The organism is Leptospira interrogans (genome assembly GCF_900156205.1).
GTDB classification, from domain to species: domain Bacteria; phylum Spirochaetota; class Leptospiria; order Leptospirales; family Leptospiraceae; genus Leptospira; species Leptospira interrogans.
The window spans coordinates 57,672-115,342 of the sequence record NZ_FTNA01000001.1 but is presented as its reverse complement, the minus strand read 5'-3'; the positions used below and the strand labels follow the sequence as shown (position 1 = coordinate 115,342).

The window sequence follows — 57,671 nt, the reverse complement described above, 5'->3', positions numbered from 1 at the left end:
TTCTTAAAAAAATAGAATCTTACGGGAATATCAACTTTGAAAACTCCTCTCAAACCGACGAATTTCAAACTAAACTATTAAGCATAGGGCTCACAAACTTTTCAGTCATTGCGGCAGAAGACAATTCTTTGGAAAAAACGCGCACCCTACTTTCCAACGGAGCTACGGCGACTATATCCGATCTGAAAACAAAACTTACAAACATGAGTAACGCAAAAGCGGCTCTAAACACATCTTACGATATTGAACTTGACACAGACCACTTCATAGTCAATCTCATCTTTTATCTCAATCCAAAAACATTTCTCATTTCCCAAATTAAAATGAAGGAAATGGTAGATCGACTTAAATCCCTTTATATACAACTTGGGTTGTTACTGATCTGGGGATTTGCCTTTCACATTCTTTTTGGAATTTTCCTTTATCGAAAGATCTTCGTTCGACTTTTTCTTTTAAAAGAAGTCAGCGAAACAATGGCTACCGGAAATTTAAATGCAAGGATTTCCTGGAACGCTTCAGCTCACGACGAATTAGATGTATTAGGAAATACATTCAATGGAATGGCAGAACAAATTTCTTCCCAATTTGATACTCTTAAACTCAAAAACGCTCAGATTCAAACAGAGTTAGAAATTGGTAAAAATGTTCAGGAATGTTTTCTTCCTGAAAAAAGAAAAACATTCAATCTGATTAACGTAGAAATTATTTACCAGCCGATGCGTGAAGTAAGTGGAGATATTTATGACATCATCGAGATTAGCGATACAAGAACCGCATTCTTTTTAGCAGACGCTACTGGACACGGAGTTTCTGCAGCTCTCATCACTTCTATCATTCATTACAATGTAGAAAATATCATGAAAGAAACCGTAAATCCGGCTCACATTTTCAATCGACTTAGCGACAATCTTTTTGAAACCTTACAAGGAACTTTTTTTGCCACTGGAATTTTTATTCTTTTTGAAAAAGAAGGAGGATACGCCTATTTTTGCAGCGCCGGACACAATCCAATCTATTATTATCGAAAAGAACAAAACAAAATCGTCGTATTAGAATCGACCGGGTTTGTTTTAGGAATCGGTATTCCAGATGAATATAGCGTTTTAAAAATTAAAACTTCTCCCGGAGATAAAATTCTAGTTTATACAGACGGGGTTTTGGATGCAGCCAATGAGAAGACCACCGAACCATTTGGAGACGATCGGCTTTTGAGTGCTTTTCAGAAATACGCTACTCTACCAACAACGGAACTTACTGAAAAACTTCGAGAAGAAATCCATTCTTATGCAAACGTTTTTCCAGACGATGTTACTTTCGGGATTTTAGAGATCACTTAAAAATGAAAAAGAGTTTTTTCATCGCAATTGTAGGATTCCTATTGATCGTTTTTTTTGGATTAATCGTACTGGATACAAAACTCTATGAATTAAAAGTCACTCTGGAAAAAAGAAAACTATTCAATTTTTCTTTCTCGAGTGAAATTCTAAGATCTAAGTTCGAAAGTATTTTGTCCAATAGAGACAATATTCGAGCGGAGATGAATCTGAATAATTTACAAAGTTCTTTAATTGAAAGTAATCAATTAGAAACATTCAGTGTTGGAGTTCTACAGAGTTTTGGTTCTGTTTTGATCAATGCAGTTCGTTTTGTCACTGGTAAACCTCCAATCGATTTCGAAATCAGCTCAACTAAAATCCGCCTTTTAGAACACGCCTTTGCTTTGGAAAGAAACCAAGCATACAAAGAAGCTTATCAAGCTTATGGAGAATCAACAGAAGCATTTGCCAAAGGAACAGACGAAAGCGGATTTATTCTTTTACACCAAGGTTTTTGTCTCGCTGTCCAGGGAGAATTCGATCACGCTCTCAAAGATTTAGAATCTGTTTTAGAAAATAATCCCGGAACCGTATTTGCAAACGATGCAGAAATTTTAATCGCAATCATACAAAGGTCCAAACAAAGCGCTAAAGAAATTGAAGAAAACTTTGATAGTCCTGAATCCAGGGCAAGAGCCTATTTCGCAAAAGGAAACTACTCTAAAGTTTTAGAAGAATTTGCAAAATCCGATATGGCTTCTGCGGAGATGAAATACATTCAAGGATATTCTTTAGAAAAGACCGGTAATCAAAACGCTGCCATCACAGAATATGCAAAACTTGCATTTTCCAATACCAACAAAGAAATTGCAATCAAGGCAAATCGTAGATTGATGATGTTGGGTCACTATTACAACGCAGGAAACGATATTGCAAAAATTTCGGATAAAAATGCTGAAAGGCTCGGAGACGCAAGCGAAGCCGCAGAAATCAAAGCATCTTCCGAAAAACTAAAACACTCTAGCGCCGAGGAAAGTTTATTCAATCCTAATAAAACTGGACGCGCTGATGAAGAAAAGAAAAGTCTCTTAAGTTCAGAACTACAAGCAGTGGTCGCCAAATCAGAAGCTTTCTTAAAAAAAGCGGAAGAAGAAACCAAGGCTGAAAGCAAAAATTACATCGCTATTCAAGTCACTGATTCTGTTCCAGTTTACGGAGATAAGATTATCATAAACGGAGACGAAACCAAACTTTTCTCGGCTCATTTCCCAATTACAATCGCAACTTATACAATCGATTCGATAGGTCTTATGAAAAATTCTATCAAAAGTTCTCATAAACTTCTATTTGTTCAAAACAAAGAAAAGACTCCGTTCTTAAAAGCTATTTTTGAAGACGACCAATCCATTACCTTAATCGAAAAGAATTCTAAAAAGAAAATCAGTCTAAGTTCTCCGATTCAAATCGAGTTGTCTAAATGAGAAAAACTCTAATTTATATTTTACTTTTTACTTTTCTAACAAGTCATCTATATGCTCATAGGGTAATTTTAAAATCGGGAGAACAGCTTTCAGGAGATTTAAAAGAAACCGAAGGAACATCGGATTATATTATCATTACAACCGAAGGTGAAGATATAAAAATTTTTAAAAAAGACATAGCCGAAATATTTTTCGAAGAGGAAGGAAATCTTCTTTGTATTCATTTTAAAGAACAACCTGAACCTAAATGCAGCCAAAAACTTATTAAACTCAATACGAATACTGTCTATTATGTGGACGAAAATAACCGGTATCTCAGAGCCTCTTTTAAAGATTTGGAATCGATCAGTATAGAAACACCTTCTACCAAAATTTTAGAACAACTTTCTAAAACAGGTTTTCAAATACGGATCATTTCTAAAGATAAAAAGGAAGTTTTATCCCTTATTCAAAGTGTAAATGAAGGTGGCATTTCGGTTCAAAACGAATCAGATCCAAATCCGGTTCTAATTCCAAAAGAAGAAATTGCTTCAGTGTTTTATAGAGCCAACGAAAAAAAAGCAGAACCTCCTCCGAAAGAAAAAGAAATTCAACCAATTACAATTTTGGATTATTTAATTCCTGGTTACTATATTAAAAATCAAGGATATACAAAAAGTGGATATACCTTGATGGGAGCTGCTGCATTTTTTGCCATAGGAAGCATTTATGAATTTATAGAAGCAAAAAATTCAGAAGGAAAAAATCCTTTATTTGTTCCTCAGGGAGACGGCTCTATTCTTTGGATAGAACAACCAAATGGAGAATTTAATAAACACAAAAACTTAAATCAACTTTTTCTAATATCTTTAATCTGCACTTATATATTCAATACCGCACTAGTCACTTTTCCGGCTACATTCTCTTTTTTCTTTCAAGAAATGCCGGCAAATCCAAATTTACATTCGGTAGAAAAGGATCAGAAAATCGAAATGAAAATTAACATTAACTTTTAGGAAAACAAAAATGGAAACAACAAACAATTCAAAAGATGAGTTATCCGTCGAGATTATATCCAATTCTCACGTGAATCATTTACTAAAACCCCATATGACAATTGTAAAAACGAGTGGGGAAGTAAATATTTTTTCTTCAAAGAAACTCAAAGATTTATTCAATTCAAAAATTGATGAAGGGGCGAGAGTACTTTTATTGGACTTATCGGCTACAACACATATAGACTCATCAGGACTTGCAGTTCTTATCAGCACACAAGCCAAACTAATGAAACAACTAAAAGGCGCTTTAATTGTATACGCAATTCCTAGCCCGATTAATAAAATTTTTGAATTAACTCGACTGGATAAACTGATTACGATGTCGATCGATTTAGACGAAGCCTTAGATAAGGCGATGACATTTTGATCATCGCCTATCTTTTTTTCTGAACTCGAAGTTGATTTTTATTTCGGGTTCAGAAGAAATATCTAAATTGAATACAATATCAAAAATTTTTCATTTATTTTCAAAAAATCTTACAAACTCTAAAGTGTCTTTGAAATAATCCCTTAAGACGTCTCTATCTATAAAATAAGCTTTAACTCATATTTTTTGCTTGTAGAGATATTAAGCAAACTTGAACTTTCAAATCGTTTATTTTTGAAGTAAAAATTAAATAACGTGAATTCGGCGTAAGAAAAAATTTTCTAAAAGTATGAGTAGTTCCTACAATTTTAAAATTTGTTTGTAAAATCGTGATTTGCAGGAGTTCCCACATCATTTATAGACAAACCTAAATTTTATGGTAGTTCCCTACTTTGAAATACAACAGATTCAAGTGTTATAAACTTCTATTTTATAAATTATGGTAGTTCCCACATTTAAAGAATCGATCTGTAAAGTTCAGATTCCAATTTTTTTAATCCTTACTTCGAACTCATGTTAAACAATAAATTTATTAAAAAATTCCATAGTAGAAAATTAATAAAACTGTTTCAACTGACTATTTCCATAAAATGGAAATCGATGGAGAATTAATTTTTCAACAAATCTAATTTTAATTGATCCTATAGACTGAATGTTTTAAAGAAGTTTTATAAAATTCAAAATGGCATTTTCAAATATCCATTTTTTTCATAAAACCGCCCTTTAAAGATTGTCATTCAATAAAAACTCATTTTTACAAAATCTTTTCCAGAAAAAATATTATGTCTTTGTTATATCGTTTTCGAATACAACTTAAAATATAAAGAATTTGGCTTTTGGAAATTGTTGGTCTTTAGATTTTTATAGAGTAGAGGTTTTTATTTTTAAAATCAGTTTTAAAAATAAATCTTCTTTTTAATTGAATCGTAAGTAATCAATATCCGTCTTTGATTAAATAATCCAAATGCAATCGAATATCAGATTCATCATTTGAACTTTCAACAAAATCATCGTGTATAATTTTTTCGTTTAAAACTTGAGTTAATTCAGTATCATTTTTAACAAGATATACTCCATTAAAAACAGAATAATTTTCAATCCATAATTCCAACTTTTTAGATTCAGAGTATATAATACATTTATGATTTATACGTATTGAATCAGAAAGCATCTTTCTAAAATTGGTAAGATTGATAAACTCTTCATTTTCGATTCCATTCAAGTTCAAAATATATAATCCAATAAACTCTTCTAAAATAGATAAAATAATATCTCGAACATTCAAAATAGAACGATTATCTACAACTCCTGACAACTTAATCAACATTACTTTGACAGACGCTCCATGCACATTGAATGTAACGAACTCATTACTAACTTGCATTAGTGTTCCTCATGTTTTAAATTTTATACTCTTACGCATAAGAATATCTAACAAATCACTGACAACGGATTTAATACAAAGTCGGTCCCCTACTTTGCTTCAAACTTAATTCGAGCATTAGGAAATTAAATATATAGAATATTTAATTTTTTGAATAATCAAATTTGAACCGAGCGTATCTAGCACCGAACTTTATTATTTTAACGCTCTTCTCGAAATAATTTAGGCTTGTTCTCGACTAACACATTTAAGACTAAACCCAATTCACAAAAAAATTAATATCTAAGGCGAAACAGCTAAAATGATTTCAAAAAACAAAGTATTTATTAAGAATTCTTTGCTACAAATTTTCAAATTTACCATATTGAAACACTTTCCAAACTTTAATACATCTTCTAAAACATTTGACATAATTATAGTTTATAAAATTCAACGAACTCATTCACAGCATTCTATAAAAGGACCACTTTTTTACGATTCGCCTTTTTATGTTTACAAAATCCACGCTTCATTTAGGATTTTATGTTTTTCTAACTTATCAATTCGGACTCATAATTAGAATTCGAATACTTTATTTTGATAATTTCATAAAATATTTATACTGGTGTAAAAAATTAATTATCTTTTTATCATCAACGAAAGAAGTGTTCCAATTTTAGAATTTATAGATATTCAAAAAAAGATAATCAAATAACGAAAAATTTTATGATTGATCCTTATAAAATTAGGAATTTAAGTTTTTATTATAAAAAAACCTATCACAAGTAAGATATTAGGTACTCTGTTATATACCTATATAGCAGTTTAAAGATTTAAGTCAGTTTACTAATTTCTAAATTAGAAACTTATTTTAAAAAATGATCTTGAAATTGAAAAGAGGACAAGTCTGTAATTTGTGTAGGCTTACCATAATAAAATCCTTGTAAAAAATTTGCCCCGTAATCGATCGCAATACTCTCCAATTCTGCATTTTCGATTCCTTCAAAAACCATTTTCTTTCCAAGGGAAAAAAGAACCTGAGAAATCGCCTTTAAAACGCTTCTCTTACTTTGATTTGTATCTACTCCGATAATTAAACTTTTATCCAGTTTTACATAATCACATTCAATTTTTTCAATTCTAGAAAAGTTAGAATTCCCAATCCCAAAGTCATCAATCGCAATCTGAAAACCAAAACGTTTTAAAATCGCCATTTGCTCAATGATGAGAACAGTCTCTTCATAACGACTCTCTGTTATTTCAAGAACAACTGAGCTAGGATGTAAATTTAACTGTGAAAAGTAAGAAATTAAATTGTCTGCAAATTCAGGATTTTTCAATTGAAACGGTGATATATTAATCGAGACTATAGGGTCAGAAGAGAAGGAATTATTTTTTCGGATCTGAGACAAATCCAAAAGAGCATTTTGAATTACCCAAGTACCAATAGAACTGATTAGACCCGACTCCTCTGCCAAAGGAATAAAAATGTCCGGACTGATCATCCCTTTAGCAGAATGATTCCAACGAGAAAGAGCTTCTAGAGAATGTAGGCTTTTGTTTTCTGAATTTACGATTGGTTGATAATACAATAAAAGTTCTTTTTTATGTACTGAGTTTCTAAGAGATAAATATGTTGCGATCAAATTGGAAGAATCATTTTGATTTTGAGTTGCATACCTACTAAAAGGAGAATCGATCACCTTTCTAAGATTTGCCTTTAAACCTTTGAGTATATTGAGAGGGCTCGTATTCGCTTCGGAAGTATGAAATCCTCCTATGGAAAGTTTTAAATGAAATTCATGATTGTCTATTTGAATTGTATTTTTCATGTAAGAGATCAAACTAGAAGGAATCCAGTTGATGTCTACATCTGGTTTATTGATTTGATATGCAAAGAAAATCTGATTCGTAGAAATTCTAAGACCTACGTTTTGACTATTAGTAATGGTCAAGAATTCAGTATGTAAATCTAAAAAAACTGCCTCATATATTTGAGTTTCATATTTATGAAGAAATGGATGATTATAAATTTCAATATTAATGAGATAAAAGTACGTTTTTTCTAATTTTAAAGTGCGGACTAAATCATGTTTTAAAGATCGAAATCGTTGAATTCTATTTTTCTCTGTGCTGGATAAATTGCGTGTAGTAGATTCTATATGAGCGAGTACATAACTTCCTTTTGTATTGATTTCAAAACTAACTTTGTAAATTCGATCATTTTCGGACCGAACCATAAGTTGAATACTCCTATCATTTTTGAATCTTCGAAACGTAGAAACATTAGAATTGCCATAATCGATAAATCTTTCGACCGCTTTTTTAAGTTTTGGATCCAAATTCAATAAAGAATTATAATTCGGTTCTGAATAAAGTTGCTTTCCCTCAAGACTATACAGTGAATAACTATATATATCCGATGAAAGAGCTTTATTTTCAACGTAAAGATCGTTGTACTCAGAAATCATAGACTCATTATATAGTAAAATTTACTCCTTTCTTTTCATCTTATAATCTAAAGTTCAAAAGAAAGTATCCAATCTCAATAATCCACAATAAGATTCTATCAAAATCCTTAGGTTTATAGTTGAAGACAAAGATTGCAAAATGACAAATCTTTTGAATTGATTTCTTTAAAAATATATTCTTAAAAGACTAAATTTTATTTCGATTCAAAAACAAAAACACGCCTACGCTTTAAGCGACTTGTTTAAACTGGATGACTTCGTTTATTCTACTACCTATAGAAACTTCACATTTCATAAAATTAATTGAGAGAATTTTCAGTTTTGAAATTATAGATTTCTTTAATGATTCTATTATCGATGTTATATAACAGTATCGTTAATTTTATACCAAGGGCCAATTTTTATCAAAATCACAACTAGCTTAAACAGCTAGAAATCTGTAAAAGATCTAAAAACAAATCGTAATAAAACGATAAAATTAAACTTTTATTTCTCAAACTGTTAAGCCAATCGGCCGACAAAAGATTTTTAATCTGCAAAACATATAAAGCGAAGAGATCATTTCTATTTTAAAGTAGCTTCGGATATTTTTTGTTGGAATGAGAATTCACTCAAAATTTATTACTTTCAAATCTAGGAAGTACGATAAATTGACTTGCAAATAAATAAAATTCAAAATAAGTATCCTTGAATTCGACATGATTTTATTTATTTGACTACGAATCGCCTTAAATAAACAGAAATGATTCTTTTTAGTTTTATGAATCAATAGAACGTTAGATACAATTGAAGCTTTACCCAATTTGGCTTATCACTTTCGAAAGCTCTAAAGCAATTTTCAAAATGCTTAAACCGAAGTTGATAGATTTTGAAGACTAATTAAAAAATGAAATGTTTTTATTTAAAATTGAATACCTTTATATTATAAATAGAAAAATTTAAAGTTAATTCAATGATAAGTGTTCAATTTTTTTACATAAAAAAGAAACTTTTCATCTACCGGAATGATCTTGATCTATAAAGTTAATAATCAAAATAAAAGTATCCACGAATATTAAAAATTTCTTTTACAATTTAAATGTCATTTTCACATTCGTATATAAAATGATTCCTTTAAATTGAAATCGACTTCAATTTAAAAATGAATCTTAAGTGAGTTTACTTTTAAACTTTTAATTTAGAGATGCATTTTGATTTTCTCGAAGAAATAAATGTAAGAAAACAAAAAGCGAACAATGGATTATGATGAATATTTTAGATTCGATATTAAATCAAGAGATCTTATTGAGCTTAATAAGATTCGGCGCGGGCTTCGCTTTAGTTTTAGGAATTGGAAATTGGATTCGGGCAAGAAAACAAATCGATTATCTAGTATCGTCAGTTTTAATCTTCACCGCAATCTTTCAATTTATAGATGAATCCGTCTTAAATACGATTCCCCAAACCTGGCTTCGTAAACTCCTCTTTTTAATCGATATTGTCGCTTTAGCAGCGAGTGGAACCCTTATCTTCTTAATTTCCACTATGAGTTTTAAAAGATATTCGAAACTTCCTTTAATTTATTATTGGAATCTGATTGGCCCGTTGATCCTTAGCCTTCCAATTGCTACTTTTTACGAACAACAAGGAAGCAAAGAACTCGAATTTTTCCTATTTGCAGCAGATTTATATGTATTCGTATATTTCGTAATCGCAGTTGCAAACATTTTCATCGACAAAAAGTACGAATCTTCTGCGATGAGTTTTAAAACAATTCTTAGTTTGGTTATTTTAATTTCCCTTTGTATTCCTCTGGAAATTCTCGGAATCGTTTTTGAAAACAAATCTCTCATTTTACTTTCCAGTGTACACACCACATTTACTGTCATTTTCTATTATTTTCTAACCTTAATCCGCCCTAATTTGTTAGATATAATCTCTTCAGAATCTGGAAAAAGCTTTGTCAAACGTTCACTTTTACACGATGTAGATATAAGCGCTCTCGAAAAAAAACTGATTCATATCATCAAAGAAGAAAGAATTTATTTAGACGAAGATATTCGCCTTCCGGATGTTTCGGAAGAACTTGGAATTTCTGTACATCAACTTTCTTTCTTTTTGAATAACCATCTAGGTATGAATTTCAACAATTATATCAATCGATTTAGGGTAGAAGAAGCTAAATCAATGCTTATCAACGATCCTTCTCGATCTGTAGTTTCTGTTGGAATTGCAGTTGGCTTTAATTCAAATTCTTCTTTTTATAAAGCCTTTCTAAAAGAGACCGGAATGTCTCCAAAACAATTTAGAGAAACCCAAACAAAGGTAATCCACTTCCAGTCTTCCTCTGCGGATATTCAATTTAGAAATTAAATTTTGTCTATGATTAAATTCAATCTAAGGCGGAGTTTTCTAAGGCCATTTTGTCCTCCGCTTTTCTCAAAAAATTCCAAATTAATAGGACATCCTAAAATAGCATATCTGATATTTATAATTTTCCTATTTCTAAATTATATTTACCGATGACCAGATTCAAAATCGAGCGCTATAATGAAATCAGTGGAAATAAATCGCCTTAATGAAACGCCAATGCCGCAAAAATTCCATAAAACCCCGATTTGGGGTTTTCAAAAACTTTCTCGAGGGAATTCATTCTAATGTTCAGTGCCAATAACTTATACGACGTTATATCCTCTCTATTTTCAGAAATGAATCTATTCTATGCCCATGCAGCGGGAGTTGGAACTGGAATCGTGATGGCGATCACAAAGCTCTACACTGGGAGAAAAGATGAATTTAGTAAAGCTTACGGAACGATTCTTTTAAGTGTTAGTATCTTTTTGATGGCAAACAATAGAGTCATTTTTCCACAACAAACAGATCCAAGGCTACTGAAAGATTCCTTGTTTTTAGGAATTTACTTTGGTTTAGTTTTATATGCTTCTGCGGCGGTCTTAGTTTGTATGATGTTTATTCTAGATCGTCTTCAAAATCCTTGGTATTACTGTAAACGATTGACTGCAATCATTCCACTTGCATTGACCGCTGCATTTTTTTTACCTGGTACAATTTATATCTGTTTTTGTGATTCAGTTGCTATTTTAATTACACTTTACACATCTGGCTGGTCCATTTACAAAATACGTTCTTCTCAAAAGTCGAACGTTTTTTTCAACTTCCCCTTTATAACACTCGCAATTACTTCTTCTTTGATTTTGGATTTAACCGGAACTGTAATTCAATCTACAAAGATGCTTATGTTTTCTGAACTTATTCCAGGGTTTATGATTGCTTATACTACTTTAATTGAACGTTTTTTCCCCATACTTTTCAGCAAAGCTTATGGAGAATCCAATAAAGTGTTGATGGATCAAGAACTTACTGATTTTTCAGATGATGATTTACTTGAGTCAGAAGAAGAAATTCAATCTGAATCCACTAGAAATATTTTGGAAGGCGTAGAGTTAGAAAAAATCGAAGAGAGAATTAATTCTTTTTTACAAGTAAGAGGTTATGCGGATGAAGAACTCAGATTGCCTGATTTTGCTTCTTATTTAGGTCTTTCTACCCATCAAGCCTCATACTATCTCAATAAACATATGTCGATGAAATTTGCCGACTTTTTAAATATGAATCGAATTGAAGACGTTAAACGAAATCTTCGCAATAAGTCTCACATGAATTTACTTCAAATTGCGTTAGAATGTGGTTTTAATTCGGCTTCTTCATTTCACAGAGCTTGCGTAAAATTTACCGGTAAATCTCCAAGAGAATTTAGAAAACTAATTAATTCCGATAATTAAAACCCTATTTTGATAATGAAAATAATTTTCTAATCGTTATTCAATGCTATTTAACGTGAGTTCGGCATAACAAATGCGAAAGCGATTATTATGCTGCGATCCACAGAGAGCAGCACCTAAGTTTTTTATTCGCCCCAATTTTCTTACGTCGAATTCACTTTATTTAAAGAATACTAGGATTTCCCACTAAAACAGAAATAGTGTTTTGCGCTTTAGTAAAAATTTACGGCATTCCATTGGATATAGAGACTATTAATCGTTAAGATGTTTTTCAGAATATTTTAGTAAATTCTAAATTTGTAATAGTTCCCCACAGATTACGTTTTTTCCGATTTTTAAATCTTTTTTTAATACAGAGCTTTGTAGTTTCCAGTACTTTCAAAAATCCGATCGTGCTCACAATGCAGAAAATGAATCTTGCTTCTTTTGTATCTCTTTTCATTTTTTTACTATTAGAACATATGAAAATAGTACCTGAGCGATTTTACAAAGACGCAGAAATTCTCAAAAAACTATCTCACTTGAAATTATTGGCTTTTTTGTAAGAGTTCCCACATTTCAAGTTTGAAACAGGCCCAGAATAGTATTATTTCATACGTCCCAGTAAAGTAAGTCAAGACGACTTAACGTGAGTTTGGCATGAAAAGCCATCTTTATGAAAGTCAATCTTTATATAAAAAACAGAATGTAGGAACTATTACAAATCTGAACTTTATAGATCGATTCCTTAAATGTGGAAACTACCACAATTTATAAAATAGAAGTTATAACAATTGAACCTGTCGTATTTCAAGTGTGAGAACTATTACAAAACTTAGGTTTGTCTGTAAAATGATGTAGGAACTACTACTTTTTAAAAATTTTTTCTCAGTCGAACCCACATTAAACTGGGATTTAAATTTTAATGATGGCCGTAAAACAGCGATTTTGTACAAAATCTGATTGGAGTTTGTATTTTATAGTAGTTCCTACAATTTTCAAAGTTTAACTGATAAATCCACGATTTGTGAGAGTTCCCACATTTTCAAAATCTAATCGTAAAACATAGACATGTGTAGTTCCCAAATTTTATTTTTTACGGCAATTCAAGGTTTTGTAAGAGTTCCTACATCCATTTTTTCACGTTAAATTAGTATTTCAAAATATACGATTGAATTGTATTTAAGTTTTTTACTTAAATAAGATTGAATGTTGTTATGGCTTTACAGAGCGATATTGATTGTATAGAGAATCGTCTGAATCAAAAACGGATTCTGCAACTGCAAGAATTTCTCCCGACTGTAAGGATACAACCCTCAATTGAAGTAAAAACGATTGATCATCAAATTGTACCGTCCCCAAAAGTATCAAATCCGCCCCGGATAATCTTCCGATTTCTAAATTTTGATTAGAAAGTATCAATCCCGATTTTTGAAAACTTTGTTCGTCAATCAACCGCCCTAATTGAGATTTTTCTACTAGTACAATTTTTCCGGGATCGTACATTTTAGATAGAAGTCGTGAGGAAATCGTCGTTCCTAAAATTGTAATTGCACCACTCTCATTAAACAAAGGGAGAACGGCTAACTTAAATGTATTTTTCTTTTCAGGGGAAAAAGTTTTACCATTAACTTCGATTTGTTTTTTCAATAAATCTGAAACTTCTTGTAATACCACGTCTAAAGATTTTAGAGTTTGTTTTTTTTCAAAACGATGCCCACTTGCACACTCAATTAAGAACGATAATAAAAAGAATATAATAAAAATAGAATATTTCATTTAAAATATCTTACCAAGGTGACTCAGTACTCCGTCGAATTACATTTCAACTACGTAGAAAACGGAATGCACAAAAACAATTTTACCAGATACTAAGGATTTGTTTTGTCTGAAAAATAGAATTGTTGAAAATTCCATAGTTCAGATTGACAAAACCTTTTCAATCGACGGTTCCCAAGAAATAGAAATAAATAGAGAATTAATTTTTCAACAATTCTAATATGTTTCTAATGATTAGCGTAATTAAACTTTCTTCACTCGTAATTTTATAACCTAGTTTCTATCTGGGAAGAAAATAACCGTAGAATTCGGGAATTTATAAATCATATCAGTCCCCTAAGAACCCTAAATAGATCCGCAGTTACTATAAAAGTACCAATACTACTTCCTATCTGAGGAAGCATAAATACTAGAAAAATCCGGATTACGTTATTTTTCCAATAACCTTTCCAGTGTTCTGAATCCTGTGCAATCCTTTCAAAATCTTCTACCAAAGGTTTACGTAACCAAGATTCGCATAACGCAGCGATCCAACCCGGTTTGATAATTGGATTAAAATTACCTATTGGAGCCGCAAGAAAGGCAAGGATTACAGATAAAGGATGTGCCAATGAAATAATTGCGCCTAATGCGGCAAGACAACCTTTGACCAAAATCCAACGCAGAACAAATTCCTGTCCCTGTTGTCTTCCTCCAAAATAAAAAACGGTCAAAATCAAACCCAAAAAAATTCCCGGAATCAATAGACCTTTCCAACGGTCTAAGACCGTTTTTTTTGGAAGTTCATCTAATTTGGAAATGTCCCTTTCTTCTTGGACATGATTTAGAATTCCTTGCAAGTGACCTGCTCCCACGACTGCAAAAACTTTTTTTCCTTCTTTTGCAGAATTTCTGATTTTTTGAGCAAGATAAGAATCCCTTTCGTCTATGATTACGTTTTTAATAGACTCATAACGTTTTGGAAGTTGAGAAAAAAGATCCTTGAGAACGTCTTCGGATTTCATCTCTTCAATTTTTTCTTCCGATATGTCTTCTTTTACAAAAAGAGAAGTCAAAAGCGCGGATAAAAGAAACAATCGATTGAAAATTCCTATATTCCACCAGGCTCTTTTTAAAGTTGTAGAAACTTCCCGATCAATCGGAACAATTTTAGCGCCTATCTTTTCGCCCTCATAAATCGCCATTCTCATTTCATCTCCTGGGCGAATGGAACCCTTCCCCAGTTTCTTTTGAAATGCCGAAAGGATAAGACTGGAAAGGAGAAGATACATCTTTCTTTCTTTAAAAACTTTGAATATATCCAGTTTCTTCCAGTGTTCGCTGTCTTTTAGAGAACGTATTCTAGAATTACAAAGTTCGACACAAACCGTATCCGGTTTTTCTTTTCGAATGATTCTTTGAACTTCATCTATACTTTTCTGGCTGATATGCGCTGTGCCAAGAATCGTTACATTCGTTTTGCCTAATTTGAAGGTTTCAAACGGTTCTTGCGATTTTGAAACTTTTTTACGTTCTGGTTTCGTTTTATCTTTAAGTATTACTTTTGCCATCCCAAAACAGAGTTTAAAATTGGGATCCGAGAGTAAAATGAAATTCTATCATTTTTGAATTCAAATTCGTCTTTCTAATATTTACTATCTATAAAAAAGTATTGAAGAATTAAATACCTTCGTATAGTGTTTTGTTGCTCTTTTAACACGAAAACGAATACCGGGATTCAAATGCTTACAAAAGGATCTAAAGTAGTTAATGTAGGAATCGCAGACATGCAGGGAGCACAGTCCCCTGAAATTTTGAGAACCACCTTAGGTTCCTGCATCGGCGTAGTATTTTATGCTCCTGATAAAAAAATAGGGGCAATGGCGCACTTTATGCTTTCTAAAGATCCAAGCGGAAAAGATTCTCAAAAGAATCCTTTCAAATACGCCGAAACCGCAATTCCACTTTTAATCAAAAAGATGAACGAAATGGGATGTAATCCAGGAGAATACTCGGTAAGACTCTTCGGAGGAGCCTCCATGTTTAAAGGAGTTCAATCCAGTTTCTTACAAAACATAGGAGAACAAAATATTCTTACCGCTAGAGCTATTTTAGAACAAAGTAAAATTCCTTTGATCTTAGAAGACGTCGGAGGAAACGACGGTAGAACGATCAGCCTATATTTAGACGACGGAAGGGTTCTTCTAAAAAAAGGCGGGTTTGAAAAGTATCTTTATAAGGTCAGGTAAAAAAGATGAAAGAAAAAATAGACCAACTCTTTTTAAACGACGCTCAACTTCCTAGAATTTCGTCTGTAGTTACGAAAGTAATGCAGATGGTTCAAAAACAAGACGTTGCAATTCCAGACCTAGCCAAAGAAATTTCAAACGATCCTGGTTTGACCGCAGATGTAATTAAACTTTCCAATTCTGCTTATTATCGAGCCGCAAAACCAATCAAAACCGTACAAGAATCTTTAATGACCTTAGGAATCAAAACGGTAAAAGATATAATATTATTAACCGCAACCAGAGGAATTCTTAAAAAAGATCTCAAAGGTTATCAAGTGGATGCGGAAGATAACTGGATCCATTCGCTTACGGTAGCCGAACTTTCCAAAAGAATCTGTGAGCAAAAAAAACTAAAAGTAGGCTCGGATCTGGCGTTTACCGGAGGGCTTTTACACAATATAGGAAAGGTGATCCTTGCAGATTTCTTTCCTGCAGTAATTCTATCTCTCAGAGAAGAGTTAAAAACTCATTCCGTATCCTTTGGAGAATTGGAAAAAAAACATTTCGGATATTCTCACGAAGAAGTAGGACAGAAACTATTAGAAAAATGGAATTTTCCAAAAGAATTGATCCACGTTACACGAAATTATAGCCAACCTGAAAATGAAAAAGAATTTCCAGAATTAGTCTCGGTGATTCATGTTTCTCATTCCATTGCAGTAGCGGCTGGCGTGGGAATCGACATCGCAGGTTTAAGTATTCCAATTTCTAATAAAGCTTTGCAGATTTTAGAGATTTCGGATTCTGACTTGCAAGTGTATTATACGGCACTTCCGGAAATACAAAAACATATCCGTGAGTTAATTCAGGCTTGAAAAAAAACTTCGCTCTGATCGGCCCCAGAGGAGTCGGAAAATCTAAAATTTCTCGTAAACTTTCTAAAATTACAGGAATGCCCGTAGTATCCACTGATATGATCGCAGTCTATGAGATTGGTGGAATGTCAATTCCTGAATTCATTCAAAAGAATGAAGGAGATTGGAGACCATTTAGGAATTTAGAATTTGAAATTCTTACCAAACTCAAAACCTCTCAAGGAATCATCTTAGATTGTGGAGGTGGAATTTTGTTTGATTTGGATACCAAAGGAAAAGAAATCCTAAGTGACCGTAAGACTACCCTTTTAAAATCCATTGCAGTGGTTTTTGGTCTTTCCAGACCCACGGAAATTTTAGTGGAAAAGATTCAAAACGATCCTACCCGTCCTCCATTGAGTACAATTCAGTCTTATCGTACTATATTAGAAAGTCGATTACCTTACTATCAAAGTATTTCGGATTATTATTTAGAAATAGACGATCTGAAGGTGGAAGAGATTTGTTCTAGAATTCTACAGAAAATTGAATATTGAATTGACACACTTTGGATATATTTGGTTCCCTTTTTTCAAAGCTTTTAGAAAAAGAATATCAAAATCGTACAAAGGCAACTAACGGCCTTAATACAATAATGAACAGGGAATTAAGATGTCAGAATTGGAAGTGCCAAAAAAGAACAAACATTCTATCGAAAGACTGATCAAGATAATCCGTCAGCGAAATTATAAAAAAGCTACGGCTTATACTTATATGAAATATAACTTGGATTTTCTTCACTTTGCGGATAAACCCGCGGAAAAAATCACAGTAAAAGACCTGAACCGTTATATGGATCATTTAAAGAAAAGGAAAGTATCCTCTTCTACGATTCAGATCAACGTAAGTTCCTTGAAAATGTTTTTCGAAGACGTCATGAAGATGAATTTATTTCAGGATTTTCAAAGACCCGTTCGAGAATACAACAACCCGAATGCGATCACTTATAAGGAAATGCAGAATATATTAAAGACTGCCTCTTCTAATGCAAAACACGAATTGATGTGTGGTCTGGTTTATTTCGGAGGCCTTCGTGTAGGGGAATTAATCTCCCTTCGGTGGGCATACATAGACACAAAAAGAAAATCGATTCAAATTAAATCTCCAATTCTTTCTCAATCTAGAACCGTGGAAATTCCAGTCGAGTTAGGAGCCTTGGTCAAAAAGTATGAAAGAGAAATTGTCAACTCTTCTTCCAACACATATCTGTTTCCAGGAAAAAGTTTAGGATCTCATACTACTTCCAGAAATGTAGAAAGAATTATTTCTGAAATCGGTAAAAATTCAGGTATTTCAAGTCCAGTAACAGTTTTTACTCTTAGACACAGTAGAGCTTTACATCTTATCGCAGATGGTTCTTCTTTAAATCAAGTGAAGGACTTTCTAGGTCATAAAACTCTGGCAAGTACCGAATCTTATTTACCAGTAAAGAAAAACCTAAGGGCCGCCGTCAGAGAAAAATCAAGACAAGACGCTCTTAAAAATATTCGTAAGAAATTTAAAACACGTTGAAAAAATAGATATAGATTTAAGTGAGTTTTCTTCTTAATTTTCCGCTTTCTAACCATTATCTTTCGTATAAGAGGATTGTTTTTTTAAACCTTTTTTTCGCAATATCGGACCTAAAATAAACGCTGTTGCTGGAAAAAAATTTCCGATCTTTGCAAGAATCCCCCGGCTACTTGGAATCAAAACTTCAAGAGGTTTTTTACTTAAAACCTTACCCAGAATGATTTTAGAAACCTCTTCCGCAGTTAAAAATGTATTTCCCGAAAAAGTCATAGAAGCTTGTTCATAATCTTTTTGTAAATCTAACATTGGAGTTTTAATTGCATCCGGACAAACAACGGTTATGTGAACGTTCTTTTCTTTTAATTCTTGAGCGATCGCAAGACTAAAGCCCCTCACTGCAAATTTTGAAGTAGAGTATAAGGAAATTCCGGAAATAGGAGCCACTCCCGCCAAGGAAGCAATATTTACTATATGTCCCGATCTGGCCGCTACCATTCTGGTGGCAGCTTCTCTAGTTCCATACATAACACCCTTTGCGTTGATGTCTATATGACGATCAATATGATTTACAGGGATCTCATAAATATAACCCGGTAAAAGATAACCAGCAACGTTCAAAAGTACATCGATCTTCCCCCATTTTTTAATCGCAAGATCCATTACTTTTTTCCAATCGCTGGGAGAAGTTACGTCTAGTTTGGAAACAATCACTCTATCTTTTTCATTTTTCCAAGGAGCCGCAAACTTTTTAAGTTCCTTCTCGTTGATGTCAGTAATCAAAATCGAATGTCCAGCTGCAAATGCTTCCTCTGCTATTTTTTTTCCAAGCCCGCCTGCACATCCAGTGATAAATAAAATCATATTCTTTTTTCCTAATTTAGGTTATGGGGGAACCAAAAGATAATCTTCCAAAACTAAATGTGGGAGCGGTTCCCGGAAACAACCAATAACTTGTCATCTCCGAAGATGGCATAACGTTATAAAAATCAGGATTTCTAGAAGATACACCAGCCATTTCCTTTTCTTGAACCATAGAAATATACTGTTCCAATCCAATTTCGAGAGTATTTCCGTTTAATATGACTTCCATACCAGTTGCTTTTGCAAATCTTTTTACACCTGGGATCCTAGACTTTAACGGAGAATAACTGTCCGCGCTAACTCCGTTTTCACTCGAAACAAAAATTCCCTCAGGAGTATGAGCGACAAGAGAATGATTACCCGCAGTGTGCCCTGGTGTGTTGATCAAAGCTATTCCTTGACCAAGCTCTACGTCTCCGTCTAACACCAAAATACGGTCACTTGCAACTCCTCCAGTTCCATTGGGACAATACCAATCAGACTGAGGAGGAAGAAGCCCTTGAACAGAATCCCATTCTTTTTTCATGATTAAAAGTTTTGCATTTGGAAAATATCCCCTTTCTCCATTTGCCCCTAACCATTTACGAATGTCTTGAGTATGTAGATGATCATAGGAAATATAATCAACTTTTTCAGGAGAAATCCCGGCGTCTTGTAAACATTCTTCTACAGTGTTTAAAATCGGAGCGATGATCTTTTTACCTATGGATTGAAACGGTCCAAAACTTCCAGCGAGCCTTTTAAAAAAAGGAGTCTCTGCATTTGCATCTATATCGGAAGGAGAAAATAAAAGAGTTTTAATTCCGTCTGAAGTTTTGTACTGAACGATAAACAATCGATTCAGAATGTGCATATACGGAGTTGGAAGACTATAAGCGTTCAAAAGTGCATAACGTGTTGGATAAGGAACCCTGACTAAATCATAGGATCTGTAGAATACCACTTGGGGGCCGGAAAGCATCTTTTCTCTAAATTTGCGGGCCCTTTTACGAACGTCTTCCAGACGATCCACCGGATGTGGCAAATCTCTTGAACCTAAAAAATCCGAAATGGATTTGATTGAAGTATCTTTTTTTATCTTAGAAGTGGTCTTAGCTTTAGATGCTTTTGCCATTTATTTTTTACTCCTTATAGATCTTGTTATTAAACTTATTTAAAAATTAAAACGGTTTATAGCTTACGATATAAGCCACAAGAAGCCCTAACAGAGGAAAACCAAACCAAAACGTTTTTCCCAAAGTAGGTTTTTTATAAACCAAAGTCAAAAGTCCACCGTAAGCCAACCAGATTATAAATTTTGCAACTATCCAACCGGGCCAAGGCCATATGATTCCAAGCCTTGCGAGCATTCCAAATCCACCTAACAAAATTAAAAAAAGACCAATTCCATGTGTAATCGCTATCATTTTACGATTGGCGAATTCTTTCGTACCACCGTTTAACACGTGTAGGGTCACTCCCCCGAGCGCCATAAACAGCAAAAAGATTCCAAAAATGTGAATCATTTTATAGATTGTGTAAGAAATCATAGACTAGTTTTTCCTCATTCTAAATTGATACCGTCCCAGAAAATTCAAAACCCATGATTGTATTTTCCGAAAAAACATAGGACTTGGACATCTCCTAAGTAATGTCGCATCACCAATCTTTACGAAAGAACTGACTTTGGCAACGATTGTTTATGAAAAATATAAACTTTCTTCAAACACATAAAAAATTCAAAGAATTCTAAATTGAAATATCTTGAGATCCCTATAATTTTCGGCGATTTGTCTGATTATCTTTTTACAGAACTATCGATTCTAAAAAACTGCAACGTTATAAAGTGCTCATATTTAAATTAATAAAGTCTATTTTCTATAACTTAAGAAATAAAAAAGGTTTCTCAAATTATCTTATTTCTAATCATTTTTTTCGAAAAGACGCATAACTTTACCTAACTACTAGTCAGATGAATGAAAACGGTAGTGCGAACTTATTTTAAAAGTTAGAATGCAAAAGTCAATTACTAGGCTGGCTTAATTTTTTGAGCACTTCCACGTCTTTGGTAAAATTATCAGTTCGTTTTTAGTACCATTTTTATACTTCGAATTACTGATCTCTATAAAATTGAATACAGTTAATTTTATCACAAAACGCTAGCCCATGCAAAATATTAGGTACTTTATGAATAGTAAATCATTTAAACTCGGTTAGGTTTATAATGAACTAAAACGAATATTTGTCAATACGGCATACAAATTCTCGAAAAAATGATCTACTTATATTATATTTTAATTATAAATTTACTTTTTTAAAACATTGAAATATACATTAAAAAAATATAATATTATTAATTATTTTAGAAACAGGCATTGGAGACATTTTCGCACAAAATGTAGATACTACAAATTTTATTTTAAAAGATAAAAACTTTGAAATGTTTTTTTCGGATAACAGAAAATAACTTGAATTCTGCAACAGTAAAAAACGCTTTGCTAACTCAAAACTCTTTGGTTTTCAATTATTGTTTCAATGGTATTAACTCATTTTCTGTTTCAAAAATGGACCTCATAGAGTTACCAATTATCCAAAGGAGCTTCTATAGAAAGCACAGGTATAAATTCCACCTTATTAAATCTTTACCCATACGATTCAGATGTTAGATCGCAAATTTCGATTGCTGTGCCTCTTCACCATTAAATGAATCTTTTATTTTTCTAAAAGATGTTGTACGCCAACCCAATTACCAATCGGAGGGGAGGTGATATATTCCTGACATCGTTTACGATAAAGAATTGGAACGATGTCTTCCGGAAAAATCTTAAGTGCTTGTTCGAAGTTAATTAGAGCTTCTTGAAAGTCGGCTACTTTATACAAAATGATTCCTCTCGTAATTAAAGATAAAGTCGCGTCTTTCAGTTTTCGTATAAGAGGTTCATCTGCTTCATAAATCTCATAAATGATAATCGGGTCAGTTTTTCCTTTTACTACGACAGAATCAATTTCACGAATCGCAAGATTATCTGCGATGGTCATTGCAGAAAGTGTACTCTTAGTAATTAGTATGTCTGCGCGATAGAGATTCGTTAAACTTTCTAAACGAGAGGCCACGTTCACCGTATCTCCGATAACGGTCGTATCCAATCTAGATCGACTCCCCACGGTTCCAAGCATTAGATTTCCAGTATTGATTCCAATGCCTATTTTTAATCCTCTAAAGTGAGAATCCTTCGCTTGTGCATTGATTGTTTGAACTTTTTTTTTCATTTCGATTGCGGCGAGGATTGCCTTATCCGCAGACGTTTGATGAGAACGTGTAATTTCCCCATCTCCAGAAAACAAAGCAAGAATCCCGTCCCCCATAAACTTATCTACAAAACCTTCGTGCCTTTGAACGACAGGTTCCATACTCGCCAAATAGTCGTTGATAAAACGAAAGTTTTCTTCCGGAGTCATCTGTTCCGAAATTGTAGTAAAAGAACGAATGTCTGTAAATAAAACGCTCATCTCTTTCAGAACTGAATCTCCTAGATTCACTTCCACTGCGGAATTTTTTCCAAGAACGTTTAAAAATTGAACTGGAACAAAACGAAAAAATGCGTTTTTTTGTCGTGCTAATTCTAACTTCTGCTGACTGAGTTCTATGTTTAAGTCTTCGGATTGACGATACAAAGATATGAATCTGTTAGCTAAAATGGTAGTCAACGCGACTACAAAAAGAAAATAAGCAAACTGAGTAAAACGAATTCCAGATTGAAAAAATATAGAATCGATCACGTCGTAGACTGCGATAAAAACTACGGTGAACATGCTAGTCGCAAGAAGAATGGCGTCTTTTTTACGAAGATAAACCGCCTTACTCATAAAATAAAGTAGATAAACAAGAGTAGGAAGTATTGAAATCTGCCAAAGTCTCAGACTTGTCATAGTATAACGAAACGGCTCTAGTAATGTAGTCAAAGCAATCACTACGTTTAATATTAAAATTGCAAATAGTACTTTTGAAAACTTTGCCCTTCCATAAAAATAATCCTGCATAAACAAAAGAAACAAAGGAGCCAGAAGAGAAACCGAAGAATATTCAATTCTTGTAATCCAAGTAGTATCGTAGATCACTTCAAACGCAATATTAGATCTTGAAAGAGAATATAACGCCATAAAAACGCTAAAGATTCCGAAATAGAGATTATATAAATCTTCTCTTCTTTTTACATAGATCAAAAGATGATAAAAACCAAAAAAGACATATATCGTATTCAGACAAAGATTGATTAAAGTGGAAATTTCGCCCGAAAGTTTCTGTTCGGTGGTAAGAGAATAGTCTCCATCTATATAAAAACCTAAATCCACGTTTTTAGATAAAAACGAAGCGGGAGCGTCTCCAATCAAACGAAACGTTAGAAGGTTTTCCCCGGATCTTAAAAGACTAGAATCTACGGGAAGACGAAAACTACGAATCGTTCTTCTTAAAATCATTTCTTTGTGAGAAATATCTAAATGAATTTCTTGAGCTAAAGAATGATCGTTTAAAAATATTTCCCAATTTTCTCCGATGGATTCTAAATACAAAAAAATCGGTTTATAAACTTTTGTTTTTTGAAAATCTTCTTGGATGTGAAATCTGGTTTGCAGAGTATATTCTTTCAAACCGGTTTCAACTGAGGTTTCGAAAATTTCGTTTAAAACAACTGGAAAGTGAGAAATTTTTTTAGATTTCGAAAAAGTAGAATCGATTCCGTTTAGATATTCTCTTTGAAAACCCTCAACTGCAATCCAGTTTCCTTTTCTCAAATCAATCGGTTTCCAAGAATCTTGACTTTCAGCAAGGATCCAAAAAGGTATGGTTACACAAAAAAAGAATAGAATCGTTTTCAAAGTAAATGTTTTCCGTTTGAGAAAATGTGATTTTTAATAGAAAAGTATATAAATTAGAAGTCGAGGTTGTCTAATTTTCAACATTTTTATTCAAAACTTTGATATGATCTTTCCACTATTTCGGAAAATCAATTGTATTCTACATTCTCACTTTGGAGGAAATTGAAATGTCAGATCCATTATTAGGAACCAACCTTCCCGAGATCAGTTTAGAAAGTACAGAAGGCAAAAGAGTAAAACTTCCGGAAGATATTCAAGGCTCTTGGACCCTTCTTTATTTTTATCCCAAAGATGACACTCCAGGCTGCACCAAACAAGCCTGCAACTATCGAGACAATATGGGAGAATTTAAAAAGATAGGGGCAAAAGTTTATGGAATCAGTCTAGATGCTCTAGATTCTCATGGACAATTTATCCAAAAGTATTCATTAAACTTCCCTCTTTTATCGGATCCAGATCATAAACTCAGTGAAGCGTTGGGAGTTTATGGCGATCAAGAATGGAAAGGAAAAGTTTTCAAAGGACTTTCTAGAGATTCCTTTTTAGTTTCTCCAGATGGGAAAATCCAAAAAGTTTGGAGAAAAGTTGACCCAACAACTACGGTACAAGATACTCTCCAAGAGATTTCCAAATCCATTGTATAAACTCCATTTTGTAATTCAAGAATATCAACTTACGGGACACTATCTTCAAGTCGAATTGGAGGTAGAGTCCTCTCAAAACGAAACCGTTTTTTGTCTACCCGTTTGGTCTCCCGGATCTTATATGGTTCGAGATTATTCCAGACATATTCATAAATTAGAAGCCTCTACTTTTGGGAAAAATGGAAAGAATTTAGAAATTTCACAAATCGGCTTGGACTCTTGGAAAATTCAAAATGAAGGAAAATCCTTTCATTTGCGTTATGTGGTTTACGGCTACGATTATTCGGTTCGTTCTAATTATTTTACAACAGAGTTTTGTATATTACATCCACCTGCTTTATTTTTATATCCAAAAGACCAAGTAGTTTCGGAAATTACATTAGAAATTTCAAATGATCTTCCATTTGACTTTTGTCATTCTGGTTTAAACGGCAAAGGTAAAAAACGTTTTTCTAAAAATTTAGACGAATTTTTAGACACGCCTATTTTATTGTCCAATCGAGAAGAGATCTCTTTTCAATCAGGAGGATGTGATCATGAGATTGTATTCGAGGGAGAATTACCTAAGTCCATTCAAAAAACTTTAATTTCAGATCTCCAGAAAATCACAGCGGAACAAATTCGTTGTATGGGAGTTTCACCAAACACTCGTTATTTGTTTATTTTAATTCTTTCAGAAGGGGCCTACGGAGGTTTAGAACATCTAAATTCTTCCGTAAATATGTATGATCCTTTGAAAGCCGTTTCGAAAGATGGATACTTAAAACTTCTAGAACTTTTATCCCACGAATACTTTCACCTATGGAACGTTAAACGAATTCGCCCAATTGCTTTGGGGCCTTTTGATTATCAAAAACCTAGTTTGACAAAAGAGTTATGGATCGCGGAAGGCATTACTTCCTTTTATGACGCGTATTTTTTAGTTAAAACCAAACATCTCAATCCGGAATCCTATCTTGTAAAAGTTATGGAAGACTTACAAAGTTTAGAAAAATCGGAAGGAGAGTCTTGGATGAGCCTTGAAGATTCTTCTTTTACCGCTTGGACTAAATTTTACAACCGTCCGAATGATCCTAACGCCAATAACACAGGAATTTCTTATTATGTCAAAGGTGGGATCTTAGCCCTCGCTATGAATCTTCATCTTTTATCAGAAACCTTCGGAAAACATTCTCTTTTAGACGTGATGAACGAAGTCTATCAATCCTTTCACATAGGCAAAAATAGAGGTTTTACAAAAATTGAATTTTTTGAAGCCGCAAAAAAACGCACTGGAATTGATCTAAAATTAGAATTTGGAGATTATCTGGATAAACCGGTTTCAATTCCGATCGAAAAATATCTTCACAAAATTGGTGTTAAACGATTAGATTCCAATCCTGGAATAGAACTTGGTTTTGGAACTAGAGATGAAAGAGGTTATCTTTTTATCAATAAAATCGATTGGAAGTTTTTAGACACTTCCGTAGATCTGAGTTTAGGAGACGAATGGATCGCTTTGAATGGGATTAGGATTCATTCCGGAAACAGAAAGGATCTTCTAAAACAGTGCAAAGCGGGAGAAAAGATAGAACTTTTAATTTCGAGAAGGGGTAAAATTCTCAAACGTAAAATGAAACTTTCCAAACGATTCCAAACGAGCCAATTGAAATTGGAAGATCATCTTTCTGAAGAACAAACTAAATTACGAAATCTTTTTTTCGGATTGGATAAATCTAGTAGTTCTAAATCCTAAGTCGATTTCAAAACTGATTACATTGTTTTAAATTCTATAGTTGTTTCAAAATGTAGGAACTACTACTTTTTTATTCTATTCCATAAACTTATGTTCATATAAAACGATTTCTATAATTCTATTTAGAGCCTGCCCAAAAACCTAAACACCTACTTTAGAGAGGTGTTTGCTGAGTTACTTCGAACGACCTGCAGAACGACCCATAGGAAGTGAGATTGAGTTTCACAAAAATGTGTGAACTACTATAAAAATTTAACGACATTAGAACTACTTGAAAGTTTGCAAACCGTTAAATGGGACTTAATTTGTAGGAACTACTGCATTTGATTAAAAATTTCTAAAGAATCATTCGTTTATAACTTTCGAAATTTCAGAACAAATTCTAAGTATGAGTTCCTACATTTTCAGTGTAAATCTATAAAATCAATATTTGTGGTAGTTCCTACATTTTAGAATTCGATCCACAAGTTTAGATTTTAATTTTTTTTAGAAACATGAATTCGGTATAAAGCGAAAGGGATCGATGCGAGAGAACTCAGCAGAACGCCCTTTACCATAACCAACCCCACAACGCGACCCATAGAAAGCATTGTGTTGAGTTTTCCCTATTTTTGGGTGGGACGGAAAATTTTTCTCTATCAGAAAAACATACTTTTTGCAAGAAGAAGACTCATTCTTGTTGGAACACTTGAAAAATGTGCCTTTTTGAGCCCAGAACAGCGATCCATAGAAAGCCCGTTCTGTTGAGTTCATTTTGATTCTAAAATCCTATTCAACTTGTGGGGGTTGGTTATGGCCCTCTACAAATCGCGTTCTAAATTGAAACAAAAACAATTGTTGTATTATGTTTTCTATATACAATTTATTAACCATAGCTGAGAGCCCGGTCCGGTTTTTTACGTCGAACTCACGTTAAGTAGTAACAACAATCTTTGATTTAAATTGCAGTAATACCTCCATCAACAGTCCAATTGGCACCGTTGATATAAGAAGATTCCTTGTTCAACAAAAAAGAAACTACCCTTGCGATTTCGTAAGTAGATGCAATCTTACGCATAGGTGTCATTTGAATGATTTTATTTCTATGGTCTGGAACTTGATCTTCTTGAATCCCCATAGAAGTTTCTATATAACCAGGACTTACGGCGTTCGAGGTAATTCCAAAAGGACCCCATTCATCAGAAAGAGATTTCACAAAACCAATCAAAGAATGTTTCGAAGCGGAATATGCTACAGAGTTTGCAGAACCTACAATAGATAAAGATGAAGCAATAAATACTAATCTACCTAGTTGCAATTTTTTGAATTTAGGAAGAATCAATTTCACAATCTGAAACGCAGATCTTATATTTACCGAAAAAATTCTATCCCACTCTTCTAAACTGACATCGGTAATTTTATGATAAGGTCCGCCGTATCCCGCACAATGAACAAAACCATACGGACTTTGACTTTGAGAAGAAATCAAATTCTCCCATCTAGAAAGTGTATATGTAAGATCTTGTTCGTTTGTCAGATCCACATTTAAAAAAAATTCTCCTGAAAAAATTTCTTTTGGAGATTGAATATCTAAATTCGTTACGGAATAACCTTCCGATAAAAGTGACTTTACGATGGCTCTTCCTAAACCTCCACTTCCTCCAGTCAGAATAATATTTTCTTTTTTAGTTGTTTCCTGATTTTTCAAAGTCAACCTCGAACTTACATTCGTATTTCTAGATGACAGAAAAGACACAAGGATTCTTTTGTTTCTCATGGAAAAACTTTTGGAAAGAGTCAATTACATCCTCGAAGCTCTTCCTTATATCACTCAGTATTCGGGCAAAACGGTTGTGATCAAATACGGCGGGGCGGCAATGGCAAAAGCCGATCTCAAAGAATCTTTTGCAAAAGATATTGTTCTTCTAAAATACGTAGGCATTCATCCAGTGATCGTCCACGGAGGTGGTCCTGAAATCAACAGACTCTTGGACAATTTGAAAATCCCAACCGAATTTGTTCACGGTCATAGAGTTACAGATAATCAAACTATGGAAATTGTGGAAATGGTTTTGACCGGTAAGGTAAACAAACAAATCGTTTCTTTGATCAATTCTCAAGGCGGAAAAGCGGTAGGAATTTCCGGTAAAGATGGCAACCTCGCAAAGGCAACTAAGGCCCCAATCGAAATCGAATTGGAAGGAAAAGAAAAACAACTTTTTGACGTCGGACTCGTAGGAAAAATTGAATCCGTAAATCCTGAAATCCTTCATAATCTTCAAAAGGCAGGTTTCATTCCGGTCATTTCTCCAGTTGCTGAAAACTCAGAAGGAGAAAGTCTAAACATCAACGCAGATACGTTTGCAGGTGAAATCGCTGGTGCTCTAAAAGCAGAGAAATTGATTTTACTTACAGATACTCAAGGAATTCTAATCGATAATCAATTAGTAACCGGACTCAATCGAAATAAAGTAAAAGATTATATTCGTAAGGGAGAAATCTCAGGAGGTATGATTCCCAAAGTAGAATGTTGTCTAACAGCAATTGATCAAGGAGTACGTAGAACTCATATCATAGACGGAAGGGTCTCTCATTCTATTTTGATTGAAATTTTTACGGATCAAGGAATCGGCTCTTTGATCGAATCGTAATTTGTTTTTCTTATTTTCAAAAAAAATTCATATTCATTGAGTAAGGCCCTTTGTAGATTTTATTTTCTTCCTAAGTTTTCAACCGCACCATAGCGTTGAAACTCCTTGACAGATAAAACTTTCTTGTGTCCAATGATCGAATTCTTTTAAAGAATCATCTATCAACACACCACAAATATGAGTGAAAGGCAGCTATCCTTATCTTTAATTTCCGATATAACGGCGAGAATCAATTCGACCGATGATCTGGATGAGCTACTCGGCATTATCATAGAAACCACAAAAGACGTTCTTAATACGGAAGGTTGTTCTCTTCTTTTATATGATCAAAACGAAGACTGTCTAGTATTCAACGTTGCGAAAGGAACCAAAGGAGATTCTTTAACGGAACTAAAAGTTCCAAGAGGTAAAGGAATTGCAGGAATGGTTCTAGAAACCCTGGAACCCGTAATCGTAAACGACGCTGCAAACGATCCTAGAATCTATAGAAACATTGACGAGACGGTAGGTTTTGTAACCAACAATCTTATCTGTGTCCCGATGAGTACCCAAGGAGAAATCCAAGGAGTTTTGGAAGCCGTCAATTCTCTCGAAAGAAATGAATTCACGAAAAGAGATATTAAGATTCTTCAATATCTTTCTGATCTTGCCGCAATCGCGATCAGAAATAGAAGACTAATTCGAGATTTAAAAAGTAGAGCCAACGAGCTAGATTGTTTATTCCAACTCAGTCAGGCGATTTCAAATATTTCTGAAATGGATCAATTTTTGAATCTAATCGTAAATTCAATTTCTGAAGTAATGAATGCGGAACGGGTTTCTTTAGTTTTTTTCAATTCGAAAACTGGAAAATACGAACTCAAAAAAAGTATCGGCTTTAGTTTAGAAGATCAAGAACACTTTATCAATGAAAAGGAGGGAGTAATCCAAAGAATCATCGAAACTGGAAATCCGATTTTAGTTCAAAATATCTCCACGGTAGAAGATTGGTTTCGCCCCGAAAGATACAAAACAAAATCCTTTATTTCAGTTCCGATTCGTTTGGATGGAAAAATCATTGGAATTTTAAATGCGGCCGATAAAAAATCTGGAAACAGTTTTGACAATGCAGATCAAAACGTTTTAAGCACAATCTCTAATCAAATTGCAGAAGCCTATAATTCCCTACTTTCGAAAGAACAAAAGGAAAAACTAAATTTGATTTATAGAGATATGCAGATCGCTTCTCAAATTCAATTGAATTCTTTACCGAATATTCCTAAAAAAATCCAAGGATTAGAATTAGAAACTAGTTATACAGCTTCTAGAGAAATCGGTGGGGATTTTTACGATCTGATTTACCATAATCCGGACGAAGTAAGTGTTCTTATTGCAGACGTTTCTGGAAAAGGAATTGCTGCTGCACTTTTTATGGAATTTTCCAAGACGATCATAGCGGGAGAAGTTGCCAGAAATTCTTCGACTAGCATCAGTTTGATGAGCGCCAATCGAATCATTCAGGAAAAATCCGGATACTTTATGTTTGTCACCGTAATGCTTGTAAGAATCAATATGGCAAAACGAAAAATTCGTTATTCAAGCGCAGGACACAACGAGCAAATTCTTTATAAAACCAAAGAAAAAAAGGTAATTAGTCTTTCCGGTAAAGGAATGCCTCTCGGGATCAAAGAATCCGAAATCGACGAACATGAAATTGATTATTCCTCCGGAGACCTATTGGTTCTTTATACGGATGGAGTCAGCGAAGCGATGAACGAATCCAATGAGATGTATGGCCTCGAAAATTTGATCAAACTCATCGAACAAAACGGAGAAATGGCTCTCGGCTCTTTAAAAGAACTCATCATAGATACTACAGACGCGTTTCGAGGAGATGCAGCACCTCACGACGATTATACACTTTTCATGATTCGACTTCCATAAGCTAGACGTGATATAACATATTCTATTTTTATAAACTGATTGAAAACAATTGTGATCCGTTTTTTTAACTTAAATTCGGTATAACTAATTTCTATAAAATTGAGTACCGTTAATTTTTATCCCAAAGTATCGTTTCAGATAAGTTCGGTATAATTCAATGCGCAAGCGATTGGAAGCTTAAGGGAACTCATTCAAAAACTATTTCGCCAACATGTGAGCCGGCTGCCCCGTAGAAGCCAAAAGTGATCTCCAAAGAGTGCTTCGATCTGGCTGTAGAACTTTTCTTTCCTGAATTGCAACTGAAATCGGAAGATGTGTAAACACGTTATTCCACATTCCCACCACCATATCCGTTTTTCCCGCCATACCGGCGTGTACAGCATTTTGAGCCAGAAAACCACAAAATACAGAATCTTCTGCGTTAGCCGGAATTGATCGAATAATATAACTAGGATCGATATATTTGATGTTTACCGGAATATTTTCCTTTTTAAAAAACTCAGTCATCGTATCTTTTAGAAAAAGTCCAATGTCTTTGAGTTTTAAATTTCCGGAAGAATCTCTTTCTTCCGTAGAATCAAAAAATTTTTGACCCGCTCCTTCTGCTACAATGATAACAGCGTGTCCTTTTTTTTGGATTCTTTTTTTGAGATCGTCTAAAAAGGCCTCGTTTCCAAATAGATCAAAGTCCACTTCTGGAATTAGACAATAATTTACATTTCTAGAAGCCAAAGCCGCGTTGACCGCAATAAATCCGGAATGACGCCCCATCAACTTTACAAGCCCAATTCCATTCGGCGCTCCCTTTGCTTCCACATGAGCGCACTCTACCGCTTCCATTGCTTTAGAAAACGCAGTAGAAAAACCGAATGTTTTTTGTACGTAGTTGATATCGTTATCAATCGTTTTTGGAATTCCTACTACGGAAATTTTTTCTTTCCTTTTTGCAATTTCATCCACGATTGTTCTAGCCCCTCTGAGAGTTCCATCTCCTCCAATACAAAAAAGTATTTTCACTCCATAAAAACTAAGACTATCCACCATTTCTTCGGGAGATTGATTTCCTCTCGAAGAAGATAACATAGATCCGCCTTCATCTACGATATGCGCTACTTTTTCTGGAGTGAGTTCAATTGGCTGATGAGAGTATCTCTTTACAAGACCTTGATACCCATAAGGAAAACCTAAAATTCTGGAAACTCCGTAACGATAGTAAAGTTCCATTACGATTCCACGAATCACGTCGTTGATTCCAGGGCAAAGCCCCCCACATGTAACAATCCCTGCAGTTACTTCTTGAGGATTAAAATAAATCTTTTCTCTAGGACCAGCCTGTTCGAAAAAATCAGGACCTTCTTGGACATAAGAATTCCAATCCTCTTTAGATTGAAATACCGTTCTGAATATCAATCTAGAAGTATCACTTGTATAATATTCATAGTCCGCCGGACTAGGGATCGAACATTCTCCAAAATTTTGAATTTTTGTTTCCATGATCGTTTCCTTATAGATTATCTTCGAGAATTCTGGTAAAAATCTTTTTATTTTACAATTTTATACTGACAGTACTGTTTTATTTTCATAGTCTTACAGATAGAACGTTTTATGAACAAAAAAAGATTCTTCATACTGTCTTTATTTTTGATTCTATTTGGAGTTTCTATTTTTTCTGTAGAAAATCCTTCGTTCAGTTCGTTTGAACCTTATCATCTTTCCCGCAATTTTGATCTCAATCGCCAAAAATATCTCCAAGTAATTGCAATTCCCTATAAAGACCCGATGGAACTCAAACTAGGACCAGAAAACAATTCTATTTCCGGTAAAAACCTAATAGAAACTAATTTTATACAAATTCCTGGGCTTTCTTTTTCCGGAATGTTTCAACCTTTTTTATTTTCCGTAGTTCCAAGTGAAAAGATTCAATTTTTACCAGTTTCCGAAACTATTTTTGCAAACGATGTTCCGTCTCGAAACGGCAAACTGGTTTCTGGAGCCTTCTCCGAAAAAAGAACGATGGATCGTATTACAGATTCTAGAAATCAAATTCCTGGTTTCGGTTTAACAAGTTGGAATCCAAACTCTTTTCAAAATGGAAATAGTTCTGGAGTTATGTTTCTTTATATGAAACGCCACGCCGGATTAGAAATGGATTTTAATGCAAGAATGATCGGCAATCAAGCAGGCCTTGCATTTTTAGAATCAGCAAGATCCACCATCGCATTCAACTACTCGGTGTTTCCAGAAATCGGAGAAAGTTCTAAAATGAATTTCTTTCTTCAATTTTCCAGTATCAAACGATTCCAGGATAAGGGCTTAAGTTATGGAGAACCTGGAAATAATTTTCGCGGTATGAAATCCTACGAATACTATCTAAATCCAGGTATTTCTTTTTCATCCAGAAATTTAAGTTTAGAAGGTATGATTCGAGTTCCAGTTCCAATTGCAGCCCAACTTGGAGGAGAACAACATCAATGGATGCAAGACGTTCAAGGAATTCTTGGAATCAAATATAGTTTTTCGGAAACTTCTTCTAAGTAAAAAACATTTTGAGATTTCTTTCGTTATTGGCATATCGTTCAATCCGATGTACATAGATAAAACTTGACCATGTTGTAATATAATTCGGGTTCATTTGTAATAGAAATTTTTTTTTCTTAGAGCAGGAGTTCCTATATTTTTACGAACCAGTCCAAGAGAATTTTGAACTTTCAAAAATTACGCCGTAAAATCTTAATCTGTGGGAACTACCACATTTCAAGGTTTCACCGTAAAATTTAAATTTGTGAGAGTTCCCACATTTTATTTTTTACGAAAAAATCTAGGTTTTATAAAACAAATCTTTTACATCGACCTACGGAGAATATAAATGATTTCTAATTTATTGATACAATACCTTGTTTTTTCAAAGAAAATACAAGATCCATCTTACTGATCAGATGTTTTGCCCGTCCAAAACGAATCATCATACGTTTTGGTTCTGTGCTTTGATTTATATGATAAATTTCTAAACAAGTTTCTATTACAGGACAGGAACGATCTGTACAACCAATTTCGGTAATTTTTAAGGTTTCGTTTCCTTGGAGTTCCAGAGACGCCCTAAGCCAGGACATTAACATTGGATGAAACGAAAATTCCTCGGTAGCTTTGCGAATCTCCGAATATACGGGACCGTGATCGTGCACCGAAGAAGAATTAGAAAACGTTGGACTCATACTTTTTTAATTAGACTAAAAATTACATCCAAATTTTCAAAAGATATTCGCAACTTAATTTTACTTTATCAAAAAAGATAACCGCCGCGAACAGATCCTTATATTTTTTAACGCACCGCAGAAACCGCAAGAGGATCATAGGATAGATTTGGGGCCAACCAACGTTCTACTACTTCTACACTCATTTCTTTTCGCTTTGCATAATCCTCGACTTGATCCCTGTTGATCTTTGCCACTGCAAAATATTTTGACTTAGGATGCGCAAAATAAAGCCCACTGACCGAACTTGCAGGCCACATCGCAAAGTGTTCCGTTAGAGTGATCCCGGTATTTTTTTCCACTTGTAACAAATCGAATAGAGCTCTTTTTTCAGTATGATCGGGAGAAGCCGGATACCCCGCCGCAGGACGAATTCCCCTGTATTTTTCACGGATCAAATCTTCCGGAGAAAGATTTTCATTCTTATCATATCCCCAATATTCTTTTCGAACCTTATAGTGCATGTATTCCGCAAACGCTTCTGCAAAACGATCGCCTAACGCTTTCGCCATGATAGAATTATAATCATCTTGATTATTTTCAAACTCTTTTGCAAATTCCTCCACTCCATGTCCAGCAGTGACAGCAAACCCACCTATATAATCGACTCTTCCGGATTCTTTCGGGGCTACGTAATCCGCCAAACAATAATTAGGTTCTGTTTCATCTTGTTTTTGAATCTGCTGACGAAGCGTATGAAATACAGTCAACAACTTGGAACAATTCTCATCTTCATAAACGAATATATCATCTCTTACTGAATTTGCGGGAAAAATTCCAATAACACCCTTCGTCCTAAAAAGTTTCCCGGTTATGATCGTCTTCATCAACTTTTGTGCGTCTGCAAAAAGTTCCCTAGCTTGTTTTCCAGTCGTTTCACTTTCTAAGATCGCAGGATACCTTCCTTTGAGTTCCCAAGCAGTAAAAAAAGGAGTCCAATCAATAAACGGAACTAACGTTTCTAAAGATATTTCCTCATCAAAAACCTTGATTCCAATAAAAGAGGGTTTATCTATGACGGTCGTAGACCAATCAATTGGATCACGATTTTCTCTAGCCTGTTCCAAAGAGATCAATTTACGCTCCGCTCTTGTATTGAAATAATTTTCCCGAGCAATTTTTTGATCTTCTTTTACCTTTTGAGAATACGCCTCGTGTAAATCCGGATGTAACAACTGGTTCACTACATTTACAACCCGAGAAGCATCTACTACGTGTACGACTGGATGATCATAAACGGGCGCAATCTTAACCGCGGTATGAGCGGAACTTGTAGTCGCTCCTCCGATTAACAAAGGAATTTCCAAACCAATTCGTTTCATTTCAGACGCTACGTGAACCATTTCATCCAAAGAAGGAGTAATTAAACCGGAAAGACCGATTATACTTACGTTATGTTTTTTTGCCTCTTCTAAAATTTTATCGGGAGGCACCATTACACCTAGATCAATCACCTCATAGTTGTTACACGCAAGTACTACACCTACGATATTTTTTCCGATGTCGTGAACGTCTCCTTTTACAGTAGCAATTAAAAACTTAGGACGAGCAGTCGAATTTTCAATCTGGTTTTTTTCTTCTTCCATAAACGGCAATAGATAAGCCACGGATTTTTTCATAACCCTTGCACTTTTTACCACCTGAGGAAGAAACATCTTTCCGGCTCCAAACAATTCTCCGACAATCTTCATCCCGTCCATAAGAGGACCTTCGATGACGGTTAACGGACGTCCATATTTAAGCCTAGCTTCTTCCGTATCTTGATCAATATATTCTACAATTCCTTTGACTAGAGCATGAGAAAGCCTTTCCTCAACAGAAGTACCTTCTCTCCAAGCTTCTTCTTTTTTTTCAGTTTTGTCTCCGGTAGATTTCACACTTTCCGCAAATTCTACAAGACGTTCAGTTGCGTCCGGTCTTCTATTTAATATTACATCTTCAACATATTCTAATAGATCTTTGGGAATCTCTTCGTATACCGCAAGCATTCCCGCATTCACGATCGCCATATCCATTCCCGCTTGGATTGCGTAATACAAAAAGACAGAGTGCATCGCCTCTCTAACAGGATTGTTTCCGCGAAAAGAAAAAGAAACGTTAGATAAACCGCCCGATACCTTTGCACCCGGGCAGAGTTTTTTGATTTCTCGGACCGCTTCTATAAAATCCACTGCGTAATTATTATGTTCTTCGATCCCAGTTGCGACAGTGAGAATATTCGGATCAAATATAATATCAGTCGGACTAAAGTTCGCCTTTGTCACCAGAAGGTCATATGCCCTTTTGCAAATTCGAACCTTATCTTCTTTGGTTGCGGCCTGTCCTTGTTCGTCAAATGCCATTACGATCGCAGAAGCTCCGTATCTCTGGATTTTTTTAGCATATTCTAAAAACTTATCTTCTCCTTCTTTTAAAGAGATGGAATTTAAGATTGGCTTTCCTTGGATACATTTCAAACCCTCTTCTAAAACGCTCCACTTAGAAGAATCGATCATAAACGGAACCTTAGCAATATCCGGTTCACCTGCGATCAGATTTAAGAAATGTCTCATAGACGCTTCCCCGTCTAACAAGGCTTCGTCGAAATTAATGTCGATTATGTTAGCCCCAGCTTCTACTTGTTGTAAGGCGACGGAAACGGCTTCTTCGAAGTTTCCTTCGATGATTAGTTTTTTGAATTTAGGAGATCCAGTAACGTTAGTTCTTTCGCCTACTAATAAAAATCCTTTATCGGGAGTGATGTTTAAAGGTTCTAACCCTGAAAGTCTAGTCACCTCTTCTATTTTAGGAAGGATTCTAGGTTTTTTCCCTCGAACCGCCTTGGCAGCCGCTTCTATATGTTCCGGAGTAGTTCCACAACAACCCCCGGCAATATTCAACCAACCTGAACTTGCAAATTCTTGAATATATTTTCCAAATTCTTCTGGAGTTTGATCGTATCCTCCAAATGCGTTTGGCAGTCCTGCATTCGGATAACAACTGATATAACAGGGTGAAACTCTCGCCAGTTCCTCAATATAAGGACGCATTTCATCAGCCCCAAGAGCACAATTAATTCCCACGGAAAGAGGATTACAATGTGCAATGGAATTATAAAACGCTTCCACGGTTTGACCGGAAAGAGTTCTTCCAGAGGCATCCGTAATCGTTACGGAAAGACAAACCGGAATTCTAACTTGCAAATCTTCGAATACTTGTTCGATCGCAAAGATCGCCGCTTTTAAGTTCAAAGTATCAATGTTTGTCTCCGGAAGAAGTAGATCCACACCTGATTCTACAAGTGCACGTGCTTGTTCATAAAACGTAGCAACTAAATCGTCAAATGTCACCGCACGAAACGCGGGATTATTTACATCCGGAGAAAGAGTCGCCGTTTTAGTAGTCGGACCGATCGCTCCCGCAATCAAACAAGGATGATCAGGATTGGTTTTTTGAAACTTCGTGATCGCATTACGCGCGCAAACGACTGCGGCTTTGTTTAAATCCGCGACTAGAAATTCGGTCTTATAATCGCCCTGAGAAATTTGGTTGGAGCTGAACGTGTTCGTTTCTACGATATTAGCTCCTGCTTCTAAAAATTTTAAATGGATCGATTCGATTACGTCTGGTCTAGTTAAACAAAGAAGTTCGTTATTTCCTTTTAGAGGATGAAGGTGATTTTTAAGAATCTCTCCTCTAAAATCCTCTTCTTGCAGGGAAAATCTTTGAATCATAGTGCCCATTGCACCATCTATGACTAAAATTTGTTTTTCTAAAAGAGAAAGCAGTTCCTTAGAGGAAGGATTTGTATAATTTTGAACTTTATAAACCATGGATAAACTTCTTTGATAATTTAAAAAAATAATATAACTTTATATTCTAATATTCGGGATTTATACATCCCTCTTTTTTAAGAGGAATTTTTACGTCTAAAATCGTAGGATAACATTTCGCTTTTTGAGCGTTTACCTCGATCCAATCCCGCCAGACAAAAGGGACTTCATAATCCGGATAAATCGCCTCTACCGGACATTCCGGTCTACATTTATTACAATCAATGCAGACGGAAGGTTCGATATATAAACAATCGGTTCCTTCTCGAAAAGCCTCTACGGGACAAACCGCGGCGCAATACGTATATTTACAATTTCTGCAAGGTTCTGTAACAACATAAGCCATTGTTTTCCGAGGCTTTCCGAGACGGACAAAGAGTCATAAAACCCAGAGCCCGTCATTCGGAAAAGTTTAAGATCAATATCTATAATGATCTGGTTTAAAAGGTCCGTTGATAGGAACCCCCAAATAGTCCGCTTGTTTTTGATTCAGTTTTGTTAAACGAACTCCCAACTGTTCGAGGTGAAGAGCCGCCACCTTCTCGTCCAAATGTTTCGGAAGAGTGTAAACGCCTAACTCGTATTTGTTGTTGTAAAGTTCGATCTGAGCCAATACCTGATTGGTAAACGAACAAGACATTACAAAAGAAGGATGGCCGGTAGCACAACCTAAATTTACAAGACGACCTTCTGCAAGGACAATGATAGATTTACCGTCTGGGAAAGTGTATTTGTCTACTTGAGGTTTGATCTCTTTTTTAGTTACACCTTTTTCGTTGTTCAATCTGGACATTTGAATCTCTGTGTCGAAGTGTCCAATGTTGCAGAGAATCGCTCCGTCTTTCATCGCTTTCATATGTTCTAAAGTAATAATGTCATCATTACCCGTTGCCGTTACTACGATGTCTACTTGTTCGATAATGTCTTCTACACGAAGAACCTGATATCCTTCCATAGAAGCTTGAAGAGCACAGATTGGATCGATTTCAGTTACAATCACTCTCGCACCAAAGTTACGAAGAGAAGCTGCAGAACCTTTACCTACGTCTCCAAAACCACAGACCAAAGCTACTTTACCAGCGAGCATAACGTCTGTCGCTCTTTTGATTCCGTCTGCGAGAGATTCACGACATCCGTATAAATTGTCAAATTTGGATTTAGTAACGGAATCGTTTACGTTAAAAGCAGGAACTTTTAATTCTCCTTTTTTGAGAAGTTTGTAAAGACTCTTAACGCCCGTAGTGGTCTCTTCGGAGATACCTCGGATTTCGCTTAACAATTTAGGATACTTTTCATGGATATAAGCAGTGAGATCCCCTCCGTCATCGAGAATCATGTTTGGTCCCTTGTCTCCAAAAAAGATGGTTTGTTCAATACACCACCAATACTCTTCTTCGGTTTCACCTTTCCAAGCGAAGACCGGAATCCCAGCCTTAGCAATTGCGGCAGCTGCGTGATCTTGAGTCGAAAAGATATTGCAAGAAGACCATCTCACTTCAGCTCCCAATTCCGTCAGGGTTTCGATTAGAACCGCAGTTTGAATAGTCATGTGAAGAGATCCGGCGATCCTTGCACCAGCCAAAGGTTTTTTTCCTTTGTATTCCTGTCTCAGAGCCATAAGACCCGGCATTTCTTTTTCAGCCAGAATGATCTCTTGTCTTCCCCATTCTGCTTGCGAGAGATCTTTTACTTTATAGCTTAAATCTTTTTCCTGTGTTGTTACGGACATTTTAGTCCTCCTTTTTCGTTGCTTGAATGATCAAAATTTTGAAAACGTTATCCGTATCGAATTCTTCGTGCGCCGTAATGGTGAAACCCGAAAGTTCCAGCCAATCCTGAAGAAGAGAATAGTCGAAGCCCAGCCAGAGATCGGAGAAATTATCGCGCATGAATTCCTGATTGTGTTTTTTTAAGTCCACAAGACAGAACACTCCGCCGGGCTTTAGAATTTTATAAATTTCGCGAATTACCGCCGGTGGATTGGAAAGGTGATGCAGTACCATCGAAGCTACCACCGCGTCCGCGGACCAGGTAGCGGAAGAAGCCACGTTCTCCAGTTGAGAATGGATCAGAGAAACGTGAGAATTTCCGGCAAACGCGACCTGCGCTTCTTCCACCATCTTAGGAGAAGAATCCACTCCGATGACCTGATCAGATTTGGTAAGAAGATAAGGAATCAAACCTCCCGGCCCGCAGCCGAGATCGTAAATCACCGAAGATGAATCCGGCAGATAGGAAAGAATTTTTTTACGATAGATGGCAGGATCTAATACATCCTTTTGGATCGATTCCCAATCCTGAGCTACATTATTAAAATAGAATGTGTTTCTCTGATCTCTTCTGGAAAGAATTTCCGAAATCTGAAGTTGATCCGGAGTTCGAAACGGAAGATCGTCCTTATACGAAAGAAGAAGTTCGGTGATTTCCGAAACGAAATCGGGTTCTTTTTTTTCTTCCGGAATCCGGTAATATACCCAAGAACCTTCTCTTTCCGGAATTAAAAAACCTGCGTCGGTCAAAATTTTGAGATGTCGGGATACTCTAGATTGTCCCATTCTCAGAACTTCTGTAATTTCCTGTACATTCAAAGGAGACAGAGATAAAATGTGTAGAATTCGAATTCTAGTTTCATCCGAAAGCGCTTTGAGTGCGGAAAGAATCTGTTTGGGACCATTTCCGGAATGAATTTTGGCTTCTAAGAGCTGTTCCACCAAGGACAGGATATCAAGATATCTTGATATCCGCAAGATTTTTTTACAGATTCGAGCACTTTTACCCAGAAAATGAACGTGCTTTCGAACGCTTTTACTTCTAAATTTATGTGAGTTCCTACAATTTTAAGGATTTTTCTGTAAAATCAAGATTTGGAGTAGTTCCTACAGATTTTCATTGATTACATTTGGCTTAGTGTTTCTTATAAAATTGAGTATTTTAAATTTTTAACTTAAAAACCCACTCCAACAAAATACATATATTTAGATACTCTGTTCACTAGTTTTGAGTAAAATAGAACACGTCCTATTTTATAAATTAACCTGAGTTCGACATAAGAAAATCTGGGCAAATCCCAGCTTGCCGTGGCAAAGCGGACCGGGCCTCAACTCTGATTAATCAATTGCATACAGAACACATAATATAACAATCTTCTTTAGTTTTAATCTAGAACGCGATCTGTCGAGTGAGACCATAGAAGTGAGACACTGAGTCCAGGGATTGAGACGCTGAGCTTGAAAGAGCTCCCCTCGTATCGATCTTTTACGCGTTAAATTACGTAATTCACCATTAAACTCCTAAATTATTTTTTAAAGTGATTTCATAAATTTTACTTGAAATTTAATATGACCAGTCGTATTTAGTTTTTTACTTAGAACTCCATAAGGAATATCGCAAATCTTGATCACACAAACTTGCTTGAGTGCAAATATTAAGTTATTCTCTTATAAAATTATCAGCAAAAAGAAAGATTTTCAAAACTCTAGAATTGTAAACTTTATTCCAGTATAAAAAATTTCGAAACCCTCAAATAATGCTCTAACTCAAAAACATGAAAATTTCTGCAACTCAAGCCGCAACTATAAGAAAATCTATACTTCAAATAGGAATCCATCTCATTCGACAAAACGGTCCCACCGTTGGAATACAAGAAATCGCAGACAAGGCAAAAATCCCCAAAGGATCTTTTTATAATTATTTTTCTTCTAAAGATCAATTTTTAATCGAGGCTTTAGAAGAATATACACAAAACGCAATCCTTTGGAACGATCAAACTCTGAAAAAAGGAAAACAAAAATTATTCTATCTATACGAACAAAAAGTAATCTTAGAAAAGAAATTTTTGCAAGATGGTATTTCCTGTCTAATCAATGTACTTTCTCAATACTCTTCTCCAAAACAACAAAAACTGAGGAACAAACTAAAACTCTCTTTGAATTCTATCTCAAAAGGAATTTTAAATTCTCTTTTATTAAATCCACAAAATTATTCTAAAGAAATTTCAATTCATATTCAAGTTTTAGAATCTTCTTGGAGAGGTGCAATGCTTATCGCAAAAGCTACAGGTGATCCATCTTATCTTGAAAACTTCTTATCTGTTCATAGAAAATCTATCAAAGAGTTTCTGTAATATGATTTTTATATTGGAATTGTTGAAAAATTTCATGGTAGAGATTAACAAAACTGCTTCCACCGACCGTTTTCATGAAACAGACGGAGTATTCATTTTACAACAACTTCATTCCATAATAGTCATAAAACAGTGATTTTGCGATATAATTTTACTTGGCCGTTTCAAAGTTATCTCAAAAATGATTTAAAAAATTTTAAAGCACAAGTTTACTAAAAAAATAAAACTCAATTACATAAAATATATTAAATATTAGGAAATCAGAATGAAAACAGAAGAATTAACTGAAATTAGAAAAGGACATTCGACACAAATTGCAATTCGATGGGATGAATTGGACCCAAACAGCCATGTGAATAATAAAAATTTTCAAGGTTATCTAGACGAGGCTCGTATGAGAGCCATGCGAGATTGGGGTTTTTCTATGGAAAAACTAAAAACTCAAAGTTTTGGGCCGGTGATTCTTTCAATTCAGCTAGATTTTAAAAGAGAAATCAATTATCCAGAAACGATCTTGATCGAATCCGATCTATTTTTAAAAACTGCTACTCGTGCGGTATTTCAACAAAAAATCATTTGTCAGAGCAATCAAATGGTTTCGTGTAACGCGAGTACAGATTGGGTAATTCTAAACCTAAATTCAAAACGACCCGCTAAATTTTTAGAAGCAATTGGTTTAGAAAAACCGGTTTAAAAGCTTTTAGATTGCTTGAAAAAAAGAAATTATAGAACTTATATTGTTCCATACGGCATAAGGATGTATATTTGAATTTTTTAATATTCCATCTCTATATTTCCCGGTTTTTACGAGAACTCCCCGAATACCACAGGCTTGTGCACCTCCTACGTCGGAATCCAAATCGTCTCCTATCATAATCGTGTGAGAAGCTTCCGCAGAAATCATTTTTAAAGCTGCATTAAAAAATGCCCCCGAAGGTTTACCTATAATTTCGGCTTTAATTCCCGTCGCGTATTCAATTCCAGATACAAAAGCCCCTATGTCTAACATCAGTCCTTCTTTTGTCTGCCAAAACTTACCTTTATGAAGAGCAATCAATCTTGCTCCATTTTTTACTTTTTGAAAAATCTCATTTAAAATTTGATAATTCCATTCTTTCCCTATATCTCCGACTAACACCGCTTCGGGGGTATTCGATTCTAAGTTGATTTCTTTTAAATCATCTTGAATTTCTTTTTTGATAACGAAAAAAGTTTTTGGATTTCCTGTTTCTCGAATGTATTCTCCAGCAGCTCGAGGTGAATTCAAAATTTTTTCTTCTTCTGCTGGAATCCCTAAATCATTTAAGAATTCTGAAAGTTCTTTTCTCGATTTTGTAGTTGTATTCGTCAAAAACAGATAAGGTATATGATTCTTTTTTAAATAAGAAATCGCTTCAGACGCACCTGGAAGAGCAGTATTGCCGGTATACAATACTCCGTCTAAATCCAATAATACGTTTTGGATTTCTGCATTTGTTTCTTTTTGGGGAAAGATATTTTCTCCCATCATGATATACTATTCTAACGTATTTTTTGATTTTTGGAATTCTCTATTTTAAATTTTTTTACTATATTGTATTCTATTTTTCTAAATCGTATACTCAAATGAAACTCCGCTTTTTAATATTAAAATTAAACCTCACTTTTTTATTTTAAATTTCTAAACAAGTTATATCAAATTTGGTGAACTTCTAAAAAGTATACAACCTTATATTGTTTTTTAGTTCTTTAAAATTTAGATGAAAAAATTCATTCTTTTTTACCTTTAAAGCTAAAAATTAGAAATTTCAATATTAACAAATCAAAATTACAACTTTCAACATTACAGATAACGGCCTTCAAATCTATTTTGTTTTCTCAAAACTTGAGAAAGACAAGGAGCACAACTGTAAAAGAAACGCCCTATTTTTTTTCAGTATAAATACTTACGTCTACTAAAATTGCATTTTGACAAGCCAAGAACAGACGACTGTTAGGCGACAAATCAGTCAACTTCCCTTTCAAAAAACAATCCATCTTCTGTCAACAACTGTTATACGATTTCATCGATATTCTAAAATACAAATTTGAATTTATATAAGAAATGTGTTTTCGTTAGTAAGTGTCGAATTACTTCAGTGTATTTTTAAAAACAAGAAATACATTCGAGAAATTCTTTTCAAATTCGGAAAAATGTTTTCAAGTTAACCATATTATGATAAGTATTGTTCTTAAGTTTGAAGAGTTTATATTCTTCGGCTAATTTAATGAGCGTAAAAAAATATGGAAATCTACGAAAAAGAAAAACGGAAACTACTTTCAGCATCGACACCGGAGCAGTACATCGAGTTATCCATCAAATCGAAACTGACCGGTCCTAAAAAATCTAGTATCACATCCGAATGGCTTACGTCTACGGGGTATACGATCGACGATATTAAGTACGCAAGAAACCGACATCCCTTCTGGAGAAAGAAGAGAAATCAAGGTTCTTACGAACGTAATAGCAAACGTTTAGAACAACACAATTACTACAGATCCGATCAAAAGATCGTCTGGGATAAAACCAAGTTAGCGAAGTTTTTTGATCTCAACTCTAAAGGTTTAACCGATCATGAATTGGCAAAAAACTTTAGAACTTCTATCCCGGCAGTGAATCATATACGCAGGAAGTTCCGCTTTGCTTCCGAACTTCTAAGACTCGACAAACAAAAACCGGCAAAGGGTGGCATCTTAAAACTTTGCACCCATAGTGAATCGGTCTTAAAGAGATTGATCCGGGAAAAAGAAGGGAAATAAAATTCTCTTCTTTCGGAAACTCTTTTAGTCCCCGGTCTTAAGATCGGGGCTATCTTCTTTTGTTCATCCAAACTTATTCGGAAATTATTTTCCACTTTGTTTTTTAAACAACAGGAATTCTACTCCGGGAATCGCTTGCCGTAGAAGGGTGAGATAAAACACTAACCGAATATTCTTGTCTTGGATCTCTGAATGCAAATAACAACTTCCAAAATTCGCTTTAATTTTAAAATTTTGATTTTCCTTTATATTACTCGAAATCGAAACTATAAAGTATCACAATTTACTTTCCGCGTTATGCGAAATCATTTGTTCAATTACATAATTCTTTGTATTTTAGTTCCTTCTATTATTTTTCCTTCTCCCGTAGAAGATTTTCTTAACCCCGAAAAAAAAAGAAAAACTACAACTTCTTCTCAAGATACGATTCCTAAAAAAAATCCTCAGGAAAAAAAACACTTAGACTTACCAACAATTTCCAAAATATCGGATCAAAATTCTAAAATTACAAATCAGTCAGAACAAATCTCTAAAGATATTTCTAAATCCAAAAAGAAAAAATACGAAGACGCAATCCCTACAGTCAAAGATGACACTCCAGCTACTCCGAGTTATACGATTCAATCTGCTTCCGAATCCGTTTCCGGTGGCGGGGTTCCAGTTCTTTGTTATCATCATCTCGCGCCTCAAGGCGGCCCTATGGGCGGTTATAATCTGCATCCAAATCTTTTAGAAGAACAGTTTAAATTTTTGAAAGCCGCTGGTTATCAAACGGTTCGTTTAGATCAATTTTATTCTTATATCAACGGCAAGAAACCTTCCGACTTTCCAGATAAACCCATCCTTTTGACTTTTGACGACGGTTCTAAAACACACTGGGAAATTTTAGTTCCATTACTAAAAAAATACGGTTTCACCGCTTCTGTATTTATTTATCCATCGATCATTTCTTCCGGTAAAAAATACTACATGACCTGGGATCAATTGAATAACGCTTTGGACAGTGGTGTTTTAGATCTAGGCTCTCATACGTTATACCATCCTAAACTTCCAACGATGAGTCGCACTTTAATTCGAAAACAACTTTTAGAATCCAAACAAATTTTAGAAACTAAAACCGGTAGAAAAGTAATCGATCTCGCTTATCCTTTCGGCCTTTTTGATCCTAGAGTAATCGAAGAAGCAAAAGCAATCGGTTATAGAATGGCGTTTACGGTAAATCCTGGAAAAAATCTTCCTGGAACACCCGTTTATAATATCCATAGATCTTTAGTTCCTTGGGGACAATCTCAGTCCGCATTTAATTCCATTTTGACGATGGCCCCTCCTCCTAAAATTTCTATTTCTATCCAAGACGGCTCCTGGGTAAAAGCAGGTCAGGAATTTAAAATTCATCTTGAAGGAGTTCAACCGGAATCGGTAAGTATTCAAATCAAAAGTAAAAACGTGATTTCAGAAGCCCAATTTCCGGATTTCACCGTTAAAATTCCTGACTTTTCCAGAAAGTCCACGTTTCTTCCTATGATGATACAAGCTAAAACAAAAGAAGGAAAACAAATTCAATACCAGTATCTTTTTATTAATCAAAAAGAATTTAAAAAACATCCTGACGATACTTTTTAAATTCGGACTTGAGTTTTATATTATGATCTCTGAATATTTATGGATATGAGTTTCAGAGATCATTTTTCTTCTCATTCTTCTTTTTATTCTGAATTTAGACCCGGTTATCCTAAGGATTTATTTTATTATCTCAAAAATCTGTCCCCTCACGGTAAAACAGTCTGGGATTGTGGTACTGGAACCGGCCAAGCCGCGGTTCCTCTAGGAGAACTTTTCGAAAAAGTAATAGCGAGTGATCCTAGCGAAAATCAAATCGTAAACGCAGAACCTCACCAAAACGTCGAGTATAGAGTTTGTAAAGCCGAAAACTCTACATTAGGAAACCATGAAGTAGATTTGATTACGGTCGCGCAGGCGTTTCATTGGTTTGATTTTAACCCATTTTATAAAGAAGTGATTCGAGTCGGAAAGAAAAAAGGAATTCTTGCCATCTGGGGCTACGGGCTACATTCAATTTCTTCTGAAATCGATGGACTTGTTGATAAACTCTACGGAGAAATTGTGGGTCCGTATTGGCCTTCGGAAAGAAAATACGTAGAGGAAAAATATAAAACCATTCCTTTTCCCTTTGAAGAAATTGTTCCTCCTCATTTTAGCATGAAAGAAGAATGGAACGTGGATCAATTATTGGGCTACCTCAGAACCTGGTCCAGCGTTCAAAAATACATTCAAAAAAATGAATCCGATCCGGTGCTTTTAGTCGAAGAATACATTCGAAATTCTTGGGGTCCGACTCAGACAAAAATAGTAGAATGGCCTCTTTTTTTTAAAATCGGGAGACTCCCAGATTGATTCCTTCATTTTATTTTTTTCTAAGATCATCTTAGCCACCGTTTAGCGGAGCATACTCGATCTTACCTAGTGCTACCGATTTCGCAACCAATCAAACACATTGGATCCATTCCAATGAAATGATGACTCGATTGCCTTTGGTGAAAATACACCGGGAACAATATTAACGTTCGTCGGTTTTTTTAGCCGGTGCAAATCGTTTTGGTTCTATTCCTTACGGTTTATTGGGATTTTTGTTAACCGCGTATTATACGTTTCTATTTTCTTTCATCTTGATCTTAGGAGGTGCACGTATAATCGAAAAATCAAAAGAATCAGATTTGCTAAGAAATAGTTTCGATTACGTAAGCGTCTGTGTATGGGGGTGATTTTTATCTCACAATTTTTTTGCGAAATCGATTTTAATTGAATCTTCAACCAATTGGGAGTTCTGGATTCAACATTCATTCACTCAAACAAAATGTTTTTCCTTTTTTTGGACGGCATTTGGTGTTCTTTTTTAAAACTTAAAAAATATTCTATTTTTTGAATCTTTTTTTAGAAATCGATCTGATTTTTCATTTATGAGTTCTAGTATAAACTCCGTCCCAATTTTTTTCCGGAGGATTTCGTTTATATTCTTCACAACGTTCAGTCAAAAGGATTGCCGCCTTGTCCTTAACACCTCTCGTAATCTGCGAACTTTCAAATAATTCCTGGGCCAAAGACCATTCTCGGTTGAGATATGCTTCAAAACCCTTAGAAAACTCTAATACAGAGGCCTCTAGTCTTTCAGATACGTTATCCGCTCTTCCAATGAGTTCATAAAGTTGAACCGATTCGTTTTTTCCTTTGACTCGAACCACATCTAAAAGCCTAGTAAAAAATTCTTCCTTGATTTCACGTTGAACGGATTCACTCACTAAAATACTAACCCCATAATCTTTACCCGCGGCTTCAAGTCTTGCCGCAAGATTCACCATATCTCCCATCATCGTATAAGCCGAAATTGAATCGGTTCCCATAAAACCCACTTTTGCAAGACCCGTGTTAAGTCCGATTCTGATCTGCATTTCTTGGGCTTCTACAATATAAACCTTTTTTGCTTTCCATTCCTGTCTGAGTCTTTCAAGGGTTTCAATCATCTCAACTGCAGCACGCGCCGCCTTAATACAGTGCTCATCCACTTCCACGGGAGCATTGAATATCCCCACGATGGCGTCTCCAATATATTTATCCAAAACTCCTTCGTGTTTTTTTAAGATCAGTGTCATAGCCGAAAGATATTCGTTTAACAAAGAAGCCAATTCGATCGAAGTTAACTTTTCGCTAATATTCGAAAAATTTGCTACATCCGAAAAAAAAGCGGTAATTCTTTTTTCACTTCCGCGTTTGAGAGCCGCCAGGTCTACCATCGCTTCTTTGACTACCACTGGATCAATCATTGTCCCTAATATATTTTTGATTTTTTCTCTTTCCTTTAAACCAGTGACCATAGAATTTAGAGCTATCGTAAGAGTTCCAAGTTCGTCCTTACCACCTTGTTCAAATTGAACTTCCAAATTTCCTTGACCTACTGCTTTTGCGTGAAATATGATCCGCTTGATTTTTTGAACCACAAAACCAGATATTAAAATCGCAAATATAAGAGAGGCTACACAAATTAGTAAAGCAGTGGCAACCGCCGAATTTTTATTTTTCTGAATTGTCTCTAATCCTTCTGTGCGATCCACTATGGTTCTTGAAATTCCGGAAAGATTTGCGGATAATATCGCCGAACTTACATCGTCTCCAGATTCTACAAAAAGAGGTTTAGAATCTAAGCTCCAAAGAATTTCTTCTGCTTCTGCTCTTGAATGTGAAACAATCCCATAAGAAATTAATTTTTTAAGTTGAGGAGTCGGAGTTTCACTTCTACCGGAATAAATCCATTCACGGATAGACTTCCATCTTTCCTTGGATAAATTCTGTTCCTTTGGATACTTTAGATAATCAGAATAATTTCCGAAATTTTGACTAAACCGTAATACAATCAGATCTTCGAGTCCTGCGTTTCTAAGTTCACCTAATGCGTCTATAAGCACATCATTTTCGTTTTGAATCGGAAAGAAAACCTTCGTTTTGACAGAACGAGCTCGCTTAGATACATTCAATTTTTGTGATGTTTCTTTAAGACTTTTTTTATCTTCGGAATATTCGTTTCTAAACGTTTCAAATACAGTTTGTCTTTCCTCAATTAGTTTAGAATAACGAGCGTAGAGATCGTTGAAAGTTTTATCTCTAAAAGGAGGAATTGGAGGTTTTTTTTCTTTTAATTCCTGTACTCTTTTTTTCAAAGGGATCACAAGCTCTCGAACCTTGAGAGCAATATTCGCGTCCTGTTGCAGATAACGTTTTGCAAAATCCGGTAATTCTTTTTTAAGTCGATCCGCTCGTTGTGTAGAATTTTGATTTTTAAAAATTGGAGAATACAATACTTGTAGCTCCATCTTACCAATTGTGTACGAATTTTTGTTTGTATCTTGTGAAAAATCCAAGGAAATAATTTTTGAAATTGAATCCTTCAGACTTATGTCTATATCGTTTAAAAATATATTAGAATTAATTGAAGCTTCTGGTTTAAAAATTTTCGTATCAAAAGAAGGAATCAGATTTTCTCTGCTTTGATTGAAAACCACAGGAAAAGTCTGAATTCTATATTGGGACATGTTGAGTCCAAGTTCTTCTATCTTTTTATGTTGTTTAGGAAGTGAAAGTTCTAAAATAGATTGATCCAGTTGGTTTCTAGTTTTTTCGATTCCTTTTTTTAAGTGATTCATTTCCTGTTCTAAATTCTGTTTTTCTTTTTCGGAAGTTTTTTCTGAAACACGCAATTCCTCCAATTTTTGTTTTTGCTCATTTAAATCCGCTTCTAAAACAACAACTTGATGAGCGATATTTTTGAGTTTAGAATACGTTTCATCCGAAATAGCAAGACCATTTGGGTCTTTTAATAAAATTTTAGTATTTTTTTCGAGTTCGTCTATATCCGCTTTAGAAAGATAAACAGAATAGTATGTTTCTTTAATGGATGACTTACGTTCTTTTCCTAAAACTCCAAAAAGTTTCGTTTTAAATCCGAAAAGATTAAGTTCTTTTGTTTCTTGAGTGACTATTTTTGTTCTATATTTACGTAGAGCTTGACTTTGACGTTTGACCTTTTCTCGAAACGATTCCACACGAATCAAACTGTTGGAAAGATTTTCCAATTCGAGTACTAAACCGGAAATATAATGTCTGGAAATAGAAGCTTCCTTTTCATAACTCTGTGTAAGAATTTCGGTTTGTTGATGAACGTCGATCGCGGTAAGAATCATAACCGTAAACGCAATCAAAGTTCCCGTAAAAATGGCAAGTTTGGCTCGAATTCCTAAATAAAAAAGATTCCTAAAATGGCCAATCCACTTGAGTTGATTTCTGATTTTCCTTAGAAAAGATGATGTTTGCGATTCTTTCGATTCAATCTGATCTGTAGCCACTGGGACATCCTTGTTGAGAGACCTAACGTGTAAGTCTCAAAACGGATATTTCAGTATAAAGAATTTTAAAAAACGGTAAATTCGATTTTTTATTTAGGAATGAATTTAGATTCAAAAATTTTCTCGACTGAATTCAAGGTTTTCATAAAGTTCTCTCCGCTATGAAAACCGCCACCATTCCAAAAATTCAATCCAAAACCCTATACAACGTTATGAAAGCTTCTGCGGAAACTTTTGCAGATTCGACCGCACAATACTATAAACCGGACGGTAAAAATTATCAGGCAAATAGTTTCAAAAACCTTTATGAAACAGTACAACAAATTGGCTGCGGATTGATCTCTTTAGGTATAGAACCAGGGACTCCGATCGGTTTGATCGCAGACTCGGGAGCTCGCTGGCTTTGGTGTAGTATGGGAATCACAAATATAGGTTGTGCGGATGTACCGAGAGGAACAGATTCTACCTCGGATGATCTTCGTTATATTCTCAATCACGCTGAATGTTCTATCACTTTTTTAGAAAACGAAACCGCTTTAAAAAAAGTTCTAAGTCAAAAATCCGAATTTCCTCATCTCAAAAAAATTATTTTATTTGATCAAAAAGGAACACTTGAAGATACAAAATCTTTTGAAATCATATTGTTAAACGACTTAATTGAAAAAGGCAAAACTTGGATACAAAACAAAGGAAAGGATGAGTTCCATAAAAGAGGGTCGGCAATCCGGGAAGAAGATTTGGCTACGATCGTCTATACATCAGGCACCACGGGAAAACCCAAAGGTGTAATGTTGACTCACAAAAACATAGTATTTAACGTAGACAGCGCCTTACAAGGAGAAGATCTAAACGTATATCCAACCGACAGAAGTATGGCGTATCTTCCTCCTTGGCATATTGCGGAAAGACTTGTGGAAACCGTTTGTATCCGTGCAGGAGGAGCAGAAGCCTTCACTTCTATTTCTAGTTTAAGTCAAGATCTTGCGGATATTAAACCTACATTGTTACTTTCGGTTCCTAGAGTTTGGGAAAGTCTTTACAACAAGATTCATGATAAAGTAAGAAATTCTTCTCCAGTTCAACAAGCTTTATTTGGAGCATTTAAGGAGATTGCAATTACGTATTATAAACATCTTTCTAGGTTGCAAAATTTGGAATATTCTTTAACGGAACAATCTACATTTGCTTCTTTATGGCAAAAATTAATTTCATTTTGGATTGTGATCCTTCTTTGGATTCCGAATCAGATTTCACAACTCGCTTTCAATAAAATCAAACAAGGATTAGGCGGAGAATTAAAATTTGCACTTTCCGGGGCTGGGGCCTTACCTCAGTACATAGACACATTTTTTAACGCGATTGGAATTCCAATTTTAGAAGGTTACGGAATGACAGAGTTATCTGGTATTTCTACAAGGAGAATTTTAGGAGAAATTACAGTGGGAACTCTAGGTCGTTGTATTCCAGGAGTTCAAATCAAATTAATGGACGAAAAAGGAAATGAAATCACTAAACCAGGAATTAAAGGAATTGCTTGGCATAAGGGAGATCACGTGATGAAGGGTTACTACAAAGAACCCGAAAAAACGAAAGAGATTTTGAGTTCAGATGGATGGTTGAACTCGGGAGATCTTTTAACTTGGACAACTTCAGGAGAATTAAAATATTCCGGGAGAGCCAAAGACACAATTGTACTTTTAGGCGGAGAAAATTTAGAGCCCGAGCCAATCGAATTTGCTCTGGTTCGGAGTAGATTTATTCAACAAGCGATGGTAATTGGTCACGATCAAAAAACACTCGGAGCTTTGATCGTTCCGGATAGAGAAATTTTAGAAAAATATCTAAAAGAATCCAAGTCTAAAATGTTAAACGAAATAGAAAATTTAAATGGAGACTTGGATATAGTTGCACTTTTTAAAAACGAAATCAAAACGTTTGTGTCGAGCGAAAACGGTTTTAAGAACTTTGAAAAAGTTTCCAATTTTAGAATTCTAAATAAGAAGTTTGAACCTGGAGATGAATTAACACAAACAATGAAAATCAAACGAAACGTAGTAACGGATAAATATAAAAAAGAAATAGAAGAAATGTACCAATAAATGTAACCCTTTAAAAATGAATCCGAAAATTTCAAAGAATCTCAGGAGAAATTTTTTTGTTTAAGATCGATTCTTTAAAAAAACGATTACTTAAATATTTAAGAGGCATCGTAGCATTTATATTTCTGCAGACCCTATTTTATAAATTTACAGGAGCTCCAGAATCCGTTGCGATTTTTTCCAAACTCGGAATGGAGCCATGGGGAAGAATCGGAACGGGAATTTTAGAATTGATCGTTTCAATTCTTTTGTTTATACCCGGTTGGAGTTGGTTGGGTTCTTTACTTGGGTTGGGTCTTATGCTCGGCGCAATTCTCTCCCATGTATTTGTAATCGGAATTGAACAAGAAAACGACGGGGGATTTCTTTTTTTTCTAGCGCTGGGAAATGCGGTTATATGTACACTACTTTTATGGCAAGAAAAAGAAACTCTAACGGCGATTTTGCGAAAACACTTTCAAAAATAAGCTTTTCCAGAATTTCAAACTCATTAAACTTTCAATAAAGACGGAGGATTTTTATGGGAGAAGAACAGGCAAAAATTCACGCTTTGAATAAAATCATTTCTATCATCGATGAAAAGGCTTCCATTTATAAAAATGAAAGAAAGTCTATGCCTTCTGCGCGTGCAATCGCTGAAAAAAAACTGATTTTAGATCTAATAGATGACGGAATGAAACTCGCCAAAACGATCCAACCAAAACCTACAGATCTAATCCAAGATTTAGAAAAGCTTAATAAGCAATTTATGAATTTATAATATTATATAAAACTTACTTTTAAGAAATAGAGTTGTAGAAAATTCTATAGCGGAGATTAACAAAACCGTTTCAATACAACGAAAACAGATGGAGAATTAATTTTCAACAACTCTAATATAAATTGTTCTTTCTAAAAACGGAGTTCTATTTAACGTGAGTTTGAAGTAAATAATCTTGGCGAATCCGGCTTACCGCAGGCAAGCCGGACCGGGCTCTCAGCTCTGGTCAAGTTATTGTGAAATTCCAGAATCAGATTAAATTTTTATAAAATACCAATAACTTAACCCCGCATCGATCCCTTTCGCATTACGCCGAAAATACGGAGGAGCACAAGATTGCTGCCTTTGACGAAAGATACGGATTCATTCTACTAAATAAATTCTTTAGCTCCGCAGCATAGCGATTTCGAAAAGAATTGTCGCTAAGGGCCAATTGTAATTCGTTGGCCGCGGTGAGTTCACAAAGATCGTTGAGAATCGATCTTGTAAGAGTTGTAATTTCGCCCGTAAATCGATTCTTATGAAAGATGGATTTTGTGTTTCCAAATTGTCCGTAAAGATGTGTTCTGTCGCAAGAGCCGTAAAGATAGACTAACGTTTCGGCTTTTTCTCCGATGATCCCGACTATTTCCTTTCTTGCGTTCGTTCCAACTACTGGATTTTGATAAGCGAAGGTCCCATAAACAGCATGAAAAAGCCCTGCATAACATAGAAATTCGGGAGAACCCCATTCTTCCAAGATTTGAAAGGTTCCCAATAGGTGGGAAAGCAAATCTCCGTTTAAGTGCTCGAAGTTAGAAACGGAGAGCTCTTCGAGCTGTTTCAGTATATTTTCTTTTGGTCCCATGATTGATGATAGAATTTTCTATATCCTATTGATTGTTTCCGAGATCCGATCAAATCATCGAAGACACGCAAGCATGCGCAGATCTAATTCCGTCCATTGCCGCAGAAACGATTCCACCCGCGTAACCCGCACCTTCTCCACATGGATAAAGTCCTTGAATTCGAACGTGTTGTAAGGAATTAGGATCTCTCGGAATACAAACGGGCGAAGAAGTTCTAGTCTCCGGAGCGTGAACAACCGCTTCGTTTGTCAAATAACCTTTCATAGAACGATCAAATTCCTGAAAACCTTTTTGCAAAGATTGATAAACAAAACGAGGAAGAACTTCGCCTAACACAACCGATGTGATCCCAGGAGTATAGGAAGTCTTAGGTAGATCGATAGATAACTTACCTTGAACAAAATCCATAAGCTTCTGTGCTGGAGCTTTTTGTGTACGACCACCCGCAACCCAAGCTTTTCTTTCGATCTCTTTTTGAAACTCCATTGCAGCCAGAGGACCAAACTTAGCAAAAGGTTTAAAATCTTCCGATTTTAACTCTACAACGATTCCGGAATTTGCGGAAGGTCTTGCCCTTTTAGAAGAAGACCATCCATTTGTGACTATTTCCTCCGGTTTTGTCGCGCAGGCGGCAATTACACCCCCAGGACACATACAAAAAGAGTACACTCCTCTCCCATCTACCTGTTTAACAATATTGTAAGGAGAGGGAGGAAGATAGGTGCTTTTCACTTCACACTTATATTGAATAGAGTCAATTAAAGATTGCTGATGTTCTACTCTAACACCTACAGCAATTGGTTTAAGTTCAAGTTCAATTCCTTTTTGATGGAGTAATTCGAATATGTCCCTTGCAGAATGTCCCGTAGCTAGAATTATATTTTTTGCATATACTTTATCCCCGTCTTTTGTAACCACTCCTTGAATTTGATTTCCGTTTAACAATAAATCGGTGACCCTCTTTTCAAAATGGATTTCCCCGCCCGTTTCTATAATTTTCTCTCGAATGTTTTTTACAATTTTGGGGAGTTTATTGGTTCCTATATGGGGATGAGCTTCTACGAGAATATCTTTGTTAGCTCCAAAACCTACGAGCCATTCTAAAATTTGACGAACATTCCCTCTTTTTTTAGATCTGGTATAAAGTTTACCATCCGAGTATGTTCCTGCCCCACCTTCTCCAAAACAATAGTTTGAGTCTTCGTTTACGTTATGATGAATATTAACTTCTTTGAGATCGAAAGGGCGTTTCATTACATCCTTACCTCTTTCTAAAAGAATCGGTTTAAAACCGGAAAGAATCAGTTGAAGACAAGCAAAAAGACCCGCCGGCCCCGCACCAACTACAATTACTTCTTTCGCGTTAGACACATCGGAAAAATCAGGAAGAGCAATTTGTTTTTCTACATAATTTTCTCCGATAAAAACTAAAACTTTCAAATTGAAATAAATCGTTTTCTGTCTTGCATCAATGGAACGGCTCAAAATTTCGATATGCCAAATTTCTTGTATTCCTATTTTTAAAGTTTTAGAAACGAACGTCTTGAGCAATTCATATTCGCCAGCGACTTCTGGAACCACACGAAGCTGAAGTTCTTGTATCATAATTATACTTCTTTTTAAAAAAAGGACGTAAGAACAATCTCAATTTATAGACTCAAAAATGAAAGTTAGCCTTTATTAAACATTTTTGTATGATAACTTTAAATAGTCTGTATAATTCTTAAATGTGGAAACCCATATAGACCACGATAACATTCTAAAAACTCAGATAGTTTTTTAATCAAGACCAAAACAAAATAAACAACTAATATATAGGTTAGAAGAAAGACTTGATTACATGAAATAAGAGTTTACCCCAAAATCTAAAAATGTGGGAACTACTACAAAAATTTAACGAGATTAGAACTGCTCGTGAAATGCCAAATATGACCTAATTTGTGGGAACTACTGCATTTTATTAAAAATTTTAAAGAATTATCACATAAAATTCTTTGGGCTTTGGGGCAAATTCTAAGTGATCTGCCTACGGGAACTTAGAAGTATTTTGTTAAGAACTTTGCCACTGATTTTTTAGGTTTTGAAACTACTCTTAACTTTCAAAAGAGACTGAAATACTCTTATTTTTTCTGTGTTTCAATTATCAATGTTAACAATTCTTGAAATTTTTCATTTTGAAAATCATGATACAGAGCTGATTCCCCTGGAATTATATAAATCACTCCATGATCCAAAATTTGTAATCTTCTGCCATGATCAAAATCAATAAGAATTCCTTTGCTTGGACGAGTCACATAATAAGAATTCCATCCTTTTTTTAATTTTGGAATTTCTTTCGTAATCCATTTCCAAATGAGAGAATCCTCTGTGTGTATCCTTTCGTAAGGCCGATCCTCCAATTGATAACTTTTAGGATTGATTAAAGTTACACGGATTTTTTTAGGGATAGAAAATTCTATTTCAGAATCACAAAACTGTAAAAAAGGAAAAATCAAAATGAAATAAAAAAATCGCATCGTCGGCCTACCGATAACAAGTTTAGTTTTTAGAAATCCAAAAAACAAAGTATTTACCCAAAACTCTACAACAACAAAACATCTAATCTTTTGCACTCAACAGTTCTTTCTAAGTAAAAATTTACGGTAATCGTTGGGATCAGTAAGATCAAATTTCTGCGTGAAATCACCGTTTTATGAACATCCTTTTACAGAAATCGTTCTTTCGATATAAACTCTAGGAGTTTTAAGATCATTCCTATTTCAACCTCGAATTTTAGATGTTCTATATTATCCAGATTTATAAAAAATTAATCAATAAATACATTATAAAATTCTAATTCCTGGAAACTGTTTAAATTCTTTTAAAATCTGGTGAGAAATTTTAGTTTTCATATCTCTTCTTCCCCTAACGTGAGTTAAATATCGTAAGGAAAAAAGGATACCACCCTCTTCTAAAGAAAGATAAACGATCGGAGACGTTTTACCGAGACGCACCAGATAATTCTTAGAAAGTTCCTGAAGAGTATAATCAATCGTTCCTTGGTCTATAATCGCATTGTTACGGATGATTCCGTTTAAAAGTTCTTCTGCTTTTTCAAAATCAGAATCATATGGAATTTTAATCCTCATCTCGTCCCATACGTAATTCATCTTGTCTTTTACGACAATCACCTGGCGTAGTATCACAAAATGATTCGGAAAGTGAACCAGACGGTTCGTAGATTGATC

Annotated in this window: 44 protein-coding genes (2 of these 44 cut by a window edge); 23 read left to right on the top strand and 21 right to left on the bottom strand. The window is 34.9% G+C overall.

Going from position 1 to position 57,671, the window contains the following annotated elements:
* The 4 genes in view from BW942_RS00510 to BW942_RS00495 are tightly spaced (at most 10 nt apart) and all read left to right on the top strand, a layout consistent with a single transcriptional unit that may run on beyond the window.
* Positions 1-1,337, top strand: the 3' portion of a protein-coding gene (locus BW942_RS00510; RefSeq protein WP_000749351.1) for a SpoIIE family protein phosphatase. Its footprint begins 151 nt before the window's first position; the window shows 1,337 of its 1,488 coding nt (coding positions 152-1,488); its start codon lies beyond the left edge, outside the window; it ends in the stop codon at positions 1,335-1,337.
* Between the two features lie 2 nt (positions 1,338-1,339).
* Positions 1,340-2,797 carry a hypothetical protein gene (locus BW942_RS00505; RefSeq protein ID WP_000747976.1) on the top strand — a complete coding sequence of 486 codons (1,458 nt, stop codon included), beginning with the start codon at positions 1,340-1,342 and terminating at the stop codon, positions 2,795-2,797.
* The gene (locus BW942_RS00500) at positions 2,794-3,792 is read left to right on the top strand and encodes an LB_137 family protein (RefSeq protein WP_001232731.1); all 999 of its coding nucleotides are present in this window, start codon (positions 2,794-2,796) and stop codon (positions 3,790-3,792) included. Before BW942_RS00505 ends, BW942_RS00500 begins: the two co-directional genes overlap by 4 nt.
* Before the next feature lie 10 nt (positions 3,793-3,802).
* Positions 3,803-4,201, top strand: a complete 399-nt coding sequence (locus tag BW942_RS00495; RefSeq protein ID WP_000450441.1) for an STAS domain-containing protein — start codon at positions 3,803-3,805, stop codon at positions 4,199-4,201.
* A gap of 934 nt (positions 4,202-5,135) precedes the next feature.
* On the opposite strand, the gene BW942_RS00490 is transcribed toward BW942_RS00495, so the two are convergent.
* Positions 5,136-5,528, bottom strand: coding sequence for a hypothetical protein (locus BW942_RS00490; RefSeq protein WP_000905815.1), 393 nt, complete (start codon positions 5,526-5,528; stop codon positions 5,136-5,138).
* A 902-nt stretch (positions 5,529-6,430) separates the two neighbouring features.
* On the bottom strand, positions 6,431-8,035 hold the full coding sequence (locus BW942_RS00485; protein WP_000622677.1) for an EAL domain-containing protein: 1,605 nt from the start codon (positions 8,033-8,035) through the stop codon (positions 6,431-6,433).
* Positions 8,036-9,280: 1,245 nt separating this feature from the next.
* Between BW942_RS00485 and BW942_RS00480 the strand changes: the two genes are divergently transcribed.
* Positions 9,281-10,387 (top strand): AraC family transcriptional regulator, encoded by a 1,107-nt coding sequence (locus BW942_RS00480; protein WP_001971889.1) that lies wholly within the window; start codon positions 9,281-9,283, stop codon positions 10,385-10,387.
* A gap of 284 nt (positions 10,388-10,671) precedes the next feature.
* Positions 10,672-11,817, top strand: a complete 1,146-nt coding sequence (locus tag BW942_RS00475) for a helix-turn-helix domain-containing protein (RefSeq protein ID WP_000490464.1) — start codon at positions 10,672-10,674, stop codon at positions 11,815-11,817.
* 1,194 nt (positions 11,818-13,011) lie between these two features.
* Here the strand turns inward: BW942_RS00475 and BW942_RS00470 are convergent.
* Both BW942_RS00470 and BW942_RS00465 read right to left on the bottom strand, forming a co-directional pair.
* Complete coding sequence (locus tag BW942_RS00470; RefSeq protein WP_000877628.1) at positions 13,012-13,575, bottom strand: FlgO family outer membrane protein; 564 nt, start codon at positions 13,573-13,575, stop codon at positions 13,012-13,014.
* Positions 13,576-13,898: 323 nt separating this feature from the next.
* A complete protein-coding gene (locus BW942_RS00465; protein WP_001151299.1) occupies positions 13,899-15,125 on the bottom strand; it encodes a TraB/GumN family protein in 1,227 nt (408 codons plus the stop codon).
* 171 nt (positions 15,126-15,296) lie between these two features.
* Here BW942_RS00465 and BW942_RS00460 point away from each other — a divergent pair, with 171 nt between their 5' ends.
* The 4 genes from BW942_RS00460 (at position 15,297) to BW942_RS00445 (ending at position 18,211) form a co-directional block, all read left to right on the top strand.
* Complete coding sequence (locus BW942_RS00460) at positions 15,297-15,803, top strand: chemotaxis protein CheD (RefSeq protein WP_000956231.1); 507 nt, start codon at positions 15,297-15,299, stop codon at positions 15,801-15,803.
* 5 nt (positions 15,804-15,808) lie between these two features.
* A complete protein-coding gene (locus BW942_RS00455) occupies positions 15,809-16,660 on the top strand; it encodes an HDOD domain-containing protein (protein ID WP_000659900.1) in 852 nt (283 codons plus the stop codon).
* Positions 16,657-17,196, top strand: coding sequence for a shikimate kinase (locus tag BW942_RS00450; RefSeq protein WP_000739193.1), 540 nt, complete (start codon positions 16,657-16,659; stop codon positions 17,194-17,196). Before BW942_RS00455 ends, BW942_RS00450 begins: the two co-directional genes overlap by 4 nt.
* Positions 17,197-17,311: 115 nt before the next feature.
* Positions 17,312-18,211, top strand: a complete 900-nt coding sequence (locus tag BW942_RS00445) for a tyrosine-type recombinase/integrase (protein ID WP_001292110.1) — start codon at positions 17,312-17,314, stop codon at positions 18,209-18,211.
* 48 nt (positions 18,212-18,259) lie between these two features.
* Here the strand turns inward: BW942_RS00445 and BW942_RS00440 are convergent, their stop codons facing one another.
* From BW942_RS00440 to BW942_RS00425, 4 genes are all read right to left on the bottom strand, one after another.
* Positions 18,260-19,072 (bottom strand): SDR family NAD(P)-dependent oxidoreductase, encoded by an 813-nt coding sequence (locus tag BW942_RS00440; protein ID WP_000600052.1) that lies wholly within the window; start codon positions 19,070-19,072, stop codon positions 18,260-18,262.
* 16 nt (positions 19,073-19,088) lie between these two features.
* Entirely contained in the window at positions 19,089-20,186 is a 1,098-nt protein-coding gene (locus tag BW942_RS00435; protein WP_001029784.1) for an MBL fold metallo-hydrolase, read from the bottom strand.
* 46 nt (positions 20,187-20,232) lie between these two features.
* Positions 20,233-20,601 (bottom strand): SirB2 family protein, encoded by a 369-nt coding sequence (locus BW942_RS00430; protein WP_000626856.1) that lies wholly within the window; start codon positions 20,599-20,601, stop codon positions 20,233-20,235.
* 1,162 nt (positions 20,602-21,763) lie between these two features.
* Complete coding sequence (locus BW942_RS00425; protein WP_000849130.1) at positions 21,764-23,929, bottom strand: adenylate/guanylate cyclase domain-containing protein; 2,166 nt, start codon at positions 23,927-23,929, stop codon at positions 21,764-21,766.
* A 167-nt stretch (positions 23,930-24,096) separates the two neighbouring features.
* Between BW942_RS00425 and bcp the strand changes: the two genes are divergently transcribed.
* Together bcp and BW942_RS00415 are read left to right on the top strand one after the other, a co-directional pair.
* The gene (gene bcp / locus BW942_RS00420) at positions 24,097-24,573 is read left to right on the top strand and encodes a thioredoxin-dependent thiol peroxidase (RefSeq protein ID WP_001283178.1); all 477 of its coding nucleotides are present in this window, start codon (positions 24,097-24,099) and stop codon (positions 24,571-24,573) included.
* Positions 24,566-26,308, top strand: coding sequence for a M61 family metallopeptidase (locus BW942_RS00415; protein WP_000277382.1), 1,743 nt, complete (start codon positions 24,566-24,568; stop codon positions 26,306-26,308). The genes bcp and BW942_RS00415 overlap by 8 nt, the downstream gene beginning before the upstream one ends.
* A gap of 937 nt (positions 26,309-27,245) precedes the next feature.
* On the opposite strand, the gene BW942_RS00410 is transcribed toward BW942_RS00415, so the two are convergent.
* Complete coding sequence (locus BW942_RS00410; protein ID WP_001968389.1) at positions 27,246-27,995, bottom strand: SDR family NAD(P)-dependent oxidoreductase; 750 nt, start codon at positions 27,993-27,995, stop codon at positions 27,246-27,248.
* A gap of 97 nt (positions 27,996-28,092) precedes the next feature.
* On the opposite strand from BW942_RS00410, the gene argB reads away from it, so the two are divergent.
* Entirely contained in the window at positions 28,093-28,938 is an 846-nt protein-coding gene (gene argB / locus BW942_RS00405) for an acetylglutamate kinase (RefSeq protein WP_308859310.1), read from the top strand.
* A 177-nt stretch (positions 28,939-29,115) separates the two neighbouring features.
* A complete protein-coding gene (locus BW942_RS00400) occupies positions 29,116-30,861 on the top strand; it encodes a GAF domain-containing SpoIIE family protein phosphatase (RefSeq protein WP_000004123.1) in 1,746 nt (581 codons plus the stop codon).
* A gap of 198 nt (positions 30,862-31,059) precedes the next feature.
* On the opposite strand, the gene BW942_RS00395 is transcribed toward BW942_RS00400, so the two are convergent.
* Positions 31,060-32,355, bottom strand: coding sequence for an ATP-dependent 6-phosphofructokinase (locus BW942_RS00395; RefSeq protein WP_000448293.1), 1,296 nt, complete (start codon positions 32,353-32,355; stop codon positions 31,060-31,062).
* A gap of 111 nt (positions 32,356-32,466) precedes the next feature.
* Here BW942_RS00395 and BW942_RS00390 point away from each other — a divergent pair, with 111 nt between their 5' ends.
* Entirely contained in the window at positions 32,467-33,399 is a 933-nt protein-coding gene (locus BW942_RS00390) for an LIC_20087 family outer membrane protein (RefSeq protein ID WP_001036162.1), read from the top strand.
* A gap of 335 nt (positions 33,400-33,734) precedes the next feature.
* On the opposite strand, the gene BW942_RS00385 is transcribed toward BW942_RS00390, so the two are convergent.
* The 5 genes from BW942_RS00385 to BW942_RS00365 all read right to left on the bottom strand — a co-directional run bounded on the left by BW942_RS00385 (position 33,735) and on the right by BW942_RS00365 (position 40,638).
* Positions 33,735-34,073 carry a hypothetical protein gene (locus tag BW942_RS00385; protein ID WP_000075289.1) on the bottom strand — a complete coding sequence of 113 codons (339 nt, stop codon included), beginning with the start codon at positions 34,071-34,073 and terminating at the stop codon, positions 33,735-33,737.
* Between the two features lie 107 nt (positions 34,074-34,180).
* On the bottom strand, positions 34,181-37,924 hold the full coding sequence (gene metH / locus BW942_RS00380; protein ID WP_000262613.1) for a methionine synthase: 3,744 nt from the start codon (positions 37,922-37,924) through the stop codon (positions 34,181-34,183).
* 46 nt (positions 37,925-37,970) lie between these two features.
* On the bottom strand, positions 37,971-38,270 hold the full coding sequence (locus BW942_RS00375; RefSeq protein WP_000332230.1) for a ferredoxin family protein: 300 nt from the start codon (positions 38,268-38,270) through the stop codon (positions 37,971-37,973).
* A 72-nt stretch (positions 38,271-38,342) separates the two neighbouring features.
* Complete coding sequence (gene ahcY, locus BW942_RS00370; RefSeq protein WP_000117570.1) at positions 38,343-39,653, bottom strand: adenosylhomocysteinase; 1,311 nt, start codon at positions 39,651-39,653, stop codon at positions 38,343-38,345.
* Between the two features lies 1 nt (position 39,654).
* Positions 39,655-40,638 carry an ArsR/SmtB family transcription factor gene (locus tag BW942_RS00365; protein WP_000230180.1) on the bottom strand — a complete coding sequence of 328 codons (984 nt, stop codon included), beginning with the start codon at positions 40,636-40,638 and terminating at the stop codon, positions 39,655-39,657.
* A gap of 830 nt (positions 40,639-41,468) precedes the next feature.
* Here BW942_RS00365 and BW942_RS00360 point away from each other — a divergent pair.
* Positions 41,469-42,047, top strand: a complete 579-nt coding sequence (locus tag BW942_RS00360; RefSeq protein WP_000702836.1) for a TetR/AcrR family transcriptional regulator — start codon at positions 41,469-41,471, stop codon at positions 42,045-42,047.
* Positions 42,048-42,312: 265 nt separating this feature from the next.
* The gene (locus tag BW942_RS00355; protein ID WP_000845498.1) at positions 42,313-42,741 is read left to right on the top strand and encodes an acyl-CoA thioesterase; all 429 of its coding nucleotides are present in this window, start codon (positions 42,313-42,315) and stop codon (positions 42,739-42,741) included.
* 6 nt (positions 42,742-42,747) lie between these two features.
* Here BW942_RS00355 and BW942_RS00350 read toward each other — a convergent pair whose 3' ends face one another.
* Positions 42,748-43,557, bottom strand: coding sequence for a TIGR01458 family HAD-type hydrolase (locus BW942_RS00350; protein ID WP_000971812.1), 810 nt, complete (start codon positions 43,555-43,557; stop codon positions 42,748-42,750).
* A 752-nt stretch (positions 43,558-44,309) separates the two neighbouring features.
* On the opposite strand from BW942_RS00350, the gene BW942_RS00345 reads away from it, so the two are divergent.
* The 3 genes from BW942_RS00345 (at position 44,310) to BW942_RS00335 (ending at position 47,240) form a co-directional block, all read left to right on the top strand.
* Positions 44,310-44,825, top strand: coding sequence for an LB099 family protein (locus BW942_RS00345; protein WP_000409183.1), 516 nt, complete (start codon positions 44,310-44,312; stop codon positions 44,823-44,825).
* 297 nt (positions 44,826-45,122) lie between these two features.
* Positions 45,123-46,448 carry a polysaccharide deacetylase family protein gene (locus BW942_RS00340; protein ID WP_001244016.1) on the top strand — a complete coding sequence of 442 codons (1,326 nt, stop codon included), beginning with the start codon at positions 45,123-45,125 and terminating at the stop codon, positions 46,446-46,448.
* Positions 46,449-46,487: 39 nt separating this feature from the next.
* Positions 46,488-47,240 carry a class I SAM-dependent methyltransferase gene (locus BW942_RS00335; protein WP_000367570.1) on the top strand — a complete coding sequence of 251 codons (753 nt, stop codon included), beginning with the start codon at positions 46,488-46,490 and terminating at the stop codon, positions 47,238-47,240.
* 557 nt (positions 47,241-47,797) lie between these two features.
* Here BW942_RS00335 and BW942_RS00330 read toward each other — a convergent pair.
* Entirely contained in the window at positions 47,798-50,737 is a 2,940-nt protein-coding gene (locus BW942_RS00330; protein WP_000179795.1) for an adenylate/guanylate cyclase domain-containing protein, read from the bottom strand.
* A gap of 161 nt (positions 50,738-50,898) precedes the next feature.
* Between BW942_RS00330 and BW942_RS00325 the strand changes: the two genes are divergently transcribed.
* From BW942_RS00325 to BW942_RS00315, 3 genes are read left to right on the top strand one after another with little or no spacing between them, the layout of a single operon-like run.
* A complete protein-coding gene (locus BW942_RS00325; RefSeq protein WP_000845063.1) occupies positions 50,899-52,836 on the top strand; it encodes a long-chain fatty acid--CoA ligase in 1,938 nt (645 codons plus the stop codon).
* A gap of 56 nt (positions 52,837-52,892) precedes the next feature.
* Entirely contained in the window at positions 52,893-53,303 is a 411-nt protein-coding gene (locus BW942_RS00320; protein WP_000472569.1) for a DoxX family protein, read from the top strand.
* A 53-nt stretch (positions 53,304-53,356) separates the two neighbouring features.
* Positions 53,357-53,596: a hypothetical protein gene (locus tag BW942_RS00315; protein ID WP_000503525.1), complete on the top strand. Its 240-nt coding sequence runs from the start codon at positions 53,357-53,359 to the stop codon at positions 53,594-53,596.
* 307 nt (positions 53,597-53,903) lie between these two features.
* On the opposite strand, the gene BW942_RS00310 is transcribed toward BW942_RS00315, so the two are convergent.
* The 4 genes from BW942_RS00310 to BW942_RS00290 all read right to left on the bottom strand — a co-directional run.
* The gene (locus BW942_RS00310) at positions 53,904-54,443 is read right to left on the bottom strand and encodes a DUF6817 domain-containing protein (RefSeq protein ID WP_000529035.1); all 540 of its coding nucleotides are present in this window, start codon (positions 54,441-54,443) and stop codon (positions 53,904-53,906) included.
* Positions 54,444-54,492: 49 nt separating this feature from the next.
* Positions 54,493-56,049, bottom strand: a complete 1,557-nt coding sequence (locus BW942_RS00305) for an NAD(P)/FAD-dependent oxidoreductase (protein ID WP_000613939.1) — start codon at positions 56,047-56,049, stop codon at positions 54,493-54,495.
* A 515-nt stretch (positions 56,050-56,564) separates the two neighbouring features.
* The gene (locus BW942_RS00295) at positions 56,565-57,056 is read right to left on the bottom strand and encodes a hypothetical protein (protein WP_001169618.1); all 492 of its coding nucleotides are present in this window, start codon (positions 57,054-57,056) and stop codon (positions 56,565-56,567) included.
* Positions 57,057-57,266: 210 nt separating this feature from the next.
* On the bottom strand, positions 57,267-57,671 hold the 3' portion of the coding sequence (locus BW942_RS00290; protein WP_000397489.1) for a mechanosensitive ion channel domain-containing protein. The gene runs 477 nt beyond the window's last position; only the last 405 of its 882 coding nucleotides appear in the window; its start codon lies off the right edge, out of view — the gene reads right to left on this strand; it ends in the stop codon at positions 57,267-57,269.

Excerpts from the sequence above, each read along its gene's own strand:
- BW942_RS00505 (WP_000747976.1), top strand. The coding sequence starts at position 1,340 with ATGAAAAAGAGTTTTTTCATCGCAATTGTAGGATTCCTATTGATCGTT.
- BW942_RS00500 (WP_001232731.1), top strand. The coding sequence starts at position 2,794 with ATGAGAAAAACTCTAATTTATATTTTACTTTTTACTTTTCTAACAAGT.
- BW942_RS00495 (WP_000450441.1), top strand. The coding sequence starts at position 3,803 with ATGGAAACAACAAACAATTCAAAAGATGAGTTATCCGTCGAGATTATA.
- BW942_RS00490 (WP_000905815.1), bottom strand. The coding sequence starts at position 5,528 with ATGTTGATTAAGTTGTCAGGAGTTGTAGATAATCGTTCTATTTTGAAT.
- BW942_RS00485 (WP_000622677.1), bottom strand. The coding sequence starts at position 8,035 with ATGATTTCTGAGTACAACGATCTTTACGTTGAAAATAAAGCTCTTTCA.
- BW942_RS00480 (WP_001971889.1), top strand. The coding sequence starts at position 9,281 with ATGAATATTTTAGATTCGATATTAAATCAAGAGATCTTATTGAGCTTA.
- BW942_RS00475 (WP_000490464.1), top strand. The coding sequence starts at position 10,672 with ATGTTCAGTGCCAATAACTTATACGACGTTATATCCTCTCTATTTTCA.
- BW942_RS00470 (WP_000877628.1), bottom strand. The coding sequence starts at position 13,575 with ATGAAATATTCTATTTTTATTATATTCTTTTTATTATCGTTCTTAATT.
- BW942_RS00465 (WP_001151299.1), bottom strand. The coding sequence starts at position 15,125 with ATGGCAAAAGTAATACTTAAAGATAAAACGAAACCAGAACGTAAAAAA.
- BW942_RS00460 (WP_000956231.1), top strand. The coding sequence starts at position 15,297 with ATGCTTACAAAAGGATCTAAAGTAGTTAATGTAGGAATCGCAGACATG.
- BW942_RS00455 (WP_000659900.1), top strand. The coding sequence starts at position 15,809 with ATGAAAGAAAAAATAGACCAACTCTTTTTAAACGACGCTCAACTTCCT.
- BW942_RS00445 (WP_001292110.1), top strand. The coding sequence starts at position 17,312 with ATGTCAGAATTGGAAGTGCCAAAAAAGAACAAACATTCTATCGAAAGA.
- BW942_RS00440 (WP_000600052.1), bottom strand. The coding sequence starts at position 19,072 with ATGATTTTATTTATCACTGGATGTGCAGGCGGGCTTGGAAAAAAAATA.
- BW942_RS00435 (WP_001029784.1), bottom strand. The coding sequence starts at position 20,186 with ATGGCAAAAGCATCTAAAGCTAAGACCACTTCTAAGATAAAAAAAGAT.
- BW942_RS00430 (WP_000626856.1), bottom strand. The coding sequence starts at position 20,601 with ATGATTTCTTACACAATCTATAAAATGATTCACATTTTTGGAATCTTT.
- bcp (WP_001283178.1), top strand. The coding sequence starts at position 24,097 with ATGTCAGATCCATTATTAGGAACCAACCTTCCCGAGATCAGTTTAGAA.
- BW942_RS00400 (WP_000004123.1), top strand. The coding sequence starts at position 29,116 with ATGAGTGAAAGGCAGCTATCCTTATCTTTAATTTCCGATATAACGGCG.
- BW942_RS00395 (WP_000448293.1), bottom strand. The coding sequence starts at position 32,355 with ATGGAAACAAAAATTCAAAATTTTGGAGAATGTTCGATCCCTAGTCCG.
- BW942_RS00390 (WP_001036162.1), top strand. The coding sequence starts at position 32,467 with ATGAACAAAAAAAGATTCTTCATACTGTCTTTATTTTTGATTCTATTT.
- BW942_RS00385 (WP_000075289.1), bottom strand. The coding sequence starts at position 34,073 with ATGAGTCCAACGTTTTCTAATTCTTCTTCGGTGCACGATCACGGTCCC.
- metH (WP_000262613.1), bottom strand. The coding sequence starts at position 37,924 with ATGGTTTATAAAGTTCAAAATTATACAAATCCTTCCTCTAAGGAACTG.
- BW942_RS00375 (WP_000332230.1), bottom strand. The coding sequence starts at position 38,270 with ATGGCTTATGTTGTTACAGAACCTTGCAGAAATTGTAAATATACGTAT.
- ahcY (WP_000117570.1), bottom strand. The coding sequence starts at position 39,653 with ATGTCCGTAACAACACAGGAAAAAGATTTAAGCTATAAAGTAAAAGAT.
- BW942_RS00360 (WP_000702836.1), top strand. The coding sequence starts at position 41,469 with ATGAAAATTTCTGCAACTCAAGCCGCAACTATAAGAAAATCTATACTT.
- BW942_RS00355 (WP_000845498.1), top strand. The coding sequence starts at position 42,313 with ATGAAAACAGAAGAATTAACTGAAATTAGAAAAGGACATTCGACACAA.
- BW942_RS00350 (WP_000971812.1), bottom strand. The coding sequence starts at position 43,557 with ATGATGGGAGAAAATATCTTTCCCCAAAAAGAAACAAATGCAGAAATC.
- BW942_RS00345 (WP_000409183.1), top strand. The coding sequence starts at position 44,310 with ATGGAAATCTACGAAAAAGAAAAACGGAAACTACTTTCAGCATCGACA.
- BW942_RS00340 (WP_001244016.1), top strand. The coding sequence starts at position 45,123 with ATGCGAAATCATTTGTTCAATTACATAATTCTTTGTATTTTAGTTCCT.
- BW942_RS00335 (WP_000367570.1), top strand. The coding sequence starts at position 46,488 with ATGGATATGAGTTTCAGAGATCATTTTTCTTCTCATTCTTCTTTTTAT.
- BW942_RS00325 (WP_000845063.1), top strand. The coding sequence starts at position 50,899 with ATGAAAACCGCCACCATTCCAAAAATTCAATCCAAAACCCTATACAAC.
- BW942_RS00315 (WP_000503525.1), top strand. The coding sequence starts at position 53,357 with ATGGGAGAAGAACAGGCAAAAATTCACGCTTTGAATAAAATCATTTCT.
- BW942_RS00310 (WP_000529035.1), bottom strand. The coding sequence starts at position 54,443 with ATGGGACCAAAAGAAAATATACTGAAACAGCTCGAAGAGCTCTCCGTT.
- BW942_RS00305 (WP_000613939.1), bottom strand. The coding sequence starts at position 56,049 with ATGATACAAGAACTTCAGCTTCGTGTGGTTCCAGAAGTCGCTGGCGAA.